Here is a 57,671-nt window from a genome sequence, read left to right as displayed (position 1 = left end):
GCTGACTTGTTCTAACATCATGCACCTCTCTTATTTTTATAAGCAGATAACGCCCCTTATAAAAATTAATTACCCTACTATCTCTTTATTTTAGTATAGAGACAAAAATAGCTGGCAAAAACCAGCTATTTTTTACTCTGATTTACCGCAGAATAAGAAATTATAAAATTTCTAATAATTCTACTTCAAATACTAATGTCGCGAATGGAGGAATAGCCGCACCCGCACCACGTTCGCCATAAGCTAATTGGTAAGGAATATATAATTCCCATTTTGAGCCTACTGGCATTAATGTTAATGCTTCAATCCAGCCTGCGATAACGCCATTTACTGGGAATTCAGCAGGTTGGCCACGTTGAACTGAGCTATCAAACACAGTACCATCAATTAAACGCCCCGTGTAGTGAACACGAACATGATCAGTACGCGCAGGGATTGCACCTTCACCCGCTGTCAGGACTTTGTACTGTAAACCTGATTCTGTAACCTGAACGCCTTCATTTTTCACATTTTCTTCTAAGAAAACTTTACCAGCATCAGCCAGCTCTGCTTGGCGTTCTTGACGAACAGCTTCAGCACGCTCGTGCATAGTACGTAAGGCATTGTGTAATGTTTCAACAGGTACAGAAGGCGCATTACCTTCTAATGCATCGGTCAAGCCAGCTAACAGTGCTGCGGGCTCTAATCCTTGAAGACCTGACTCAGTCAGTTGTTGACCGACTTGCAGACCAATACCGTAACTTGCCTGTGATTCAATAGAATCAAATGATGGTTTTGACATGAAAAATACCTGTTTTTTATGAAAGTTAAACCCAAGAATAACAGTGGTAAGGTACAGCGTAAACCTTCAGTCTTGAGTAATGGGGATTATTCCTTAAAAACGTAAGCAATTGACCTTATCCACCGTGTTTTGACGTTTTTTTATTGGCATTTGTCATACTTATTTTCACAACATCGCAACACAGGCATATAATTATAAACAGGCATAGAACTGCCTAGCCTTATAAATATCAATATAATGTGTTCAGAGAGGTATTAAGTGAAGATAACGACAAATCCCTATTTCCGTGAACAAGGCTATATTGATGGTCTTTGGTGTAATGCTAAAAATAATGAAACCGTTGATGTTATTGATCCTGCCACGGGTACTTTACTCGGTACTGTACCCAATATGGCAACTCAAGAAGCAATAATGGCTGTTGATGCTGCACAAAAAGCCTTACCAAAATGGCGCGCACTTACAGCACATCAGCGCGGAGCGTTATTGCAAAACTGGTTTAGATTAATCACTGAAAATAAAAGAAAATTAGCTGAATTAATGACCTTTGAGCAGGGTAAACCTGTTGCTGAAGCAGAGGGTGAAATTACTTATGCGGCTTCTTTTATTGAGTGGTTTGCAGAGCAGGGCAAAAGAACCAACGGTGAAATTATTCCCTCACCTTCTGCTGATAAACGTTTGATGGTAATTAAACAAGGTATCGGTGTTTGTGCTGCCATTACGCCTTGGAACTTCCCAGCAGCTATGATCACCCGAAAAGCCGCACCAGCATTAGCCGCAGGTTGCACCATGGTGATTAAACCTGCCAATGAAACACCTTATACCGCATTGGCTTTAGCGGAATTAGCAACTCAAGCAGGTATTCCTGCGGGTGTTATTAATATTGTTACAGGTGATGCCATTAAAATTGGCGAAGTCTTTACCTCTGATAATCGCATTCGTAAATTAAGTTTTACGGGTTCGACAGGTGTTGGACGTTTATTAATGCGCCAATGTTCTGATAGCGTAAAAAAAGTCTCTTTAGAATTGGGCGGCAATGCGCCGTTTATTGTTTTTAACGACGCTGATATAGATAAAGCTGTTGAAGGGGCAATGGGTGCTAAATTCCGTAATGCAGGACAAACCTGTGTTTGCGCTAACCGATTCTATATTCATAAAGACGTTTATCAGCAATTTAGTGAACGCTTTGTTGCTGCTGTTAAAAAACTCAAAGTGGGTAACGGTTTTGCAGAAGGTGTCACTATTGGGCCTCTTATTAATCGCAAAGCAGTTGAAAAATCACAATCTTTACTGGCTGATACGCTAAAACGTGGTGCGACACTACTTTGTGGTGGCGAAAGTGATAAAGCGGGTGAAAATTTCTTCCAACCTACTGTTGTAGGTAATGTTCCCGCAGATAGTCATATTCTTGAAGAAGAGATCTTTGGCCCTGTGGCACCTTTAGTTATCTTTGAAAATGAAGATGAAGTGGTGCATTTAGCCAATAACACCATTTATGGTTTAGCGGCTTATTTTTATAGTGAAAATCCACAGCGTATTTGGCGTGTTGCTGAAAATTTAGAATACGGCATGGTGGGCATTAATACGGGTTTAATTTCTAATGAAGTTGCGCCATTTGGAGGAATTAAACAATCAGGTTTAGGTCGTGAAGGCTCTGAACACGGTATTGAAGACTATATGGAAATGAAATACCTCTGCCAAGGGTTATAAATAATTGTTAACCCAACCTATAAAAGTAAGTCAGCATGGATGCTACTGCTTTTTCCTTTTTTATCATTATTGTTAAGAAAAAATACCCTCGGTAATAACCAAGGGTATAAGGTGTTAGCCCAATATTTTTATCAATTAGTTATCAGTGATAAAGCATTTCATGAACAATATCATCTGCCTTCATAGAATAAGGATAGTAAGTTGGCCAATTACTCAACTCTTTAAGTAATTCATCTTGCGATGTATTGCCCATATATAAATGGAAATGCCCTGCTTTCTCTGGTGCAATAATATGGTCGCTAAATTGAATAAATTTAGGTGCTTGGCTTGTAGGATCGTCACATCTAAATAAATAACGAACCCCTTTTTTACCAGACTCATAATGTAAAATACGATAACCATCATAGTGATATTCGCAACTCTCTACTTTCTCACCTTGATGAAATTCAATGATATTATTTTCAATACCAATCATATCCACGTCTGTTTTGTAGCCTTGTGTGTAGTAGGCACGATACTCTTCAACAGTTTTATCTTTTTTCGTCTCTGCTTTTTTCTGTAAAACAACATCGAGTTCGCCACTGCGAAGATAAGGCTCTACAGATTGCCATACCCCTTCCCAATCGCTGAGTTTACGATCGAGAACATCCTTGTCCTCGAAAATCCCATTCGCTGCATCTCGCTGTGCTTGTGTTTGTACTTTTTCATGATGGTGACCATGTGCTAAAACCGACATTGCACTACCCAATAATCCCATAATCAAAACACAAGAAAGAATTGGTTTTTGCATGATCTTACCCCTGAACAGCTTTAAAACGTGGATTTGACTTACAAATTACATAAAGGCGACCACGGCGACGCACCACTTTACAATCTGGATGGCGTTGTTTAGCGCTTTTCAATGAACTTAATACCTGCATTTTTTCTTCCTTACTTAATAAATTGACCAAAACGTTTATTAAAGCGTGCCACATTACCTTCTTGAGAATGTGTCTTCTGCTTACCGGTATAAAATGGGTGTGATTGAGAGGAGACATCTAACGTCACATAAGGGTATGTTTGCCCCTCATACTCTATTGTCTTTTCCGTTTGGATGGTTGAACCCACTTTAAAATAAGCATCTGCACTAGTGTCATGGAAAATCACTGTTCGATATTGAGGGTGGATACCTAGTTTCATAATAAACCCCATTTGTTTGTAATGTTATAATATAACAAATCTAGAATTGCGCTAATGTACCGCTTTTTAATTTTATTGACCAGTTTTTTTTGATTTGTTTTTTATCTCAAGAAGGGAGGTATGTTTCGAGTAGGGATTTTTTAAGTGATATAAGTGGATTTTCTGGCTTTTTTTGTCCAGCTTTCCTATTTTCCGCTAAAGTTATACTAAGACGGCAAAACAAATAGGATCTATTATGACTAATTGGCGCGATAAGCTTTTCAGTAAGTCACCTCTGTCTATCGATATCACAGTAGACTTTCCTAACGTTTGCTCGTCTTCTGCCCCTTCAATTTTTTCACAATTAAAACCTTATGAAATAGGTGATACACCATTACCTGATGAATTAAATCTATTGTCAGACGCGCATCTAAAAGTAAAATCTGACAATTCAATACCTTTTAGTTGGTCAGCTGGCGCTCGTGAAGGTATTATTTTGCACCAACGAATAGGTCGAGCGATTGAACGACAGCCTTCTCAAAAAGCATGTGAAGAATTTGCCTTGTCGCTCTATCATGCAATAAAACATGTCGTTTTTTTGCCTGATAAAGAGCATGTCGATTCTTTTTATTCAATGGCCTACCAAGATAAACTCGCGCCTATTACCTATCTTCCTCATCTGATAAAGAAAATAGAACAAGATGAAACATTGATTAATCATGAGGTCTATTTTCAATTCATCTTGTGGATCTTGAAGTCAAGCCCTGATAAAAATCCGATCAAAATCGCATTAGGGCTATTAGGCACGTTTAGCGATAGTCCTTCTCAACGTTTACTTTTATTGTTTGCCCTTCACCCTGAATTTACACTTTATGCTATTCGATCGCTGAAACAGCGCCTCTCCTGTGAAGAATTTGAGCCTTTTTTATATTCCCTAGGTCAACGAACTAAAGGCTGGGGACGTATTCAATTTATCGAACATCTGCCTTCAACACTGTCTGTTAATAATCGCTATTGGCTGCTGACTGAAGGGTATAAAAATAATGTGATGACAGAATATGTAGCCTATGACTGTGTCACAAAAGGGGCATTATTAGAGATGTTAAACACACATCCTTTAGATAATGAGTTACTACTTGGTTGTAGTGATCTTTTACGCGCACTGCTTAATGGAGGCCCTGCAAAAGATATCTATGATTATGTAGAGGGCACCCAAGCGTGTAATGCTTTTATTTCACAAGTCGATACTTTGCCACCAAAAGAATTAAAGCTCCTTTATTGTGTCTGTGAAATCGCTGACTTTGTACAAAATAGTGGTGAAGATTGGTTATTACTCGAGTCTCTCGGCTGGAACGATCAATGCCAACAACAAATTATCTCTGCTTCGCAAAATATTATTCAAAAACCAGAATGGTCGACACTCATTATCGAAGCATTACAAAATCCTTCTCGCTCAAAAAATTACCAAGCAAGCCTTGTCGCTAAATCTCTTCGCCTTGATATTTGGGAATTACTCTTTTCACTACAAAAAGACAATCCCAATGCGGATTGGTGGCACCAATTAATGCAAACAGATGCTTCTCACAAAATAGAAAGAGTAGTTAAACTTGCAGAACAACAAATTGAATTAACAGCATTAGATAGCATAGATGATCCATTAATAACTACCGACTCTGAATATCAGTCTCATCATGCCGTTGAATATATTATGCAAGATCTTGGTGGTTTTCCTGGTATCGGCTGGTCACTTATCAAAAGGCAATTACGCAGTCCAACATTGCGTGATAGAAATATGGCGCTGAATGTTCTTTCAACATGGTCTGACACATTATTGCCTCATGATCTTTATGGTGAATTAACGCAGGCTTTAACCATAGAAACTGATAAAAATGTGTATCAACGTATGAAACTGTTTTTAGTTAACCATCAAGGGAATAAAGAACATTAACGGTTAGAGCGAATAGATAATTCTGAAAAGAATTCAGGGAGCAGGTTAGGATCATGGTTCGTGCTAGTATGGCTACAAGGAATAAAAAAGATGTTACAGCAATTCATAATACTGATTCACAGATCAATAATGAGGTGAATATGGGCAAATTCCCTGGCTTACATCGTCGAGCAATACTGGTTATTGCTATTGCTTTATTGGTCGTGTTTTTTTGGCCGACAAGTGAAAACACTAGTGAGCCACCTCAACCGTCATCATCAACGAATGATCTTCCGGTGCCAATAGCATCATCTACCAATGATCCGGCGTATCAAACACCGATCCCTCAAGCACAAAATAACTCAAATGCCGAACCTGGAATTTCTCCATCAATTGAGGCTCCAACGACAAATGATCATGAGGGAAATATTGCTCAAACAACACCGCAACAAGACACTCAATCAACACCAGCGCAAACATGGCAGACTTATACCATTAAAGAGGGACAAACCTTAGCGCAGCTTTTTAGAGACAATCAACTTCCTGTCAATGATGCATTTTCTATGGCGAAGTCAGAAGACCAACAGAAATCATTAAGCCAATTACGCTCAGGGCAAGCTATTCGTTTACAGCGTAATCCACAAGGTGATGTCAGTATGCTAGAAGTGACAAATAGCGCCGGTACTGTTATCACTTACACTCGTTTGAGTGATGGAAGTTATTACCGTACACCATAGTAAAAAAAGCATTTATTTATCCCCAAAAAAACGCCAGCTTAGCTGGCGTTTTTCTTTATCAACATTAACTGTTTAATCAGAGATTATTCAGCAACAATGATAACATTCAGTTCAGCGAATACGTCACTGTGAACTTGGAAGTGAACTTCGTGGTCACCAGTAGTACGCAGAACGCCATTTGGCAGGCGAACTTCGCTCTTACACATTTCAACGCCAGCTGCAGTTACTGCATCAGCGATGTCACGAGTACCGATTGAACCAAACAGTTTACCTTCGTCACCCGCTTTAGAGCTGATAGTGACAGAACCCAGTGCATTGATCTTCGCTGCACGAGCTTCAGCTGCTGCTAAAGTTTCAGCTAATTTAGCTTCTAACTCAGCACGACGCGCTTCGAAAAACTCGATGTTTTTCTTAGTCGCAGAAACAGCTTTACCCTGTGGGATTAAATAGTTACGAGCATAGCCCGATTTTACGTTAACCTGATCACCCAGGCTACCCAGATTCGCTACTTTATCAAGCAGAATAATTTGCATTACCTTATCCTCTACAAGTCATTAATGGACTATATACCTATTACTGATGACGATCAGTATAAGGTAATAAAGACAGGTAGCGTGCGCGCTTGATAGCACGAGCCAGCTGACGCTGGTATTTTGCACGAGTACCGGTGATACGACTTGGTACAATTTTACCACTTTCAGTGATATAGTTTTTCAGCGTAGCGATATCTTTATAATCGATCTCTTGTACGCCTTCTGCTGTGAAACGGCAGAACTTACGACGACGGAAATAACGTGCCATATGGCTAGTCTCCAGAATCTATCAATTCAATCTGCTCGGCATGAAGCACCAATTTAAACAATCCATTTCGCGCCTGATGGCTACTAATGAATCCAGAAACGGTGATTTGGCTGCCGACCGTTATACTGTGAGTAACTGCTTGTAACGCTTTCCCGCTAGCAATAATGGGCATTCGGCACCATGATTGTCTTTTTAATCCCGCCTCTTCTTGTATTGAACGATGTTCAATAACAAATTGACAGTGCGGGATCCCAGCGGGGCTAACTTTTCGAATTAATGCTTTGCACACTGTGCCAGTTAGCACCAAATGATTATTAGCCGTCACAGCACTAATTACTCTTCAGAATCCTCTGCTACATCATCAACTTCATCTTCATCATCGAGGTCATCAGCGATATCACGACGGCGTTCGTCTTTTGCTTTAACCATTGGAGAAGCTTCAGTTACTGCGTGTTTAGTACGCATAATCATGTTGCGGAGAACGGCATCGTTGAAACGGAAAGTAGTTTCCAGTTCATCAATCACTTCCTGCGGAGCTTCAACGTTCATCAGAACGTAGTGTGCTTTGTGCAGTTTGTTGATTGGATAAGCTAATTGACGACGACCCCAGTCTTCTAGACGGTGGATCTGACCATTTGCATTAGTGATAGCGGTTTTATAACGCTCGATCATGCCCGGAACTTGTTCGCTCTGGTCAGGATGAACCATAAAAACGATTTCGTAATGACGCATTTGATATTGCTCCTTACGGATTTATCAGCCTCCTGTCAGGGTCAGTCACCACCCATGGAGGCAAGGAACTTGTTTAAGTTGTGACTGAAAAAATTGACGCGTAACTATACCCCCGCGGTCAATAAAACTCAAGGGAGTATAGAGAATAAAATAAAATCAGCGATTATTTCACGCAATTATTTCACGATAATACGCTGGCGCATCGCTTCAAATAAGCAAACGCCGGTTGCCACAGAAACGTTGAGTGAAGACACCGTACCCGCCATTGGGATACTAATCAGCTCATCACAATGCTCTCGAGTTAAACGACGCATACCTTCACCTTCAGCGCCCATCACTAATGCCATTGGGCCAGTGAGTTTGCTTTGATATAAAGTATGATCTGCTTCGCCTGCTGTGCCGACAATCCAAACGTTCTCTTCTTGCAGGAAACGTAATGTACGAGCAAGGTTAGTCACTTTAATTAAAGGTACACTTTCTGCTGCACCACAAGCCACTTTTTTGGCTGTTGCGTTTAATTGTGCAGAACGATCTTTTGGAACGATAACAGCATGCACACCAGCTGCATCTGCGCTACGTAAACAAGCCCCTAAATTATGGGGATCAGTAACACCATCTAGCACTAATAAGAAAGGTGTATCAACTTTAGCTAATAAGTCTGGTAAATCTTGTTCTTGATACTGACGACCTGGTTTTACTTTAGCAATAATACCTTGGTGAACAGCACCTTCTGTTTGGCTATCTAACCATTGGCGATTAGCCACTTGAACTAGAATGCCTTGAGCTTCTAATTCATGAATAACAGGTGTTAAACGGCGATCTTCACGCCCTTTTAATACATAAACTTCTTTAAAACGTGCAGGATCACGCTCAAGTAATGCGGTTACTGCGTGAATACCATAAATAATTTCTTCGCTCATAGCGGTGCTTACTCATTAAAAAATAAAAGGCACAAAACAGATAAAAGGCGGAGTCTCCGCCTTTTAAAAAGAACCAGAAGAACGAAACTTTATGCGTTATCGCGTTTGGCTGCGCGTTTAGCTTTAAGTTTTGCCTCTATCTTTTTGGTTTGTGATGATGCTTTCTTACGTTTGCTACTTGCTTTATCTTTCGCAACTTGGTCTTTTACAGCTTTGTCTTTGCTCGCATTACCTCGACCTGATGATTTGCCTTTTTTGAAAGCACTATCTGGCTCAAAGTTTTTGTCTTTGCTTGCATCACGACGACGAGACTTACTAGAACTTGCGTTTTTCTTGTCTTTTTCACCTTTGAGGCCACGAACACGGGCTGTTTTACCCGGATTACGCGCGGTACGTGTTGTTGAAATTAAAGAGAAGTCAATAGTTCGTTCATCCATACTCACTGCTTCCACTTTCACTTCCACTTCATCACCAAGGCGATAAACTTGCCCTGAAGACTCACCAATCAAGCGCTGACCAACATTGTCATATTGATAGTAATCATTATTTAATGTGGAAACATGCACCAAACCATCGATAAACAGATCGTTTAAGCGGACAAAGAAACCAAAGCCCGTTACGCTGGTGATAATACCTGTAAATTGTTGACCAATTTGATCCAGCATAAAGTCACATTTCAGCCAATCAGCGACATCTCGTGTTGCTTCATCAGCACGGCGCTCAGTTAAAGAGCAGTGCTCGCCTAATTGCAACATGGTGTCCATATCACTATGGTAGCCACCTGTTGGTGTCCAACGCTGTGAACCGTGACCTGCTTGTTTCGCAATTTGATATTTAATTGCGCGATGCAAGGCTAAGTCAGGGTAACGACGAATTGGCGAGGTAAAGTGAGCATAAGATTTCAATGCTAAACCAAAGTGTCCACGATTTTCAGGATCGTAAATCGCTTGCTTCATAGAACGTAAGATCATGGTTTGCAGCATTTCACGATCAGGGCGCTCTTCAACCTCTTTCATAACACGCGCGTAGTCTGCTGGCTCTGGCGTTAAGCCTCCTGGCAACGTTAACCCTAATTCATTAAAGACTGAACGCAAATTCAGGACACTCTCTTCTTTAGGCTTATCATGAATACGATAAAGTGCAGGTTCTTCGTTTTTCTCAACAAAGCGAGCGGCTGCGATATTAGCAAGGATCATGCACTCTTCAATCAATTTGTGTGCATCATTACGAACCACTGGCTCAATACGCTCAATACGACGCTCTGCATTAAAGATAAACTTCGCTTCTTCTGATTCAAAACCAATCGCACCACGTTGCTCACGCGCCTTATCTAGCACTTGATACAATTCATATAAATGCTCAATATCTTGAACGATAGGTTTATAGTGTTCACGCAGTTCCTCATCGCCTTGAATGATTTTCCACACTTTGGTGTAAGTCATTCGTGCATGAGAACTCATTACTGCTTCATAGAATTTATAAGAAGAAAGACGCCCTTGTTCAGAAACCGTCATCTCGCAAACCATACATAAGCGGTCAACTTGTGGATTTAATGAACACAATCCATTAGACAGAACTTCTGGCAACATCGGCACTACTTGAGAAGGAAAATAAACAGAGTTTCCTCGGCTACGCGCTTCTGTATCTAATGCCGTTTGTGGACGCACATAATAGCTCACATCCGCAATTGCGACCCATAAACGCCAGCCACCGCCTTTCTTACGTTCACAATAAACCGCATCGTCAAAATCTCGTGCATCTTCACCATCAATGGTAATTAATGGTAATTTGCGTAAATCAACACGTCCTTGCTTAGCTGACTCTGGTACTTCTTCTTTTAAATCAGCAACTTCTTTTGTGACTTTTTCAGGCCATGTATAAGGGATCTCATGAGTACGCAGAGCAATTTCTACTGCAATACCTGTTCCCATCGTTTCGCCTAGGATCTCAACGATACGTCCTACTGCTTGAGTGCGACGAGTAGGTCTTGTTGTGATTTCAACAACAACCACATTTCCCATTCGTGCGCCCATGATATCTTCTTTAGGAATAAGAATATCAAAGCTTAAACGGCTATCATCAGGTACAACAAATCCCATACCTGACTCAATAAAATAGCGACCTACAATTTGGTTATTTCGAGGTTCAATAACACGAACAACACGACCTTCACGGCGACCTTTTCTATCCATACCTAAAGGTTGAGCAAGGATCACATCGCCATGCATAGTTTTTTTCATTTCATCTTGTGAAAGATAGAGGTCATCTTTTTGACCTTCTGCACGTAAAAAACCATAACCATCGCGGTGACCGATTACCTTGCCTTTCCACAAATCAAGGCGTTCAGGTAATGCGTAGCATTGGCGACGGGTAAAAACTAATTGACCATCACGTTCCATTGCTCTTAAACGGCGACGCAACGCTTCTAAGTCTTCTTCACCAGAAATTTTTAACGCCTGTGCTAAATCTTCACGACTCATTGGTGCCGTGCGTTTTTTCATTTCTTCTAAAATATATTCACGACTAGCAATTGGAGAGGCGTATTTCTCTGCTTCTCTATCCTGAAAAGGATCTTTTGACATTATGACCTCCAAGCTATCAGATTTGATGAAATAGTAGACTCAAACATCTTCTAATAACAATTTATATAAGGAGCTATTATTTTCAACTAGCTCGGCGAGTGTGTGACGGTCTAACTCTTTCAAAAACTGCTCAATTGCCTGATTTAACACCAGTTTTAGTCGACAAGCTGGGGTAATGTGGCAAAACTCAGCACTACAGTTTACTAATGAAAGTGGCTCTAAAGCACGAACAACCTCACCCACGATGATGTTTGTTGCGGGCTTGCCTAAACGGATCCCTCCATTTTTACCGCGAATAGCCTCAACAAAACCTAAATGGCTAAGTTGATTAATAATTTTCACCATATGGTTACGCGAGACACCATAGACTTGTGTCACTTCAGTGATACTCGTCATTTTGCCTTCTGGCAGTGAAGCCATATATATCAATGCTCGCAATCCATAATCTGTAAAACTGGTTAATTGCACAATGACCTCTGAAAAGTGGTTTTCCCTATTAAAGTCGTTAAGGGATCAGTAATTATTAATGAGAATATCATTTTATTAAGCAATATTATGTTTAATTTTTGGACATTTAGCAAAGATATGCTCAAAAGTGAGTTATTTCCGTCTCTCACTTGACTATTAACAAAATAATAGCGATATCACAGACAAAGAAAAAGCGATACTGTCGATTTTCAACAGATCGCTTTCTTATTTCTGATATTACAACAATAACATTGTCTTACTGTTTTTTACGCGTTACTGATAGAACAGAAGCAAAACCGAGTGTAAAGCTGTCTTATCTTATATGTAACACGTATTTTTATCCCAATTTAACCAACAAACAGATACGAAAAAATCGCCCCTGTCATTTTCAGGGACGATGTTCACATCAAACCAATTTAATGCAAATTATGCATCAAATGGATGACGGAGAATGATGGTTTCTGAACGGTCTGGACCAGTAGAAACGATATCAACAGGAACACCTGTCAGTTCTTCTACACGTTTGATGTAGTTCAGCGCTGCTTGTGGCAGTTGAGCATGATCTTTCACACCAAAAGTACTTTCGTTCCAACCTGGCATTGATTCGTAGATAGGCTCGATACCTTCCCAATCATCGGCTGCTAAAGGTGTTGTATCAATCACTTCACCATTTGGTAAACGATAACCAACACACAATTTCACTTCTTTCAGACCATCTAACACATCCAGTTTAGTCATGCAGAAACCAGACAGTGAGTTGATTTGAACAGCGCGACGAATAGCGATGATATCTAACCAGCCAGTACGACGGCTACGGCCTGTAGTTGCACCAAATTCTTGGCCTTTCTCACGTAAGAAGTCACCCACTTCATCAAACAATTCAGTTGGGAATGGACCTGCACCTACACGAGTAGAGTAAGCTTTGATGATCCCTAATACGTAACCAACATAGCGAGGGCCTAAACCTGAACCTGTTGCCACACCACCAGCGGTTGTGTTTGAAGAGGTTACATACGGATAAGTACCATGGTCGATGTCTAATAAAGTACCTTGTGCACCTTCAAACATCACTAACTCACCGTTTTGTGTTGCTTTGTACAGTAAGTCAGAAACATCAACAACCATACCTGTCAGAATATCAGCGATTGCCATGATATCGCCTAAGGTTTTTTGGTAATCAACAGGTTCAACTTTGTAGTAGTTCACCAGTTGGAAGTTATGGTATTCGATGATTTCTTTGAGTTTTTGTGCAAACGCTTTTTTATCAAACAGATCGCCAACACGTAAACCGCGACGAGCAACTTTATCTTCGTAAGCAGGACCGATACCACGACCTGTTGTACCGATAGCTTTTTCGCCACGCGCTTTTTCACGCGCATTGTCTAATGCGATGTGATAAGGAAGGATTAATGGGCAAGCCTCAGACAGAAGTAAACGAGAACGAACAGGAATGCCACGATCTTCAAGTTGAGTCATTTCCTTCATCAGGGCTTCTGGCGATAAAACGACACCGTTTGCTATGATGCTAACAACATTTTCACGGAGAATGCCTGATGGGATTAAATGAAGAACGGTTTTTTCACCGTCGATGACTAGAGTGTGGCCTGCGTTATGGCCACCTTGGTAGCGAACAACATATTTAGCGCGTTCTGTCAGCAAATCGACTATCTTGCCTTTGCCTTCGTCACCCCACTGGGTGCCCAATACGACAACGTTATTACTCATTTCAAAATACACTCGGTTGCTTAAAAAAGGATTCTACCATCTCAATTCAAGAGTTACAGTAGATTTTATCTAATTATGTCATCCCCGCTTTTAAGCAATAGATTATCTTGCCATTGTCAATATTTTTGCCTGAAAAATCCGCATCACAAACGTATTGTGAATTTTATCAACAGTTTTGATCGCAAAAACAGGAAGCAGAGTGACATAAAAGTGAAAATGGCGAAGAAGACGCTTCGGAATTGCCGAAGGTTTATCTTGAAATGCAATTTTCACTTTATACTATCCCAGCTAAAACCATTTTGGAAACCATTAAGCGTAAATTTTCATCTTTTTATGCACAATTATTTATTTCTTAGCTAGATTACTCGCTTTATCTTATTGATATCAAAAAAAATCCCCCACTTTTTAAGGTGGAGGATTTTATTATTTACTCAAACGGTTTAATACGTTTGGAAATTACTCTTCAATCGCTCGCGCTTTTGTTGGTGCTTTCATATAGCGTAAGAAATCGCTATCTGGGCTTAACACCATGACGTCATTACCATCTTGGTTAAAGCTCTTTTCATAAGCACGTAAGCTACGAATGAAGGCATAGAAGTCTGGATCTTGGTTGAACGCATCAGCAAACAGTTTAGTCGCCTGGGCATCACCTTCACCGCGAAGACGTAATGATTCACGCTCAGATTCAGCAAGTGTCTCTGTTACGGTCTTATCCGCAGCTGCACGAATTTTCACAGCTTGCTCTTGACCTTGTGAGCGGTGACGACGAGCAACGGCTTCACGCTCTGCACGCATACGCTGATAAATCGCCTCAGAAACTTCCATAGGTAAGTTGATTTGCTTGATTCGAACGTCAATCACTTCAATACCTAAAGCCGCCATACTGTTCATATTGATAGCAGGCGCTTGACCTTTGGTTTCTTCAGCTACTTTCTTCGCAGCAATGGCAATCGCATCATCAGCAGCACTTGAATCACGAGATGGAGTACCTTCATTCAGTGCATTACGAACATCAATGGTTAAACGACCACGAGAATCCGTAATAATTTGGTTTACGCTCATACGACCAATCTCAGAACGTAAGCGGTCACTGAATTTACGACGCAGTAATGTTTCCGCTTGCGTTGTATTACCACCACCTGTTGCCAGATAGTAGGTGCTGAAATCACTGATACGCCATTTCAGATAAGAGTCGACTAATAAGTCTTTATTCTCACCTGATAAGAAACGGTCTTGCTGGATATTCATAGTTTGAATACGCGCATCCAGTTTTTTCACATTCTCAATAAATGGAATTTTAAAATGAAGACCAGGTTCATAAACAACAGGTTTATTTTCAGCATCACGTACAACTTTCGCAAAGCGTAAAATAATACCACGCTCATACTGTTGAACGACAAATACAGAAGAGTACAACAACGCTAAAATAATAACTGCAACAACAGCGATAACTTTACGCATGATTATTGTCCTCCTTGATTATTGCCGTAAGGCTGACCATAACCGCCATTATTACTACCATATCCACCATTACCATAAGTCGTTGTTGCTGGTTTTTGTGCCGGTGCTGGATTTGCAGCTGGAGCAGGTGCCGTTACACGAGCTGGCGCCTCAAACGTATTCGATGGTGCAGATTGAGGTTGCTGACGTAACATTTGCTCTAAAGGCAGCACTAACATGCTGTTACCTTTATCATTAGCGATAACTTTACGTGTTTTTGATAGCACTTTTTCCATCGTTTCAATGTAAAGACGCTCGCGAGTAATTTCAGGAGCAGCACGATATTCAGGTAAGATTTTAGCAAAGCTTGCTACCTCACCTTCTGCTTTCATCACCACACTGGTTTTATAAGCAGTCGCTTCTTCAATCATACGTTGCGCGTTACCTTTTGCTAACGGTAACACTTCGTTTTTATACGCTTCAGCTTGACGAATTGTTTTTTGCTCTTCTTCACGGGCAGCGATTACGTCATCGAATGCCGCTTTTACCGCTTCTGGTGGGCGAGCAACTTGGAAGTTGACGTCCACAATCGAGATACCCATGTTATAAGGACGGATAGTCTCTTCTAATTCTTGACGTGTTTGGTCACGAATTTCTGAACGGTTAGAAGTCAGAATTTTTTCCATTTCTGAACGACCAATAACGCCACGTACTGCGCTGTCAGTTGCCTGACCTAAGCTGTTAATTGGTGTTGTCAGGTTAAACAGGAATGTTTCTGGATCGGAGACAACATACTGCACGTTTATCTCAACTTGAACCATGTTTTCATCTGACGTTAACATCATACCACCCGTGGTTAAATCACGGATAGTTTTTACGTTAACAGGCTGAACTTCATCAATAAAAGTCGGTTTCCAGTTCAGACCAGGTTCAACGATTTGGTAAAATTTACCAAAACGAGTCACTACGCCTTGTTCTGCCTCTTTGATGGTATAAAAACCACTTGCAGCCCAAACCACGACTACCGCACCTAATGCAAGAGAAATCAAAAGATTTCCAGCATTGCTACGAGGACCGCCATTTTGCCCAGAAGAGGAGTTTCCACCTTTTTTACCGCCGAAACCACCAAGCTTTTCACTCAGTTTACGGAACATATCATCGAGATCTGATGCTCCGCGATTCCGACCTCCTTGATTGCCGTTAGAGTTACCGTTGCCATCGCCATTATTATTGCCGCTGTTTCGGTTACCCCACGGGTCGCGGTCTTGTCCGTTGTTACCGGGCTGATTCCACGCCATGTTCTAGCTCCATTATTATGATTAGATTTATCAGGCTTAAGAGCCGATTTCGTCGCCAGCTCTCAGTTAATGTTCATTATTATGGCCGAGTTTCAGACCACGTAATCCAATAAATTTGGTTCCTGCTTGCAAAGGCGGCGCCAGTCTACCATAGGCATACGTATGATTAGCCCAACTTTACCGTCTTTTTCAATCCATTCACGTTCTATTGACTGTAATTGATAAAAACGGCTACGTAAGCGCCCTGTATTTTCTGGCGGTAAACGTAATTCAAAGTGTGCGATCTCACCTGAAAGACGTTCTGTCAACGCCTGATACAACAGAGGAATACCTTCGCCTGTTTGTGCAGAAACCCAAACCCTAACGGGTAAGTTTTCTTCATTTCGATCAATTCTTGGAGTGAAGTCTTCAAGAAGATCAATTTTGTTCATAACATGCAGTGTTGGTATTTCTTGAGCATCAATCTCTTCTAATACACTTTCAACGGCATGAATATTTTCCTCAAAACGGCTATCTGCTGCATCAATAACATGAAGAAGTAAGGTCGCTTCTCGTGTTTCTTGCAAAGTCGCTTTAAAAGCAGCAACAAGATCGTGAGGTAAATGTCGAATAAATCCAACAGTATCGGCTAATACAACGGTTCCCACATCATCAACTTGAATACGTCTTAGTGTCGGATCTAATGTTGCAAAGAGCTGATCTGCTGCATACACATCAGAACAGGTAATGTGATTAAATAAACTCGATTTCCCTGCATTCGTGTAACCAACAAGGGATAATGTTGGAATATCAGCTTTACTCCGCGCTTGCCGTCCTTGTTCACGCTGACGCTCAACCCTACCCAATCGCATTAGAATTTGACTAATTTTACCTCGGAGTAAGCGGCGGTCTGTTTCTAGCTGAGTTTCGCCTGGTCCTCGTAACCCGATCCCCCCTTTTTGTCTTTCAAGGTGAGTCCACCCTCTGACTAAACGGGTTGATAAGTGACGTAACTGGGCGAGTTCTACCTGTAGCTTTCCTTCATGAGTTCTTGCTCTTTGAGCAAAGATATCAAGGATAACTCCCGTGCGATCAACCACACGGCATTCACAAAGTCTTTCCAGATTTCGCTCTTGTGCAGGTGTCAGTGCATGATTAAATAAAACAACATCTGCACCACTTGCTTTTACAGCCTCGGCAATTTCTTCTGCCTTACCTTCACCCACATAATATTTAGGATGAGGTGCTTTACGATTTCCTGTAATAATCTGAACCGGTTTAACACCCGCAGATGTCACCAAAGATTCAAATTCTTGCAAATCATCAACGTTCTTTTCTTGAGAAAAGAAGACGTGCACTAAAACGGCTAATTCGCCACCTTCATAACGATCAAACAAAGGCGAAACCTCTTGGACTTTATAAAAACAGGAAAAAACATAGGTAAAGTCTCCCTACCTATGTTTTTCTTATATCAAGAATAATATTGAATTATTACTCTGCAACATCATCCTGCTGAGCAGCGCCACCATTGTAGCCTGTACCAGTTTGGTTCGTACCTGTATTGCTATGATGAGAAACAGGACGCGAAGGTACCACGGTAGAGATAGCATGTTTGTATACCATCTGACTTACTGTGTTTTTCAGCAAAATAACAAATTGGTCAAAAGATTCGATCTGACCCTGCAATTTAATGCCGTTTACCAAATAGATAGAAACGGGAACCCTTTCACGACGTAATGCGTTCAAGAAAGGATCTTGCAAAGATTGCCCCTTAGCCATTCTATGTTTTCCTTATTTTGTTGTTTTATATTAGAACCCAATTGGTTCGAAAAATGAACTACTCAAAAATTGCGCTTTGGCAACTATCAATTTTACACAAACCTACCATCTATGCACTAACTACCTGCAAAACAGTGTCAAGAGATTGTTTTGGATCTTCACTATCAAGCCAGTGAATGTCATTCCAACCTCTTAACCAGGTGATTTGTCGCTTCGCTAATTGCCGGGTAGCGCAGATCCCTCGATAAACCATCTCATCATAATCTATTTCGCCAGATAAATATGACCACATCTGGCGATAACCGACACAACGTACAGAAGGTAAATCTTCATGCAGATCGCCCCGTTCATATAATGATTTTACTTCATCTTCAAATCCACACGTTAACATCTGTTTAAAACGAGCTTCAATGCGTTGGTGAAGAACATTTCTATCTTTCGGAGCAATCGCAAATTGATAAACATCATAGGGCAAAGACTCGCCTGATATTTTTGTCAATTCCGTCATTGTCTTACCTGAAATCAGGTAAACTTCTAGTGCACGAGAAAGTCGTTGAGGATCATTAGGATGGATCCGTTGTGCTGCAACAGGATCAACTAATGCTAACTCTTTATGTATTGCCTCCCACCCTTGTTCTACTGCTTTTTTCTCTATTTCAGCACGAACATCAGGATTTGCACTGGGTAAAGGCGATAGACCTTCAAGTAACGCTTTAAAATATAGCATAGTCCCGCCCACTAATAGTGGAATTCGCCCAGCTGCGGTAATTTCTTCCATGGCATTTAATGCATCACGTCGAAAATCAGCTGCGGAATAGGGTAATGCGGGGTCTAGAATATCAATTAATCGATGTGGCGCAAGCGATTGCTCTGTCGCATCTGGCTTTGCAGTACCAATATCCATACCACGATAGATAAGCGCAGAGTCCACACTAATAATATCTACAGGCAGCTTTTGTCTTAGTGCAATTGCTAATGCCGTTTTACCTGACGCTGTAGGCCCCATTAGGAAAATTGCTTTAGGTTTTATTTGCGTGTTTACTTCGCTCATTATTTAATGCCGCTACCACCGGTTGTAATTCTATTAATTGTAATAAGTTTTTTGCTGGCCGTCTGACATATTGCGGACAAAGTCTTTCAATATCAGCCAATAGTCCTACTGCTTGAGCTTGCGACCACTGTGCTTGCTCTGCACCTAATTGTTTTGCAAACCACTGTCCAAGTTGTTGCTCAGTACAAGATTGCTCTACTGACAAATAGGCTAATAATGCTGTCAGTAACACAGGTAAATTTTGCTGGCGCAAAGGTAACGACACAGCATGTATTGTTGCTTTACCGTGAGAAATTTCGATAACGATCCCAAAATGACTGATTAGCGATTGAAACTGATTGAATACGCTAATCTCCTCTTTACTCAATGCCAACTTTAAAGGCACTAGCAAAGGTTGTGGCTTCAATGTTTCATCTTTAGGCAGTAATTGCGCACATTTTAACAGAAAATCTGCTTCTTCCAATGATAACAACCCAAGACCTTGTGAAGATTCTATTAACGCATATTTGTGCTGATAAATTGCCAATACTCGCCCAAAAGTATAATCAGTTCGTCCATCTTTCGCATTGACAGAACGAGGCATCACCGAAATAGTATCTTCTTCGATATTATTAGTTGTATGAACGATTTCACCTAAATTCAATGGGGCACGGTCAGGAAATAGTGGTATTTTCTCTTTATCTTTTGATGTAGATACACTTTCTTGTATCATTTTTTGATAAAGCGCGCCTTGTGTCCGTTGATAACTCTCACCAAACTGACGACGATCTCCAAATTGAGAGGCTTGCTTTTGAGGTGAATTATTGTTGCGCTCTCGTTCACTGTATTGGTGTGATGATGATGTATTTTTCGGAGTTTGAGCTACTGGTGCTTGATAAGGCTGAGAAAATACGTTTTCACCCGCAACTTGACGATTTTCAGGAAAGTTTAACGCTGTTTCGTGTTCTTCTTCATCATCTGAAGTGAGTGATAAAGACTCTTGCGTTGCTTGTCGTAAAACACTCAGTACACCTTGATAGATAAAATCATGAACCAAACGAGATTCATGGAAGCGAACTTCATGTTTAGCAGGATGGACGTTAACATCAACTTGGTGAGGATCAACGCTTAAATACAAGATGTAAGAGGGTTGCTGCTCTCCTTGCAAATACCCATCATAGGCTTGACGAATAGCATGATTAATCAATCTATCACGCATCATTCGTCCATTCACATAACAATACTGAATTTCACTACTTTGCACAGGTGATAAAGGATGTTCTACCCAACCTTTTATTGCTAAATCACCATGTTCCCACGATAACTGCATTGATTGGTTGACAAAATTATTACCACAAATCGCACTCAAACGGCGATTTTGCTGACTTTCATCTTTCACTGCACGGTATTGCCGAACACGTTTACCGTTATGAGTAAGATTGATGGAGACATCAAAGCGCGATAACGCAATGCGGCGCACCACTTCATCAATATGTGCAAACTCTGTTTTTTCAGTACGTAAAAACTTACGCCTTGCTGGTGTGTTATAAAACAGATCAAGGACTTCAACCGTACTTCCTACGGGATGAGCCGCAGGCTTAACCGTCACAGCCATATCTCGGCCTTCGGCGTAAGCTTGCCATGCCTCTTCTTGATCTTGAGTACGCGATGTCAGCGTTAACCGAGAAACTGAGCTAATGCTCGCTAATGCTTCTCCACGAAAACCCATACTCATTATGGCTTCGAGATCGTCAAGACTTGATATTTTGCTAGTTGCATGGCGAGCAAGTGCTAGCTTCAAATCATCACGATTGATACCGCATCCATTATCACGAATGCGAATTAGCTTGGCGCCACCTTTATCGATATCAATATCAATTGAGGTCGCGCCTGCGTCTAAACTATTTTCCAGCAACTCTTTAACAACAGAGGCGGGTCTTTCAACAACTTCCCCTGCGGCAATTTGGTTTGCAAGCTGAGGAGGTAATAAATTTATCGCCATTACCTTTATTCCATTCTACTCAATCAATTAGGCGCGTTTTGTAAAGGGTGAGCCAGAAAATAATTTCTTAAACCAGCGTGAATAGATGCCGCAAGTTTCTCTTGATAAGCATCAGAAATCAGTAATTGCTCTTCTGACGCATGACTGATAAAGCCTGTTTCAACTAAAATTGAAGGGATATCAGGTGAACGCAAAACACCTAAGCTCGCATGCTCTGGTGTTTTCTTATGTAATGACCCCACTTTTCTTAGTTCAGACAATACGGCAACGGCAACGTCATAGCCTACTCGCTGTGAATTACCAAATTGCAAATCAAGGACGGTTTGACTTAGATAAGGATCAGCGCCATCTAATGCATCACCAGCACCACCGAGTAATTCAGATTGTTTCTCGCTTTGCTCAAGCCACTTACCTAATTCACTGTTTGCACGACGATTAGAAAGCACCCATACAGAAGCGCCTCTTGCACTACGATTTGGTGCTGAGTCTGCATGAATAGACACTAACATATTTGCACTTTGCTTACGGGCGACTTCAGAACGCCCCGCAACTGAGATAAAATAATCGCCGCTGCGTGTTAGAACAGGCTTAAACATAGGATCATTACGTAAGCGAGCTTCCAACTTTCTTGCCACACTTAACGTCACGTCTTTTTCACGATTACCTTTCTGGCCAATCGCACCGGGATCTTGCCCACCATGACCAGCATCTATCGCAATAATAATTTGGCGAGAGCCTGCTTGCGGTTTTGAAGGTGTGGTGCGTGGTTTTGCAATGGGAACAACAGGCGTAACTTCGGTTACTGGCTTAGTCATTAAAGGCGCCATTTCCCGATTTGTATTTACACTTGAATGTGATGTCGTTGCTGTTGGTGATAACGCAACAACACTTACTGTCGATTGGGCATTGCTATTTTGTCGAGCATTCATAGCTTTGATAGTAAGCACTAACTTATAGCCACCACTTACATTCATCAAACTTTCAGTCACCACAACCGGCTGAGCAAGCTCAACAACCATACTTTGGTATTGGCTATCTTTTGATTGCGTTGAGCGAATTTTATGGACTAACTGCCCATTGCCTAATGTTGCTGGTAATCCCGTGACTTTTGTGCTCTGTTTAAAGTCCATCACCAAACGGTCAGGGCTTTTTAATGAGTAATATCGATAACTAGGCTTCCCATCACTAAAAGTAAATGTAAGGGTTGTTGCTGAAATACCGTTTTCTGCTTTTACTTCTGTCACAGTAGCGGCTTGTGCTATTTGCACAAAAAATAAAGACAAAACAACCAACAGAAAGGCAACAACATAGCGCTGACTTTGACTCACAGTAGTGATGAGACTCGACATAATCAATATTCCTTTATGCAGACTGAATACGGGATAAAACAGTGTTCCCTCTTGGTGAAAGGGCAACAAAACGCGCTTTTCGACCTTCATCTTCGTAGCTTAAATGAAGTTCTAAATCTGCGTTAGGTAAAAAGCCTTCGCCTTGAGATGGCCATTCAATAAGACATAACGCATCTTGTTCAAAATAGTCGCGTATTCCCATAAATTCCAGCTCTTCAGCGGAAGCTAAACGATAGAGATCAAAATGATAAACGGGATTTGGCGAAAGCATATAGGGCTCAACTAATGTATATGTTGGGCTTTTAACATGCCCTTGATGACCAAGCGCTTGTAAAAAGCCTCGGCTAAAGGTTGTTTTTCCAGCACCAAGATCGCCATATAAATAAATGATCAATCCGCTATGATCCGTCGCTATTGCAACAGTACGCCCTAGTTCAACTGTTGCCGCTTCATCTTCTAATGTAACAACCCATTCTTTCATATTTATATAATCTATTGTTAAGTTATAACGGCTTAATAAAGAGAGATCGTTGGAGAACATCAAATACTAAGCTTTATATGTTTTCTTAAGGCAAATAGTTATCGAAATTACTATCAAATAACCATACCATAAATCTATTTATTGCGAGGATTTTTCCTACCGCCTCACTATGATACACTGCGCGCTCTTAGGACTCACCTCTTACCTACTGATTCGGTTTATTCATGTCATCACTCGATCTTAATCTTCTCGCTCAAAACATTAAATTATGGGGTTCTGAGCTAGGTTTTCAACAAACAGGGATATGTGATACTGACTTATCACTTGAAGAACCTCGCCTGCAAGCTTGGTTAGATAAGCAATATCATGGTGAAATGGCATGGATGGAAAAGTATGGAATGACACGAGCCAGACCTCATGAGCTGGTTCCGGGTACATTACGCGTTATCAGTGTCAGAATGAATTATCTCCCCACGGATGCGGCTTTTGCACGAACCTTAAATAACCCAGAACAAGGCTATATCAGCCGTTATGCACTTGGTCGAGATTATCACAAAGTATTAAGGCAGCGTCTTAAAAAACTCGGCGAAAAAATTTCACAATATTGTCAGCAATTTGAATATCAAGGGGTAGTCAACTTTCGTCCTTTCGTTGATTCAGCCCCTATTATGGAACGCCCATTAGCTGTTAAGGCAGGACTTGGCTGGGTTGGTAAACACTCACTTGTTATTAATAATCAAGCAGGCTCTTGGTTTTTCCTTGGTGAACTACTGATTGATTTGCCGTTACCTATTGATAGCCCAGTTGAAGAGCAATGCGGTAAATGCGTCGCCTGTATGACAACCTGTCCGACAGGTGCCATTGTTGAACCTTATACTATTGATGCTCGTCGCTGTATTTCTTATCTCACTATCGAACTCGATGGTGCTATTCCTGAAGAATTTCGCCCTCTAATGGGTAATCGCATTTATGGTTGTGATGATTGCCAGCTTATCTGTCCTTGGAATCGTTTTTCATCACTGACTGACGAAGAAGATTTTTCACCAAGAAGAGCACTTCATACCCCAGAATTACTCGATCTCTTTCAATGGAATGAAGATAAATTTCTGCGTATCACTGAAGGTTCGCCGATCCGCCGTATTGGTTATTTACGTTGGCTTAGAAATATTAGCGTGGCGTTAGGAAATGCACCTTATCAAGATAAAATTATACTTGCCTTGCAAGAACGCTTTGGATTGAGTGATGTTTTAGATGAACATTTAAACTGGGCGATTGCACAGCAGACAGCGAAGAGAAATGAAAAAGAAGTAAAAATACAGACTTCACAACAAAAACGCTTAGTAAGGGCGATAACTAAAGGCTTACCTCGTGACGCTTAATTTTTAACAGGATAAACGCATTACGAATAACCATTAATTTCCTCTGTGAATAAAATAAAAATCCCTTGCCTATCAACATGAAAAAAAAATTCAAGCGAACTAAGACTCAAAATTTAAAAAATTAAAATAAACTTAGTTATCAATTAGATATAAAATCCAATCAATTTATTGAAGAGAATAATATCCTTATCACTTAATGATACGTGCTTGTGGATAACTCTGTGCAGTAAAAAAATAAATAGTGCTTAGATGCAGTGGTTATTAGCATCTCACTGTGGATAAATCGATTTGGGAAGATTTTAAGAATAGTAGAATATATATCACGTTTTTTTAAAGAAAAGCCTGAGAAACCCTTTTCTTTTTCTAAAATACTATTCAATGCATGTTTAACAGAATAAAGGCCTGAAACCTAAAAAATGATCTTGCCTCTAATTTCCCCTCGAAATGAGGAAAGGCGCACATTCTAGTGCTGTCAAAATAGAAATGCAAGCAAAGATCAAAGATAGATCACAAAAAAATAGCTTGATCTTACATGTATTAATGACATTTTCTTTTTTGAACAATAATCCAACACACTCTCTTTACGAGTATTAAGTAAAATTCCCTAATCTGCACCCTAAAACAGTGTAGTCGATATTTAAAAAAGCGAGAGAATAAATGAAGATTTTTTTTGGTTGTATTTTAGGCTACACATTATTAGACTAGCGAGCATAGTCTTTTTTTGGTCTAAATTAAGACTTAATTTATGGAGGTGAATATGCGTTATTCAGAACAAATTAAACCAATTAGCTATTTAAAGGCCAATATGGCTGAAGTAATGGTAAAACTTACCGAATCTGGCTCCCCTATGATTATTACTCAAAATGGCGAAGCTAAAGCAGTCATTCAAGATATTGAATCTTATGAAGAAACTCAGGAAATGTTAGCTCTACTGAAAATATTAGCATTAGGTCAACAACAAGTTGAATCAGGCGAAGTCAGTGATATAAAAAGTGTTGTTCAGCGTTTAAAAAATAAAAGGAAGTAGAAAGAATGGCATCATACAAGGTCGTAGTTACTAAAGATGCCGAGGCAGATTTAGAAAATATTCATAACTATATTTCTGAACATGACTGCCCAGAAAATGCAGATTATGTATTAGATGAGTTACTAGCAGTAGCAGACAATTTAACTAATTTTCCAAAGAAGGGAACTGTTCCTAATGAATTACAAACGTTAGGTATTCGTGAATTTCGACAAATTCTATTTAAACCCTATCGGGTGATTTACAGAGTATTAGGACAACAAATTATTATTTACGTCATTACTGATGGTAGACGAGATATGAAAGCGCTACTTAGCCGTAGACTATTAGGATAACGTATTGATTTTTGATTAGAAGAATAAAACTAGAAGAGAAAAACTTGGAGCGGGAAACGAGACTCGAACTCGCGACCCCAACCTTGGCAAGGTTGTGCTCTACCAACTGAGCTATTCCCGCATTTGGTAAGTTTTGACAATTATAAATGAAAGATTTGGAGCGGGAAACGAGACTCGAACTCGCGACCCCAACCTTGGCAAGGTTGTGCTCTACCAACTGAGCTATTCCCGCGTCGCATAACACTACTAATAACTGTCTAAGAAAGATTGGAGCGGGAAACGAGACTCGAACTCGCGACCCCAACCTTGGCAAGGTTGTGCTCTACCAACTGAGCTATTCCCGCGTCTTTCTTACACCCGTACAAACGAAATTCTTCATCGGTACGGGAAGCGCATTATACGAGAAAAATGCTTAACCGCAAGCTCTTATCAACAAAAAAATACGTTTTTTTGATTACATGCCGATAAAATCATCATAATGATGCAATATCAATCATGAATGCACGCTTTTTACTCTTTAATAAAGGTTTTACGATAATAAGCTAGCTCTGCAATAGATTCACGAATATCATCCAATGCCTGATGAGTATTTTTTTTCTCAAAACCTTCTAAAATTTCAGGTTTCCAACGACGTGCTAATTCTTTTAATGTACTCACATCAAGATAACGGTAGTGAAAATATTGCTCTAGCTCTGGCATGTAACGGTATAGAAAACGTCTATCTTGCCCCACACTATTACCACAGATAGGTGATACGCCTTTTGGTACCCATTTTTCTAGGAATTCAATTGTCGCTTTTTGTGCTGAATTATCATCATATGAACTGTTTTTTACGCGCTCAACTAAGCCACTACCAGTATGGGTACGTGTATTCCATTCATCCATTAAACTTAATTGTTCATCAGATTGGTGTACTGCAATTACAGGGCCTTCGGCTAAAATATTAAGTTGAGGATCTGTCACGATAGTGGCAATTTCGATGATACGGTCACATTCAGGATCAAGACCTGTCATTTCCAGATCTATCCAGATCAGATTGTTCTCGCTTTTTGACATAATATATCCTAGCTGTTTCTAAGTGTGAGACATGATATTTTAGCGTTTATCATAGCGCGTTTACTCAATAAGCACGACAGAAGAACATCTAACCGAATAATACAAGTGAGGATCGGTGACAAAACGTAAATTATCTAAAGGCCAGCAACGCCGAGTACAAGAAAATCATAAAAAGCGTTTGCAGAGCAAAGAGAAAAAAAACCACGTTGAATTAGACGATACGCAATTAGGCGAAGCGACAGAAGGCTTAGTGATCAGCCGTTTTGGTCAACATGCAGATATCGAAGCTGCTGACGGCACTATTACACGATGCAATATTCGACGCACAATTTCATCACTAGTAACGGGTGATAAAGTTGTTTGGCGTCCTGCGCTACAAACACAAGAAAATGTCCGCGTAAATGGTATTGTAGAAGCTGTACACGAACGAACTTCAGTACTTACTCGTCCTGACTATTATGATGGCATTAAGCCTATTGCAGCTAATATTGATCAAATTATTATCGTTTCAGCTATTTTGCCTGAACTTTCTTTAAATATTATCGACCGTTACCTTGTCGCATGTGAGACTTTAAACGTTGAGCCTCTGATTGTACTCAATAAAATCGATATGTTAGACGAGAAAAGCCGTAAGACTGTCAGTGAATGGATGCAAACTTATAAAGATATTGGTTATCGTGTTCTTGAAGTCTCTAGCTACACCAAAGAAGGTCTTGATGCATTGACACAAGAGTTGATTGGTCGTATCTCCATTTTTGCGGGGCAATCTGGGGTCGGAAAATCAAGCTTACTCAATACCTTATTACCACCAATGGAAGAAAGTATTCTAGTTAATCAGGTGTCTGATAACTCAGGTTTAGGCCAGCATACCACAACAGCATCACGCCTTTACCATTTCCCACAAGGAGGAGATGTCATTGACTCTCCGGGTGTACGTGAATTTGGTTTATGGCACTTAACGCCAGAGCAAGTAACAAAAGGGTTTATTGAATTCAGACCGTACCTTGGTGGTTGTAAATTCCGCGATTGTAAGCACTTAGACGATCCAGGTTGCCTAATTAGTGAAGCCGTAAATAACGGTGAGATCTCAGAAACGCGCTTTGAAAATTACCATCGTATTTTAGAAAGTATGAGTCAGGTGAAAGTTCGTAAGAATATTAATTTAGACACTTAATAATTGATTCACTGACAACCCGATTAAGGGTGGGTACAATAGACCCCTTTTGTCTATTTTTTATCGTTCAATCCCAGAGGTTGCCATTTTGGACAAGCTAAAAATTAAACTACAGTATTTATTGCCTAAATTATGGCTCACACAATTAGCAGGTTGGTTTGCCAACAAAAAAGCGGGTGCAATTACCCAGTTTGTTATCAAAGCTTTTGCGAAAGCCTATAAAGTCGATATGAATGAAGCGAAAGAGAGCCAATTCCAAGCTTATTCAACATTCAACGATTTCTTTATTCGTACTTTAAAAGATGGTGTTCGCCCTATCGTTGAAGGTGATGACAAACTCGCACTGCCTGCTGACGGCACAGTAAGCCAACTCGGTCTTATTCAAGACGATCAAATTCTGCAAGCCAAAGGACATCATTACACCCTTGAAGCGTTACTTGCAGGTAATTTTATGCTAGCAGATAAATTCCGTAATGGTCAGTTTATTACGACTTATCTTTCACCTCGTGATTACCACCGCGTTCACATGCCTTGCGATGGTTTATTAAAAGAGATGATTTATGTTCCAGGCGATCTCTTCTCTGTTAATCCATTAACAGCGGCTAATGTCCCTAACTTATTTGCACGTAATGAACGTATTATTTGCCTCTTTGAAACTCAATTTGGTTCAATGATACAAATTCTAGTGGGTGCAACAATTGTTGGTAGTATTGAAACGGCTTGGTGTGGCATGGTAACGCCACCTCGTGAAGGTATTATTAAACGTTGGACATATCCTCAAGCGGATAAAGCAGGAGCGATATTCTTGGAAAAAGGTGAAGAAATGGGCCGATTTAAGTTAGGCTCAACTGTCATCAACCTTTTCCCAGAAAATACCGTTCAACTGAATAAAGATCTTATGAATGGCTCCGTTACATTAATGGGGGAACAATTGGGTTCCATCATCAATGTCGCTGGTAATGACAATAATGCCATCAGTGAATAACACGTAATTCGGAGTAACCTTTGTGCGCCTGATAATCAGTCTTTTCTTCTCGCTCTTTTTGACGCTTTCGTTAAGCACATCTGCAATATCAGCGGATGTGGAGAAATTACGTCAAGATATTAAACAACTTGAAGGAAGTACCAATCCTCAAGATATTGAGGCAGTCCAGGCGCTACAAGGCACTATCAATTGGATTAATGATGGTGAAAAAGCGCAAACGAATGCAGATAATTATCAAAAAACCATTGATGATTACCCTCAAATCACGCAAGAGCTAAGAACTAAGCTTCTAGAAGAAAGCCATGCTGTTCCTACTATTCCAGAAAAAATTAGCATCCCTGATTTAGAACAGAAAATTATTCAAATCAGTAGCCAATTAATGGAACAAGCAAGGCTTCAGCAACAAGAGCAAGATAAAAGCCGAGAAATTAGCGAATCTTTAAACTTATTACCCCAACAGCTTTCTGAAGCGCGCCGTTTACTCAGCGATGCAACAGCAAGACTCGCAGCTGCCAGTGCGTCAACAACGCCGTTAACAGAGGCACAAAATAAGCTAACACAAGCTGAAGTCACCGCACGTAAAGCGATGGTTAATGAGCTTGAAATGGCACAACTTTCGGCTAATAACCGCCAAGAAATTGCTCGCCTTCGCTTAGAATTATTTAAAAAACGCTATCAGCGTCTTGATGTGCAACTACAACAATTGCGCAGCTTATTAAATATAAAGCGCCAAGAAGTGGCTGATCTGGCATTAGAAAAAACAGAGATGTTAGCGGAGAAAGGTGGTGAGCTCCCTGAGTTTCTGACAAAACAGATCCAAACTAACCGTGAACTTTCTCAGATCCTGAATAAACAAACACAGGAAATGAGTGAGTTATCAGAAAAACAACGCATTACCACCCAGCAGACACAACAAGTTCGTCAAACGCTTACCACTATTCGAGAACAAGCACAGTGGTTAAGTGGCTCAACAGCATTAGGCGAAGCATTAAGAACACAGCTTTCCCGCTTACCTGAAATGCCTCGTTCACAAGAACTTGATAGAGATATTATTCAGTTACGTGTCGAGCGTTTAGGCTATGAGGATATGCTGGAAAACTTAAGTAAGATCCAGCCGCCAGAAACCGCAGATGGCTCTAAATTGCCTGAAGCTCAGCAATATATTTTTGATTCTCTTATCCAAGCACGTCATGAATTATTGAATTCGTTGTTATCCGGTTATGACTCTCAAATTCTTGAGTTAACAAAACTAAAAGTGGCAACAACACAATTAGCGGATGCATTAAAAGAGACAAAAGACGCCACAAACCGTTATATGTTCTGGGTTGCTGATATCAGCCCCATCAAATTTAATTATCCGGTTTTATTAGTCAAAGATATCACTCGATTGCTTTCGCTAGATACCTTCTCACAATTAGGTCATGCTGCTGTCAGCATGCTTAAAAATCAGGATACATTCCTATTTCTATTCGTCACTTTATCAATTGTGGGCTTTAGCCTGCGCACTCGAAAACATTACAACGCCTTTCTTGAAAGAGTCAGCAACCGTATTGGTAAAGTCACACAGGATCACTTTTCACTGACGATACGCACTGTCTTTTGGTCTATTTTAATTGCGTTGCCATTACCTCTGTTATGGTCTGCCGTAGGTTATGGCTTACAAAGTGTTGAATGGCGTTATCCAATGGCGGGAGCGATTGGATATGGGGTCACAGCAGCAGCACCTGTGCTATGGTTATTTATGATAAGTGCAACCTTTGCACGTCATAACGGTCTATTTATTGCTCAATTTAAATGGAAAGAGAGCCGTGTTAAAAAAGCGATGCGCTTTTACCAGCTTTCTATTTTTGTCATCGTGCCGCTGATGATGTCATTAATTACCTTTGAATATTATAGTGATAGAGAATTTGCACCGACGGTTGGTCGTTTCTGTTTCTTACTGCTCTGTATCGCCCTAAGCTTTATTACCTCTAGCCTTAAAAAAGCTCACGTCCCACTTTATCTTGATAAACATGGATCTGGCGATAACCTTATCAATACCATTTTATGGTGGTTCTTACTGCTTGCTCCGGTTATTGCAGGTTTAGCCGCCGTCTTAGGTTACCTTTCTACATCGATTGTCTTACTCGGTCGTTTAGAAATGTCTGTCGCCATTTGGTTTGCTCTACTGATTATCTACCACATTATTCAGCGATGGATGCTTATTCAGCGCCGAAAATTAGCCTTCGAACGAGCTAAACAAAAGCGTGCAGAAATTCTGGCTCAGCGTGCAAAAGGTGAAGATGAAAATACGATTGTTGGGAGCAGTGGTGAGAGCACAGTAGGGCTTGAAATTGAAGCTCAAGAAATAGACCTTGATGCTATCAGTGCGCAATCTATTGGTTTAGTTCGCTCTATTCTAACGATGATTGCATTAGTCTCAATGATCTTATTGTGGTCTGAATTAAACACCGCGTTCTCTTTCGTTGATAATATCCGACTTTGGGACGTCACCTCATCGGTAAATGGTGTTAACACGGTACAACCTATTACGATGGGTTCTATTTTAGTGGCAATCCTTGTCATTATTATTACAACCCAATTAGTACGAAATCTTCCTGCTTTACTTGAGTTGGCCATTTTACAGCATCTTGATTTAACACCGGGTACAGGTTACGCCATTACCACGATGACCAAATACACCATCACCTTAATTGGGAGTATTGTGGGGTTCTCTTTATTAGGGATTGAGTGGTCAAAATTACAGTGGCTAGTGGCGGCAATGGGTGTTGGGTTAGGTTTTGGCTTACAAGAAATTTTTGCCAACATCATTTCAGGTTTGATGATCTTATTTGAAAAACCAATCCGTATTGGCGATACCGTCACTATTCGGAATTTGACCGGAAATATTTCTAAGATCAACACACGGGCAACCACGTTAACCGATTGGGATAGAAAAGAAATTATCGTACCGAACAAAGCGTTTATTACAGAGCAATTTATTAACTGGTCACTCTCAGATTCAGTCACTCGTATCGTAATGACCATCCCTGCTCCAGCAGACTGTAACAGTGAGCAAGTAACAAATGTGTTATTAGAAGCCTCAAAACGCTCTACGATGATTTTAGAAAACCCAGCACCAGAGGTTTATCTGGTCGATTTACAGCAAGGTATTCAGATTTTTGAATTACGTGTTTATGCCGCAGAGATGGGGCACAGAATGCCAGCAAGACACGAGATCCACCAAAATATTCTCTTAGCCTTTGCAGAGCACGGCATCCCATTACCGTTCCCACCATTCCAAGCCAGAGTGGATATGATGGGCAATACAATCCGCAGCGCTATGCGTGCAACACCAAGAGAAGTCGGTGGATTGTAATTAATCTATTCCATTGGAATATAAAAAAGGCGAACAATATCACGTTGTTCGCCTTTTCTTTTAGGGAGGATCACACTTGGTATAATTTACGTAAATAATGAGGCACAGCTTCATCAGCATTAGTTCCGATCACTTCCATATTTGGGAGTAAATCTTTTAATGTCTGATGCGCATTTTCCATAATGCAACCTTTACCAGCTATCTGTAGCATCTCTTTGTCATTCATACCATCACCAAACGCAACTGCATCTTTGGCAGTGTGTTGCATCAATTTAGCCACTTTCTCGAGAGCTTCACCTTTAGATACACCACCCGCCATCACTTCTAAGCAATTACGCAGTGAGAAACTCACATTGACCTTATCACCCCAGCGCTGATTAATTTCACTTTCCAGTGTCAACAATAGTTCATGATCATCAGAGGTGAAGAAGACCTTACAGACATTGGTGGTCGGAAACCCTGTTTTACAAAACAGTTCATAATTAAAATCCGATTCCCGGAAGAACTCACAAGCTCCTGGCATTTCTTTATTGACATACCAATAGTCGCCAGCGTAAATATTCGTTTCAATTTCGGGGTGATCAAAAACACACAAAGACAAGTCATAAGCAATTTCAGGCTCAAGATCTTGGCTAAAAATAAGGTCGCCATGAGTGTTATGCACTCGTGCGCCATTAGAGGTTATCATATAAGCGTTAATGCCTAATCCATCACGAATTTGAGCAACATCAACATGATGACGACCTGTTGCGAATACAAAATGCACGCCTTTATTAATAAGTAGATGCAGGGTTTCTTGCGTATAGGGAGTTAATACATGATTAGGTGATAACAGTGTGCCATCAAGATCTGAAGCGACTATCGAATACATACACATTCCTGATTAAAATAAATGCTTATCATAAAACTCACAGATTTCATTTAATGCTTGTGAGCGTAGCTTATCTATTTCGAACAAGATTTCATGATGCGCACCCTCAATCACCAGTGGCAATTTTTGCTTTTCTTCTCTTGTTCTGGACTGACTATAACGTTCACAGAAAGCCCTTAGCTCTTGATTATCTACCACCTTATCTTGCTCTGCTTCGAGCACTAATAGAGGGGTATTAATCTCTCCCGCATGTTCAATTAACCAATCTCCCATTTTTAGACTTTCTCCCATCCAATGATAAGTCGGTCCGCCTAATCGTAGTTCTGGAAAATCAGCATAATAACGTAAATACCGGCGATATCGCTCATGGCTATGTGTTAACACATTAAGGATAAATGGCAGTGGAAACCATTTACCTGTTGATACCGCGTAGTTATTTCTTTCAGATTGACTTTGTTCTGCTCGGTTAACTAAAAAATTAGCCACCCAGCGAGGTATAGGTAATTTAATGCCAAACATCGGCGCACATAGCGCTGCCGCTTTAAACACATCAGGCTGCCGAAGTAGATAGCCTGCTAAAATTGCGCCACCCATTGAATGGGCTAAAGCAAAATAATGTTTATATTGATAAGGCAAAACAATCGTATCAACGAAAGTTGAGAAATCATCAATATAATCACTAAATTTTTCGACATGCCCTTTTTGAGTATCATCCAGAAGTCGGTCAGAAAGCCCTTGACCTCGATGATCAAGAAGAAAAACATCATAGCCTGAGTGAAAGAAATCAAACGCAACTTCAGGATACTTTACATAGCTTTCACTCCGACCTGAAGCAATAACCAGTGCTTTATTGTGCGATGGTGAGCGCCAATGAACATAACGAATTTTGGCGCCATCAACACCAATAAACTCACCTTCTTCACGTTGACTCCAAAAATCCAATAAGACGCCGTTCGTAAAAGCAGAAAACTGCTTTTCACGAGATAACCACGAATATTTAAATAGGGTGGTTGTCATTGGCTCTCCTTATTGGCGTTATTCGAAGCCCTCAATATGGTCACGAATGAGTGTCATAAACGCGGGTCCAAATCGTTCTAATTTTCGTTGCCCAACACCGTTTATTAATAACAATTCATCAGGGTAAACGGGGCACTGCTCTGCCATTTCTATCAATGTGACATCATTAAAAACGACAAATGGCGGAATGTTTTCTTCATCAGCAATAGACTTACGTAATTTACGTAGTTTCGCAAACAATTTTCTATCGTACTGTCTATGGGTATTTTTTGTTTGTTGATTACGGCTTTTTGTCGGGCTTAATAATCTAGGTACGGCTAATTGTAATGGCACTTCACCACGTAAGATTGGTCTAGCCATCTCTGTCAGTTGTAATGCAGAGCGATGGACAATATTTTGTGTCACCATACCTAAATGAATAAGCTGGCGGATCACACTCACCCAATGTTCATGGCTTTGCGCTTTACCAATACCATAAACAGGTAATGTATCGTGTCCAGAATCTCGAATACGCTGATTATTCGCCCCCCTTAATATTTCAACAATATAACCGATACCAAAGTGCTGACCTGTGCGATAAATACAGGATAAGGCTTTTTGGGCATCCACTAAACCATCATATTGTTTAGGGGGATCAAGGCAAATATCACAGTTACCGCAGGCATTTTGTCGATGTTCATCGAAGTAATTAAGTAACACTAAGCGTCGGCACGTTTGTGCTTCTGCGAATGCACCCATCGCATTAAGCTTATGCATTTCAATCGCTTTTTGGTCACTTTCTGGCTTTTCATCTAAACAACGACGCAACCACGCCATATCGGCAGGATCGTAAAATAATACCGCTTCAGCAGGCAATCCATCTCGCCCTGCACGCCCTGTTTCTTGGTAATAGGATTCAATATTACGAGGAATATCAAAGTGAACCACAAAACGTACATTGGGTTTATTGATACCCATACCAAATGCAACAGTGGCAACCACAATTTGCAAATCATCTCGCTGGAAAGCTTCTTGTACTTTAGCACGCTGTGCTATTTCCATTCCTGCATGATAACCCGCAATGCTTAATCCTCGTTTACTCAGGCGCTCGGCGGTTTCTTCGACTTTACTGCGACTGTTACAATAAATAATGCCGGATTTTCCTTTCTGATCGCGAATAAATAGCCAAAGTTGATCAAGCGGTTTGTATTTCTCTACTAAAGTGTAGCGGATATTCGGTCTATCGAAACTGCTGATATGAATCAGGGGGTCACGTAACACTAGCTGATTAATAATATCGTAACGTGTTGTATTATCCGCCGTTGCCGTCAGTGCAATAATCGGCACATCTGGAAGATATTGTCTTAATAATCCTATACCGCGATATTCAGGACGAAAATCATGACCCCATTGTGAAATACAATGCGCTTCATCAACCGCTAATAATGCAGGTTTCCATTGCACTAATTGATGAAGAAAACTCTCCATCATTAAACGTTCAGGGGCAATATACAGCAGTTTTATTTCACCTTTTTGACAACGTATTTGAACATCAAACTGCTCTTCACGCGTTTGGGTTGAATTTAAATAAGCAGCTTCAATACCATGAAGGCAAAGTTGATCAACCTGATCTTTCATCAGTGAGATGAGTGGCGAAACAACCACAGTCAGCCCATCGAGCAATAACGCGGGAATTTGATAACAAAGGGATTTACCACCCCCTGTCGGCATCACAACTAGACAATCTCTGCCAGTTGTAATGGTATGGATGATTTCTTGCTGACCAGGGCGAAATTGCTGATAACCAAAGGTTTCTCGCAAAATAGCCTGTGCTGATGGCATTGAATTAAGAACTTCTGCTGTGGACACGCCGTTCCTCTGAAAAGCTGCTGATAAAAACTATGATGAGGAGTAAAAGAAAAGGCACCAATGTGAAGGTGCCATCATCATTTATAGCGCTATGCTAACCCAGAACGGGGAAAATTACAGCATATCATTAAGCATCACGCCAACACCGACCCGTGTCTGACGGAAATTATAATCAATCATTGATTCGCCATAGCCACTAAATACTTGAGTATAAAAGCGTACATGCTTAGTAATTGGGTAGCTCCAGCCTAATTCAGCCGCCCCATAGCCACTGTTCCAGTTATAACGCCCTGTCGCAGTGATCACACTATCGCCTAAGCGATAGCCTGCTTTTAAACGGTAATAGCCCATATAGCGATTAATTTCTGGATTATCATCACGTTGAGCACTTTCACTAAAGCGATACCAAGGTTTTAAATCAAGCTGCAAATTGCCTTTTTGTGCCATAAAACGTGCATAAGCACGGTTCCAACTACGAGATGTGGGATCAGAGCGCCCATTCGATTCGTGGTTAAAACCCGTTTCTATTTCACGTAGTGTCCAACCCGCAAATTTATAGTCTGTTGCCCAACCTAAAAAGAGTTGAGGTTCATAGTTTGTCTCACGGAAAGGGGCAGATTCTTTCTTATTGCTTAATTGCCACCAAGAGCGTTGGGTATAAGATGCTGCTAAAACAGAGTTTTCACCTGCAATACCGCGCCATAAAGGGAAGGCAAGACTGAGTTGAAATTTCACCTCATCTTTTTTAGCCTTATTCCCCCAATCATAACTTTGAATAGCCTCTTTATTCATATCAGAGGTTTTCGTATAAATAATATAATTGGATTCATAAGGATAAAGAACAAAAGGTGAATCGTATTCTTGTAATAAACCAGAAATAATACTGCCCTGAACAAGCGGTGCAGGAGATGATGATGCTGGTATTTCGGATGCAAATCCCCATGCTGGATAGAATAAAGCCACCGCGAGTAAAGAACGGATGTAACGCATAGTTAATTATCCTGTCTCATTATTGAATAATATAAAAAGTTAGTACTTACTTTAGAATTAGTTCTTATATATGTGCTTTATTACACTTTAGCGCCCATATTTTACACGTAATTGCCATTAAATCTCGTATATTTTTATACCATTATATTTATAGCACAAATGTGCAATTACGATTTTGTCATGTATTATTAACATAGTATTAACTTAATAACGTGATGTCAGGGGTTCTAAAAATGGAAAAACAGTTAACATTAGAAGAGGCTCAAGCACTTATTGGTCATGTTTTTGTTTATAAGATGCCCTTTAATCAATTAATCGGCTTAGAGCTAGTTCGCTTTGAACAAGACTACGCTGAAATTCAATTTCGGTATCAAGATAAACTTGTTGGTAATATTGCTCAACGTATCTTACATGGTGGACTTATTGCTTCTGTACTTGATGTTAGTGCGGGATTAGTTTGTGTCGGTAATGCATTAACACGTTTAGCACCAATATCCCAAGAGCAACTCGAACAGAAACTTGCTAACATGGGCACAATTGATTTACGTGTTGATTATTTAAGACCAGGACGTGGAGAATGTTTTACTGCAAGTAGCCATATTTTACGCAGTGGTAATAAAGTGTCTGTTGCTCGTGTTGAATTACATAATGAAAAACAAGTTCATATTGCGAGTGGGACAGCAACCTATATCGTAGGTTAAGCCTTTGTTAAGATTCATTGCACTCTATGATGCTTAGATTGATATTAATTACTTGTAAAAATACATGCCTAATGACACATTAGATAATGTCATTGGGTATGAACCCCGTCACACCTTTCCTTTCCATCAATTCCAGAGATAGCATGAGCCAGAAAAACACGATGAAAGGCGTTTTATGTGCCTTAGGCGCCTATTTGATCTGGGGTATTGCCCCTGTCTATTTTAAAAGCATTCAAGAAGTGCCCGCAGAAGAGATCTTAACGCACCGTATTTTATGGTCGTTCTTTTTTATGTTGATTTTAATGACTATCAGTCGTCATTGGCCTTATTTGCGCCAATTAATACGTCAACCTAAAAAAATTCTTCTTTTAGCACTGACTGCCGTCATTATCGCAACTAACTGGCTTACCTATATATGGGCGGTTAACCACGGCTATATGCTAGAAGCCAGCCTTGGTTACTTTATTAACCCACTGGTTAATGTACTGTTTGGCATGCTTTTCTTGAGCGAGCGCTTCCGCCGTATGCAATGGGTCGCAGTAGGGTTAGCATTTACTGGTGTATTTATTCAACTCTGGCACTTTGGTTCAGTCCCCGTGATTGGATTAAGCCTCGCCGTGACTTTTGGTCTTTATGGCTTACTGCGCAAAAAATTGGGTGTCGATGCACAAACAGGTATGTTGGTAGAAACATTATGGCTATTCCCTGTTGCATTAGTTTATATCTTATTTTTCACACATTCACCGACGAGCAATATGCTTGAAAATAGTTGGTCGTTAAATACTCTGTTAATCGCAGCTGGTATCATTACAACCGTACCATTATTGCTCTTTACAGAAGCGGCGCATCATCTGCGTTTATCAACCTTGGGCTTTTTCCAATATATTGGTCCAACCTTGATGTTTATTCTTGCCACAATGGTATATGGTGAACAAATTGATGCAGAACGATTAGTGACCTTTGGCTTTATTTGGGTTGCGTTGATCCTCTTTACACTTGATGCGCTCTATACTCAACGCCGTTTAAGACGTAGTTAGTACATACTCACTCTTCCGCTAAATTACCAATTTGAGTAAAAGCGGAAGAGCATTTTTTCTTCTGATTTTTCTTTAATAGATGTGCATTCTTCGCTATATCTTCCACATACCGACACGAGCGCCTAGACAGTGCTGATATTGAGTTATTAATCACTTGAATACGGTTAATCACAATCCAAGGATAGAGATTAATTCGAGGAACAAAATCACGCTGATGTCTCAATAACTTACAATAAAAATCTTCTTCAAATTCATTGATAAGTTCACTGGGATGATAAGTATCACAAAAGACTTCCTCCGTATTTTCGATCAGTAATTCATTACTAGAAAAAGGAACAGGAGAAATTCGTGTGCTAGATGCGACAAAAGAGTCGGTATGAAAGAATATGCTAGAGAGTTTCATCAATTAATCCCGTTAATAAGAATAGATAACGAGATTATTAAGTAACCAACTTGAACATCCCTTAAAAAAAACACCGTAGCTTATCTATCAAATAAATAAGGGTGTTTTTTTATATCGAAGCAGTGGTGACGGCTCCCCGCCCACATTGGGCGAGGGTTTCTGGCTTTTTTTTGCCAATTCATTCTAATCGAGGATTATTCTAGCCGGGCAAATGCTGCCACCAGCCATTTAATACCTTCACCATTAAAGGCGATTTGTAATCGGCAATGTTCACCGCTACCTTCAATATTGATAATGGTGCCATCACCAAATTTGGGGTGTTTCACACGTTGTCCTAGCGAATAGCCCGTATCATTGCTGATAATTGGAGTTCCTAAACGGCTATGATTCACAGGGCGGGAAACCGTGGCGCGTAAACGCACCTCTTCAACACACTCTTTCGGTAATTCTCCAATAAAACGAGAAGGACGATGACTGACTTCTTTTCCATATAAACGTCGGTTTTCAGCGTAAGTGAGCGTTAACTTTTTCATTGCTCGGGTAACGCCAACATACGCCAAGCGACGCTCTTCTTCCAAGCGACCACCTTCATCCAACGACATTTGACTTGGGAACATACCCTCTTCTACACCCACAATAAAGACTTGTGAAAATTCAAGTCCTTTAGCGGAGTGAAGTGTCATTAACTGCACAGCATCTTGATATGCATCAGCTTGGCTTTCGCCTGATTCTAATGCGGCATGTGAAAGAAACGCTTGCAGTGGCATTAAATCTTCGTCTTCATCTTGATAACTAAATTGGCGAGTTGCCGTGACCAACTCTTCCAAGTTTTCAATACGAGCTTGAGCTTTTTCACCTTTTTCTTGCTCATACATCGCTTTTAAGCCTGAATCACGAATAATTCGGTCTGTTTGCACATGTAGTGGCATATCAGCCGTTTCAGAAGCTAACGTCTCAATTAATTCTAAGAACCGCTGAATTGCCGCGGTTGCACGTCCTGCCAACATTTTATGCTCGATAACCTGCAATGCACTTTCCCATAAGGTAATTTGGTTATCTCTTGCGACTTGGCGAACAATATCTAAGGTTCTATCACCAATACCTCGCGTTGGTGTATTCACAACACGCTCAAAAGAAGCATCATCATGGCGATTAGCGGTTAATCGCATATAAGAAAGTGCATCTTTGATTTCTTGGCGTTCAAAGAATCGTTGACCACCATAAATACGGTATGGCATTGCGGCTTGTAATAACGCCTCTTCCATCACACGAGATTGCGCATTACTACGATAAAGAATGGCACAATCTGTTAGCGCGCCGCCTTCTTCTTGCCAACGCTTGATCCGCCCAACCACATAGCGGGCTTCATCCAAATCATTAAAGGCGCAATAAAGCGAGATAGGCTCACCTTCGGCACCTTCAGTCCACAGATTTTTACCTAATCTGTCACTATTATTTGCAATTAACGCATTCGCCGCTTTTAAAATATTGCTTGTCGAACGATAGTTTTGCTCTAATCGAATGGTTTCTGCACCAGGAAATTCATTTAAGAAATTTTGAATATTCTCAACTTGCGCACCGCGCCAACCATAGATGGATTGGTCATCATCACCCACAATCATGACTTTACCAGATTGACCTGCCAACATTCTTATCCACGCATATTGAATGCGGTTAGTATCTTGGAACTCATCCACTAAAATATTGGTAAAGCGGTTTTGGTAGTGCTCCAAAATTTGCGGTTTGTTTAACCAAAGTTCATGAGCACGTAATAAAAGCTCTGCAAAATCCACAAGCCCTGCGCGATCGCATGCTTCTTGATAAGCTTGGTATACTTTCAGCCAAGTGGTTTCAACTGGATTGCCATAGGTTTGAATATGTTGAGGACGTAAACCTTCATCTTTTTTACCATTGATATACCACATACCTTGACGCGCAGTCCACTGTTTATCATCAAGATTCATTGACTTAACAATACGACGAATAAGGCGATATTGATCATCACTGTCAATAATTTGGAAGTCTTGTGGCAAATTCGCATCAAGATAATGCGCTCGCAATAAACGATGAGCCAAGCTATGGAAAGTACCAATCCACATGCCACCTTGGCTTGTACCAATTAAGTCTTCAATACGATGGCGCATCTCTGCGGCGGCTTTATTGGTAAACGTCACTGCCATAATCGAAAAAGGTGAAGCTTGTTCAACAGATAATAACCAAGCGATACGATGTACCAGTACCCGTGTTTTACCACTGCCTGCGCCAGCTAACACCAGCATATTAATACGAGGTGCGGCTACAGCTTCGCGCTGTTTATCGTTAAGGCCTTCTAGCAGATATGAGACGTCCATAATTACCAATCATTTAGTGAAGAAAATACTGTGGATATATACAGAAATAGAGAGTAAGCAACAAACTAACAGGAATTTACGCACTATGCAAAATAAAGCCTTTTTTAGCCTCGTTTATCTGTGCCATTCTTACCGAACATCACATTAAACCAATTCTATCAGTTTGCTTAAATCTGTAATTTCAATATGTGGCATTACTCTGGTTTCACCTTCTTCAAACAAGCTACGGTTATCAAGGTTAATCCAGCACGCTTGTAATCCACTATTAACGGCACCCTCAACATCTGTTACAAGGTGATCACCCACATGTAGGATTTTCTCATGTGGAAGATTTAACAGTGAGGAGGCTTTATCAAACATATCAGGATAAGGCTTAGAGCGACCATCGGGACCGGCTTTTAAAATATGTGAAAAATACTGCCCCAAACCACAACTTAATGGGTTTGCATTACCATTTGTGATCGCAATTAATGGAATTTTCTGTGCCAATTCGGTGAGAACTTGATGAGTATTTTTAGGTACATTAATGTGGCTACGCCAATAAGCAAAGTGCGCCATAATTTCATCAGCACCTTGCTGTGCTTTGGCTTCACTGTAACCATAATCTAACAACATATTTCTAGCCGCAAGCCAACGCCATTGTGTAATATCATGAAAAATATCAGGATTGTTTTCTAGAAGTGGCTTTTTATAGGCATTCACATCTTTTTCTGTGAATTGGTTAAAACGCTCATCATATTGACGAATAAAGGCCAGCGTCTCTTTTTCAGTTTTATCCATTACTGGCACATTATCATACAGCGTGTCATCTAAATCAAAAGTCATCGCTGCAATTTGCGTCAGAGTTCTATAAAAGCGCATTATGATTTTTCTCTCTTAGCTCTCGGATGAGCAGCATCATAGACTTTCGCTAAATGTTGAAAATCTAAGTGGGTATAAACTTGTGTGGTCGATAAATTAGCGTGCCCTAATAACTCTTGTACAGCACGTAAATCACCACTGGATTCCAATAAATGAGTGGCAAACGAGTGGCGTAATTTATGAGGATTCACATGGCTACTTAGTCCTTGTTTAATACCCCAAAGTTCAAAACGTTTTTGCACGCTACGTACCGATAAACGCTTACCACTTTGGGTTGAAATAAAGACAGCTTTATCCTCAGGTGCATAGAGCTCTCGCATCGGAAACCAATTTTGTAACCACTCTAGCGCTTTTCTTCCTAGCGGAACTTTTCGCTCTTTACTTCCTTTACCTAATACACGAACTTCACCTTCATTCATGTCAATATCGCTAATATTTAAGTTAGTCAATTCTGATAGACGTAATCCTGCACCATACATCACTTCTAGCATGGTTCTATCTCTAACAGAAAGAGGATCTTTTAAGTCGATATTCATTAATTGGCTAACTTCATCGACATCCATATTTTTAGGAAGGTGACGACCGGATTTAGGCGTGCGAATGCCTTTTGCTGGATTAACGTCTAACATTCCTTGTGCCACTTGCCAATCAAGAAAGCTACGTAACGCCGAAAAGCGCAAAGCAAGGCTGGTGGGTTGTAACCCACTACGGTGACTTTTCGCCAATAACATGCGCACATGTTGACTTTCCAGTGATTTCCATTCGTAGATATTCATTGCCACCATCATTTGCGCTAATGCAGTCAGTTGGCGATGATAATTTTCTACTGTGACAGGGCTTAATCGGCGTTCAACTTGAATATAACGCAGGAATTGTTCAATAGCGGTAGAGAGTGTTTCTGGAATATCTATTGGTTGATTCATTGCCTTGCAATCCAACGAAGTAACAATTCTGGTAAAATATGGGCAAGCTTATCCAGCATGACTGTTCCCATCCCTTCCTGAAAATGTTGGTTATCTCGGCTATTAAAAATAATCACGCCCAAATCCCCATAATGCCCTAACAATGAAAGCGCAACGGAACCAGAGCGTCGTACATTAGGCATTAATAGCATTATCTCTTGCCCATTTAGTGTACCTAAATAGTGATTATCATCACCCATACGTTGAATACGAAAATGTTCAAATGCTTGGCGAGATAATGGGAGATCTTGTGCATCTAAAGGTGGCTGTAATTGCCAGCGATCGGTAAATAGACGTAATTGAACTGAATAAAGCCCTAACCCCTTTGCCCAAAGGTTTAAACGTTCTAGCATTTCGTGAAGAGAGGCACTGTTGGATAGTTCAGAAATTAATAATAAAAGTTGGCTAAACAGTGCTTCATTTTCAGAGGCTTGTTCTATCAACAAACGCATATCTTCTTCAAGATAATGGATGCGGTTACGTTGACGTGACATTATCCATTCGACTAAAGAAACGGTTCCTCTGACGGGATGAGGAACTTGCATTTGCTCAATATAGCTTGCATTACGGATAAAAAAACCAGGATGTTCCCTGAGGTAACGGATCACTTGTTGATCATTAAGCTCGTTTGTTTCAGGGCAACAGAACTGCTCATTTTTATCCGTCATACAGATAACCTCTCAAAAAATAATATTATAGCTGAATGATCCCATCATAAATATGTGTCGCAGGCCCAGTCATATAAAGAGAGTTACCCTCTCCTTTCCATTCAATTAGCAATGATCCACCCGGTAAATTGACTTTCACACGTTTATCTAATAAGCCTTGTGAAATACCAATTGCGACAGCTGCACAAGCCCCGCTACCACAGGCATTTGTTTCACCTGCACCACGTTCAAATACCCGCAAATGAAGATTACTTCTGTCTACGATTTGCATAAAGCCAATATTAGCACGTTCAGGAAAACGTTCATGTTGCTCTAACACCGGTCCTAACAACTCAACTTCTGCTGTTTTAATGTCTTCAACCTGAATAACGCAATGAGGATTTCCCATTGAAACTACACCACATAATACAGTGCGTTCCATTGCCCTGATAATATAGGTCTTTTCTGCCTTTTGTGCACGGAAAGGGACTTTTTGAGGTTCAAATTCAGGCTCACCCATATTGACGCACACATCGTCATTGTCCATAACATGCAAGGTCATTCTGCCAGACTGCGTGCTGACTTTTATCTCTCTTTTGTTTGTAAGTCCTTTTAATCTCACAAATCGAGCAAAGCAACGAGCACCATTACCACACTGTGCAACCTCACTTCCATCAGCATTAAAAATGCGATAATGGAAATCGAGTTCAGGATCATAAGGTGCTTCAACCACCAATAATTGATCAAACCCAACACCAGTATGGCGATTCGCTAATCGACATATTAGCTCTGGTGAAAAATAAACATTTTGAGTCACAGCATCGACCACCATAAAGTCGTTGCCAAGACCATGCATTTTTGAAAATTGCATCTTGCCCCTGCCTGAAACGAAATTACCGTTTCTAAGATTGACTAATTGGTCTGAGTTGAGTCGCTCTCAGCTTGCTGGGTTGGCTGGGATGACTGTGTCATTTTTGCCTGAGTATCTTCAGGAGGGAAATAAAGAGGGCCTTTCAAGCCACAACCAGAAAGAGAAATCAGTGTTATTATAGCAAGAGTGCAACGTAAATACGTTTTCATTCGAAATCTGCCTGTCATTTATTTGGTTAATATCCTCTATAATCGCAGTTAGATCTCGAAAAGCAAATAGGAAATGAAGATGAACGACAGTGAATTTCACCAATTAGCTGATGAACTCTTGTCAGAAATAGAACAAACTATTGATAATTATGAAGGTGACGCAGATATTGATTGTGAAATCAATGGCGGTGTAATGACATTAACCTTTGAAAATAATAGTAAAATTATTATTAATCGCCAAGAAGCGTTTCATCAAGTTTGGTTAGCGACACGCTCTGGTGGCTATCACTTTGATTGGAAAGATGAACAATGGATTTGTGATAGAAGTGGTGGTGAATTTTTAGTCATGCTGGCACAAGCAATAACAGAACAAAGTGGGGAAGCGTTTTCTTTCTAATAAGCACAATTAACAACAATAATGGGAGCTATCAAAGCTCCCATTTGTGTTTATTGGCTTGTGCTTAATTAAGAGTGCTGTACCGCTTTATAATCTGTAAATCCGTGGGTAACAACATTCATTTCAGGTTGCGTTTCTTTACTACCCAGATCGGATAATTTACCAAAGGATCCACCTGCAAAAGGTAACACTTGAGTTGATCCTTCCACTTTCACAATTTGATAAAACTGCGGCAGATTAAAATTAATAAAGCTTGATCCGTATGTGAATCGATCATGAGATGAAGAGTAGAAACGGCTAACATCTTTCACTAACTCTTCTTTACTTCCTTCACAATGAGAATAGATTTCAACGCGATTTGCTTCATCTAATATATAGATATTAAAGACATTACTATCTTCTGTGGTTTCGAAGAAGAATTGAATAATCCCTTCACAAGCAAAACCATCAATCACCGCAGGTAAATAGCGGGCGTCCTTATCTAATTTAACTGGCAACCCATGAAGCTTGTTATACGAAATTGCGCCATAAAATTCGATAGCATTTTCTAATTTTTGTACCGACACGTTGAGGCGTTCAAAGAACAATCCCCACGTTTGCCCAGCAATGCGTAAAGCTTTAAAACGACCTGGCTCTAAACGATTCGTTGATAATCGCAATTCAATACATTCTGAAACTAACTGCTGAACACGAGTGCGGATTAAACCACGCAAATGTTGGCTATAACAAAATACTTCCACAGAGGCAGGCGGAGCCGCATCTTGGTGCATTTTACCCAATATCGTTTTTAACGATTCCAACATAGATTGTGTGCCACTGAAATGAAGGGTTCTAACTTCATTCCAAGAGTTACGGTACAACAAATCAATGCTACCAATAAGACACTGCTCTTTTTCACCGAAACTAAAGACATCAAGTTTTCTAAAATCAAAGTGAACCACTTGATCAGAAAAACTTTCTGTTGGATCAGTTTCTAAATTGACAATAATCGCGAGATGCCTAATTTCACAAGGGCTATACAGTGCTTTCGGCGTTGGTGCAGGTAAACGAATTGGGAAATGGCTCGACATATCCCTAACTAAGTCATGCAGTTTAATTTCATCACAAGAAGATTCTCCTTGATGAATATAAACTCGAGACTCTTTTGTTAACAGCCCATTAAAATAAGACCATGCCACTAATTTATTTAAATAGCGGTTATATTCTAATGGTTGGTGTCCAACGATATTTTCAAAATCAGGGGCACGATTATATAAATACCATCCGCTACGATTTGCTCGACCTTGTGGTACATAAATAAAGGTTAGATGTGACTCTGATAAATCAGGTGATATTTGTGGATTAACCAGTGTGACTTTACCAGGTAATGCTTCAAACGCAGCGTAAAGCTTACGTGTTAAGACACCGATATCTTGTGGGCTTGCACTGACACTTAAATTATTACGACGCGCAAAACGAATAAGATTACGATAGCTTTGCATCATCGTATCTAATAACTCATTGTGTGCATCACGCACACGCTCGATTTTCCAGCTATCACGTGTATCGAGTACTGTTAAGCGCTCATTATCCCATTGCCATTGAGTGACCAATTGCGATAAGACTTGTCGTCTCCAACCTTCAGGTTCGTTTTGTGTTTTTTCGTTAGATAATTTTTCACACACTTTCAGGTAGAAACAGCGACGGATAAGATCAAGGCGAGTTAAATCATTAATAGAAACCAAATAGCGAGTGACACGCTCAAGCATCATACAATAAGCATCTAAACCGTAATTAACGATTTCGCCACGGTGTAGATGTTGTTTCATTTCTAATGCCAGCAACTTCCCATTAGGATAGTCCGCTGAATAGGCTTCTAATAAAATACTTTTTAGTACGGCTTTATAAGGTGAATCGACACTTTTATAGAGTTGCCATAAACTTGCGCCAAAGTACTCTTCAGCAGAAAGTTCACCTAATCCCCCTAGATCTAACCACTCATTTGGCGTTAATACACCTTGAGCATAAAGGGAGTTAACATATTCATCATAATGATGTTCTTCTTCAATAGGCACCATCGCCCATAGCAAGCGTTTACCTGCTAGGCGTACTGCTGTGCGATAAAATTCATCAAGTAAAAGAATATGTTGGGTAGAGCCGCAATCTTCTCCACCTAAGCTACCACTTGCATGGTGACGAAATCTATTTTCATCAATTAAGAAAAACGTAACATCAATACCTAGTTCGCCAGCCCATTGTTCAATCAATTGGCATTTGCGTTGTAAAAGTGCACGTTCATCTTGATCCAGCCATGATTGATGGCAGACCCAAATATCAATATCGGAGCAGTGACTTTGACCAATAGAAGAGGTACTCCCCATTGAATAGATGCCAGTAATTGGCAGCTCTCCATTGGCGTATCCATCCATCGGATCATCACATAATGCGTTAACCAGCTTATTCGCCCACTGACGTTGCATGTCATCGGGTTCAAAGAAACATGTGCCGTGAGGAACATTTCCTTGTATATAGCCGGGCAACTCAGGATGGTGGTAATGCAATAAAACAGGAATTAAACCATAGACCTGTTTAAAAACATCACACATCGATGCAAATGCTCGTTCCAGTCTGAGTTGATTAATCGCATCCAGCCGTTGCTTCAGTGTTTCAATATAAAGATACAAGAGTTTCGCCTGAACAATACTAAGAAGATAGTAGAATCTGAGTTTATAAGTGACCAAGGTTGAGTTAGGGAATATTAATAGATAAAACTTTACTAACAAAATCTCGGAAACGTGATCAATTTAACACCTTGAGCGCAAGGCGTAAAGAGGAACTCAAAATATAGCACCAAGATCTAAAAGTGATATTTAAGCGCTTAATCGTGTAAAGCCACCAAATAAATATCTTTATAATCATGAAGATAAATTGTTTTTATTTATAGAAAAAATGATAAAAAAATATCTCAATCCTCCCTTTACCCCACAAAAACCCCTGTTTACTTAATGATGAAACTGAAAATAAATTTTGACAAAACGTAAAAAATAGATAAAAAAGTAAAAATAAAATCAACTAATTGATAATCATGAATTATTTTTAATTTTTGATTATTTTTTATTTTTACACTTAAAATAAGAATTCTATTTTTAATATTGCGATAATAATATTTTAAATAATATTTAATTTTTATTAATTATTTATTTAATTTAAGAATAAATTATTTTCTCTATTCTCATTATTTCTCTTTCTTTTATTTAATAATAATTTTGTTAAAATTTATCGTGTTTTTATATATTGAAAAATAATAAGAAAAATAAGTAAATTTAAAATAATAGTTGTTTTATCAATGTGTTCAGATTAAACATAATATTTGCCTCACTTCTTACTTATCAAATGTTAACAAAATTAACTCAATATTTTGATTTTGTAAATAACCACACTTTTTATATAGATATAAAAAGAATAAAATTCTAAAAATAACCAAACCCGATAGTATCTATTAATAATTTACTTATTTTTTATTTCCTCTTTCTTTTTTTCTTTTTCGAAGATGGCCTCATTTCTTTCATTGTTATTACGACTCAAAGCGCCTTAACTGGAAAATTGAGCTTTAAAGTGTTAAAACAATGCCTTATTTCTAAACAAAAATATCGTTAATCGCTCGGAAGAGATAATACTATTATGTCAAAAAGTACCATCCGTATTGCTACCCGCCAAAGCCCTCTTGCTATGTGGCAGGCGCTCTATGTGAAAGAACAACTACAACTTGCTCATCCAGGTTTAGTCGTCGAATTAATACCGATGGTCACTAAAGGTGACATCATTTTAGATACACCTTTAGCTAAAGTAGGTGGCAAAGGGCTATTTGTAAAAGAGTTAGAACTTGCCCTACTTGGATCACGCGCAGATATTGCCGTTCACTCTATGAAAGATGTTCCTATTGAGTTCCCTGAAGGTTTAGGGTTAGTAACTATCTGTGAACGCGAAGATCCTCGTGATGCCTTTGTCTCTAATCATTATGATTCTTTAGCAGAACTTCCTGCGGGTAGTATTGTAGGCACATCCAGTTTACGCCGCCAATGCCAATTAAAAGCACAGCGCCCTGACCTGATTATTCGTGATTTACGGGGTAATGTCGGTACTCGCTTAGGGAAATTAGATAATGGTGATTATGATGCCATTATTCTTGCCGTTGCTGGCTTAAAGCGCCTAGGTCTTAACGAACGTATTCGCACACCATTATCTGCTGAGCAATCTTTACCCGCGGTTGGGCAAGGTGCGGTGGGAATTGAGTGTCGCTTAGATGATAATGAAACGCGTCAGTTATTAGATGCACTAAACCATTCTCGCACTGCAATTTGCGTTAAAGCAGAGCGTGCAATGAATACTCGTCTTGAAGGCGGTTGCCAAGTTCCGATTGGAAGCTATGCCATTTGGCAAAATGACAAAATTTGGTTACGTGCTTTAGTCGGTTCTCCTGATGGAGAAACTATTTTGCGTGGTGAGCGCTTAGTGTCTCCAGAAGACGCTGAAACTGCTGGTATCTCATTGGCTGAAGAGCTTTTAAATAAAGGTGCACGAGCCATTTTAACGGCAGTGTATCAAGGCAGCACACCTGCATGAGTATTTTAGTTACTCGCCCCAACCCAGCAGGAAAGGCATTAACCCAGCGTTTAATTGATGCGGGAAAAACAGCCTTTCAAGCACCTTTAATAGAGATCACCGCAGGTCGTGAGCTCCCTTTATTAGATGCTAAACTAAAAGGATTAAGGGCGGGTGATTGTGTATTTTTACTTTCTAAAAATGCGGTGTCATACGCAAACTGGCAGCTAAATCAATTACAACAATCATGGCCAGATACGCTATCCTATTATGGAATAGGTCAAAGCACAGCGAAAGATTTCCAACATTTAAGCAGTCTTCCAATTTGCTACCCTGAGCAAGGAGAAACCAGCGAAGATCTTCTTGACCTTCCTGAGCTTAATCAGGTGAAAAACAAGCGAATATTACTGCTTAGAGGTAACGGTGGTCGTGACTTACTCGCAACAACATTGAGCCAACGAGGCGCAATCGTTGATGAATGCGAATGTTACCAACGCCTATTTATTCATTATTCCCCTGAAGACTTTGCGCTTCAATGGGAAAAAGCACAGGTTGATACGCTTGTTGTCACTAGTGGTGAAATGTTACAACAACTCTTTGATCTGGTCGCTGAATCTAAAAAAGCATGGCTGTTAAACTGCCATTTACTTGTGGTCAGTGAACGATTAGCAACAATAGCAAAAACATTAGGGTGGGAAACTGTCACCGTTGCTGAAAGTGCCAATAATGATGCTTTATTTCATGCATTAATATAGAACCTAAATGAGACGCCGATATGACGGAACAGAAAAATACAAATGATAATGACTTGCCAAAAGATGCAGCTAAAGCTGATGAGAATGTCCGCTATCAGGAAGTCAAACCTGTTAATAACAAGCGCTCAGGTCTAATTGGAAGTGCTGTTGCTATCCTTGTTATTTTGGCAATCGGTGGTAGCCTTTACTATTACACCAATCAACAAGCATCAAAGCTGAGTGTAGAAAATCAATCACTCAAATCTGAGCTTACCCAATTACAACAACTCCAAAATACGTATCAACAACGCTTTGATAATATTGATAGTATGTTTAACTCACAAAAACAGACTATCGATAAATTACAAAACGAACGCCAAACAACAGAGCGCCAAATTCAAGATCTACAAACACGCTTTGCCGCTATTTCGAGTGCAGACGTCAAAAGTTGGCTATTAGCACAAGCTGATTTTATGGTAAAAATGGCAGGTCGTAAGTTATGGAATGATCAAGATGTTGTGACAGCCGTGAGTTTACTAAAAGGTGCTGATAGTAGCTTAGCGGAAATGAACGATCCGAGTTTACTTGAGATCCGTCGTGCTATTAATGAAGATATCAGCAATTTAGCTGCTCTCACCAAAATTGATAATGATGGCATCATCTTACAATTAAACCAGTTAGCGAATCAGGTTGATAATCTCCGTTTAGCTGGTCTTGAGCGTAATGGCTCACCAATGGATAAAAACGATGAAACCATTTCAGGTTCACTTTCTGATTGGAAACAGAATCTAAGCAAAAGCTGGAAAAGCTTTATGGATGATTTTATTACCATTCGTCGCCGTGATACCGCAGCCGTTCCTTTATTAGCACCGAATCAAGATATCTATTTACGTGAGAATATCCGTTCACGTTTATTAATTGCTTCTCAAGCCGTGCCTCGTCACCAAACTGAAACTTATCAGCAATCACTGGAAGCGGTATCCACTTGGGTACGTGCTTATTTTGATACCTCTGATCCAAGTACAACTGCATTTTTAGATACGGTTTCTGAATTAGAGAAACAACCTATTACGCTTGCAATACCATCAGAATTGAAGAGCCCGACATTGCTAGAAAAACGTGTAGAAAAACAAATTCGCAATTTACTGGCACAAAATGAGTATGCAGAACCACAAGTTGCTGAAGCACAAGCTGTTGAAGCCCAAGATGCCCAAGCTGTAGAAGCTGAACATAATGCATCAGAAAGCGTACAAGATGCTGCAGCTGATAGTACAACTGTTGATGCACCAGTAACACAACAAGGAGAATAAGCTTATGTTAAAAATACTGCTCCTTTTTGTGGTGCTTATTGCGGGCATCATTTTTGGCCCACTATTGGCAGGCCATCAAGGTTATGTACTTATACAAACTGATGATTGGGATATTGAAACCAGTGTAACCAGCCTTGTCATTATGTTTGTTTTACTACAATTAGCATTGTTACTGATTGGTTGGAGTTATCGCCGTTTCATTGGTACAGGCTCAAAAGCATATAGTTGGTTTTCTTTCCGTAAACGTAATCGCGCACGCAAACAAACCAGCATGGCATTAATGAAATTAGCGGAAGGTGATTTTAAAGAAGTTGAAAAACTAATGAGCCGTAATGCAGATTATGCAGAGCAGCCTGTTGTAAACTACCTGTTAGCCGCTGAAGCCGCACAACAACGTGGTGATGAATTCCGAGTTCAACAACACCTTGAACGTGCAGCTGAGCTTGCCGATACCAATCAACTTCCTGTTGATATCACTCGAGTGCGTATTTTATTAGCACAAAACGAAAATCACGCTGCGCGTACTGGGGTTGATGAGTTATTAAATCAAGTGCCACGTCACCCAGAAGTGTTACGTCTTGCGGAAGTCGCTTATACACGAACAGCAGCTTGGCAAGCACTGCTTGATATCATTCCTTCCATGCAAAAAATTGCATTACACACAGATGATGAACTAGAGCAATTACGCCAAAAAGCCTATATCGGTATTATGGGACAGAAGATGTCCGAAAATGGCTGTGATGGACTGAAAAATTGGTGGAATGCACAACCGCGTAAAGTACATCATGATAATGCATTGCGTGTCGTTTTGGCTGAACACCTTATTGAGTGTAACGATCCTGATACCGCTCAAACGATCATCTTAGACGGTATTAAACGCCAATATGATGAACGCTTGATCTTACTATTGCCTCGTTTAAAAAATACAGATGCCAATGTTATTATGAAAGTGCTTAATACATTAATTAAACAACATGGGCCAACGCCATTACTCAATAGCACATTAGGTCAGATAGCGATGCAACAAGGAAAATGGGCTCAAGCTGAAGAGGCTTTTCGTAATGCGTTAAAGCAACGCCCTGATGTTCATGACTTTGCATGGCTTGCTGATGCACTAGATAAACAGAAAAAATCTGAAGAGTCGGCGAAAGTGCGTAAAGATGCTTTATTAATGACTCTGAAAAAGGATTCTGTCATTTTTGAAGAGCCTAAAAAAAGTAAATAAGCTTATTCGATAAGAACGTGATCATAAATCGTTTAATCGCCTGATCTAAAAACCCTCTTTATATTAATTATTGAGGGTTTTTTTATGTGATTTAAAAGACACGTTGAAATAACAACACCACTTCCACACATAAAGTCAAAAACACATACACCCAAGCAATACGATAAAAGCGAGTGGGTATTCCCTTCTCATTTTCTTGCTTAAATGACAGATAATGTTTTCTCGCTTGATAAAACACGACGATATAAATCAGTGCGATCCCCTGACAAAGAAAAGCCACATATTTAGCCCATGATTTTCCACCAATAATAAGCATGATAAGAGGGATCAAAAAAAACAATAATGGGCCAAACTTCTCTATAAGAAAGAGTTTTTCTTGTGCAAGATATGCTTTTTGTTTATTTATCATATTGATGCTATCTCCAATCTACCCTTGCGCTGGATAATAGCGTGATAATGCGGTGAATACAAAATGGATGAGTGGTTGATATATAAAAAAACGCCTGTATAAAACTATACAGGCGTATAAATATACAATCAGGTCTACAGACGGATGGTGCCTCACTCAACGTTTCGTCCTGTTGATGATGAATGATGTTCATCGTTAACGTGGACGTAGGCACCGAATAATCGGCTCTGCATCATTCCTAGGTTTATGAAGCCATATGCTGTCATAAGGAGTGGAATGAGCATCTACAATATACATATTGCATTTAGCGTGCCAATTTTTCATTTTTTATTAAAAATATCCCCTATCGCTGAAAAGTATAAGATAACTTATTGAATTTTGGTTTTTCTTTCTAGCTTTACTCATTTTCAATGATAAAGACGCTATGGTTTGTGCTTTCACCATGCTATTGCTAAATAGAAAAGAAAATATAAGGTCTGATATACGTCTCTTTTTCACGACAAGAAAAACACACTGATTATTTAATTATTTAAAATCAATACGTTAAATGTCTCCTATTGGAGACACCAAAAATAGCGAGTGTTGGCATTTACCGACAAATAAAATAAAAGACTTATATTTCATATAGTTAAAATCAATTATTTTACATATTTAACTCATCTTTTTATGAAGATTAAAATTCGGTAATAAATTAAATTATTAATAACCCTTAAGTGACAAGGATGGCATTTCCGTTAAAAACATCATTTTGGTTTTCTTATCTGGAACACATAACAAGAAATAAAAAATATGGATAAGAGTAACGACTTATAGAAGTAGAAGTAGAAGTAGAAGTAGAAGTAGAAGTAGATATGGTATAGCGGTTTTTAAAAAGTAAATCGTAGATACGAAAAAGCCTCGATATAATCGAGGCTTTTTCTTATTGGTCGGCGAGAGAGGATTCGAACCTCCGACCCACTGGTCCCAAACCAGTTGCGCTACCAGGCTGCGCTACTCGCCGTCTGCATCACTGCTCTTATCTTGTTTATTGGTGCGAAGGGGGGGACTTGAACCCCCACGTCCGTTAGAACACTAACACCTGAAGCTAGCGCGTCTACCAATTCCGCCACCCTCGCATAAACAATAACTAAGATAAGATGGGGTGGCTAATGGGACTCGAACCCACGACAACTGGAATCACAATCCAGGGCTCTACCAACTGAGCTATAGCCACCATAACAGCTATCTTATTACTTCTTACAACAACGCTCTTCACCGTAACTCTTAGCACGCTTTAATGGCGCGCCCGACAGGATTCGAACCTGAGACCTCTGCCTCCGGAGGGCAGCGCTCTATCCAGCTGAGCTACGGGCGCTTCACGCCGTTGCGGGAGAGGATAGTACGGATTTACGCTCTGTCTGTCTAGTGCTTTTTGAAAAAAAAAGTTTGTTTGACGATAGTTTGTGCATTTCGTCGATAAATGGAGCGTTTTTACACGCTAAACGCCCCATCAGTATAATAATTAAACAAGTAAGATGCTAGATAAAAGCATGAATAAATCGTTTAATCAGCCCCACCTAACAAAAAAGACGCTATTACTATTACAATTTATTGGAATAATAATACCCAACGAATTTTAGCAGCTTAAATTGACGCTTAATTCGACTTGGTTGTGATAACAAACGATATAACCACTCTAATCCAAGATTTTGCCATGCTTTTGGTGCTCTCTTAACATGACCCGTAAACACGTCATAAGTCCCACCAACACCCATATATAATGCATCAGGATAAATTTCACGACATGCACGAATAAACAACTCTTGCTTAGGTGATCCCATGGCTATAGTCACTATCTTCGCACCAGAGGCCTTTATACGCTCAAATAACGCCTCTCTATCTTGTGGTGTGAAGTAACCGTTCTGGCTACCCACAATGTTTACGTTCCACTGTGCTTTAAGCTTATCTTCGGTTTGCGAAAGAATTTCAGGTTTACCACCGACAAGAAAGACAGGTGTTCCCTCTTTACCTGCTCTTTCCATTAACGCTTCCCATAAATCCGCACCAGCAATACGAGAAACATTTGCATCAGGATATTTACGACGAATACCTCGCACAACACTGATACCATCTGCATAAAGATAATCAGCTTCATTGAGTAGCTCATTGAGTGCTGAGTCTGTTTCTGCTGTGAGAATTTTTTCTGCGTTAATGGCAATCAGAGAGCCACTTTTTATTTGTGCTCCTTCATAGAGATAATCCAGAAAATGAGCCATATCGCGAAATCCCCAGATATTATGTCCACGGATTGAATACTTCGGAATTGAATTGGATCCCATTACTTTTCCTTTTTCTCTAAACGAGGTTCACTTTGTAGTTGACGAGTCACGTAATTGCGTACCAATCCCGCACTTTCAAATAACCAATAAAGCAGTTTTGCAACCACTAAACATAAACCAAAAATTAAACAGAAGAACACAACACGAGAGACGAACGAATCGACCCCTTCTCGTGCTAAAACAATCATATTAAAAATCGCCCCAAAGCAAAAAGCTTGTAAGATAGCGGACTTATAGCGATTGCTCTCACTCAACCCTTGCTGGTATAGCCAATCAAACCATTTAATAATTAACCCGACTACGATGGCACCTAATGGGATAAAGACAACGCCACCCATCACAACCAACGAGCCAATTAAGGTTGGCGAAATAGCAAGACCCGCATGGTAATTAAGCACTTCCCACGTAAAGTAATTTGCAGAGTTCAGTACAACATCTGGGCGTTCAGGCCAAACCCAAGAAGGAATAAAAACATAAAAATCACGAATTATCGGAGCAAGTCCTTGGAACTCAATCTTGTCATAGTTATCAAGTAACAACGCTAAGTTTTCCCAAGGAGAGAACGTATCACGAGTAAGGTACAAGAAAGTATAGAATGCCTCGGCACCACTCACATCAAGACCATAGCGTTTTAATGCCAACCAGAACATTCCAACGATACTCATAACCCCTGCTGCAACCAGCATCCACAAGGTTATCCAGCCACGAACAATACCGATAAACAAAAACAGCGCAAAAGCGATGATGATATTCGCACGCGTTCCACCCACGATAATGTAAGTTAAGATCCCAAAACCTACCGTCGCACAAAGGAAGAAAATCCAGCGTTGTTGCGTTGGTTTTAAGAAATAAACCACCAGCATTGCGGGAATAAAGAAATAGAAAAAGCGCTTAAGCGCGACACCTGACACTTGGCTTGAAAAAATTTGGCTATACGTTTTGAGCTTAAAGAGTAAAAAGCCATTTTGCAGAAAGAAAATTCCGACGGTTACAAATGCGATTAATGCCAATAAAATCCAAGTGAGGTTGGTTTCTACTCTATTCATGGTAAATAACGACCTAGAAGGGCCGCTAGCCGGTTTTCTCAACCTTACCTTATAAGTGACATAATAAATGGCATAGAAGCAGGTAGAAGCTAATAGCGCGTATAATAATGAATCAACCGATACAACTGCGACATCAAATTGGAATACCAACATACAAGTCAGTGGAAAACCAAAATAAAAGGTCAGCAGATAGAGCATTGAGAAAAAAACATTAAAATTAAAGCGAACTCGACGAAACTCTTGATAAGTCAGCAATAAAATAAAACTTAAAGAGATAAAATAAACAAGTGCTAAGCCACCCAGTTCCGCCAATGTCATTGCGGCTCTCCTGTACTCATCTCAATTAGCTCTTTCCATCCGTCCGTAAAATTAGGTGCAAAGAAGGCAATATTTTGGCGATCAAGCATCAGCAATTGACGTTTAGCCTCTTCAATTAGCGCAACATCTAATTTATCACCCGAGAAAAAAACAGGAACATTTTGCTCAGTTAAATCCTGCCAAAATGGGTTTTGACGACTAATAACAAAAGGGATCGCAAATTGAATAAGCAGACAAAGCGTGCCGATACCTTGTTGACGATGGAAAATAAAATAGCCTAAATCACATGTTTTCAATAACGTAAGATAATCATCAAATGCCAATTTATCACGTAATATTTCAACCTGATTATATGGAA

54 protein-coding genes and 7 tRNA genes (2 of these 61 cut by a window edge) are annotated in these 57,671 nt (G+C 40.0%); 16 read left to right on the top strand and 45 right to left on the bottom strand.

Annotated elements, in window-relative coordinates:
* Both cysQ and ACWPWK_RS11425 read right to left on the bottom strand, forming a co-directional pair.
* Positions 1 to 18, bottom strand: partial view of a 3'(2'),5'-bisphosphate nucleotidase CysQ gene (gene cysQ, locus ACWPWK_RS11430; protein ID WP_109372760.1) — the 5' end (the start) only. 723 nt of this gene lie to the left of the window's left edge; the window shows 18 of its 741 coding nt (coding positions 1–18); its start codon is at positions 16 to 18; its stop codon lies off the left edge, out of view.
* A 142-nt stretch (positions 19 to 160) separates the two neighbouring features.
* Positions 161 to 781, bottom strand: a complete 621-nt coding sequence (locus ACWPWK_RS11425; RefSeq protein ID WP_006535733.1) for a peptidylprolyl isomerase — start codon at positions 779 to 781, stop codon at positions 161 to 163.
* Positions 782 to 1,039: 258 nt separating this feature from the next.
* Between ACWPWK_RS11425 and ACWPWK_RS11420 the strand changes: the two genes are divergently transcribed.
* Positions 1,040 to 2,488: an NAD-dependent succinate-semialdehyde dehydrogenase gene (locus ACWPWK_RS11420; RefSeq protein WP_109372698.1), complete on the top strand. Its 1,449-nt coding sequence runs from the start codon at positions 1,040 to 1,042 to the stop codon at positions 2,486 to 2,488.
* Between the two features lie 142 nt (positions 2,489 to 2,630).
* On the opposite strand, the gene zinT is transcribed toward ACWPWK_RS11420, so the two are convergent.
* From zinT to ACWPWK_RS11405, 3 genes are read right to left on the bottom strand one after another with little or no spacing between them, the layout of a single operon-like run.
* Positions 2,631 to 3,278 carry a metal-binding protein ZinT gene (zinT, locus tag ACWPWK_RS11415; RefSeq protein WP_109372699.1) on the bottom strand — a complete coding sequence of 216 codons (648 nt, stop codon included), beginning with the start codon at positions 3,276 to 3,278 and terminating at the stop codon, positions 2,631 to 2,633.
* A gap of 4 nt (positions 3,279 to 3,282) precedes the next feature.
* A complete protein-coding gene (gene ykgO / locus ACWPWK_RS11410) occupies positions 3,283 to 3,408 on the bottom strand; it encodes a type B 50S ribosomal protein L36 (RefSeq protein WP_006535739.1) in 126 nt (41 codons plus the stop codon).
* Between the two features lie 10 nt (positions 3,409 to 3,418).
* Positions 3,419 to 3,667, bottom strand: coding sequence for a type B 50S ribosomal protein L31 (locus ACWPWK_RS11405; protein ID WP_023583603.1), 249 nt, complete (start codon positions 3,665 to 3,667; stop codon positions 3,419 to 3,421).
* Positions 3,668 to 3,902: 235 nt separating this feature from the next.
* On the opposite strand from ACWPWK_RS11405, the gene ACWPWK_RS11400 reads away from it, so the two are divergent.
* The gene (locus ACWPWK_RS11400) at positions 3,903 to 5,594 is read left to right on the top strand and encodes a hypothetical protein (RefSeq protein ID WP_109372700.1); all 1,692 of its coding nucleotides are present in this window, start codon (positions 3,903 to 3,905) and stop codon (positions 5,592 to 5,594) included.
* A 68-nt stretch (positions 5,595 to 5,662) separates the two neighbouring features.
* Positions 5,663 to 6,310: a LysM-like peptidoglycan-binding domain-containing protein gene (locus ACWPWK_RS11395; protein WP_244185033.1), complete on the top strand. Its 648-nt coding sequence runs from the start codon at positions 5,663 to 5,665 to the stop codon at positions 6,308 to 6,310.
* Between the two features lie 83 nt (positions 6,311 to 6,393).
* On the opposite strand, the gene rplI is transcribed toward ACWPWK_RS11395, so the two are convergent.
* The 16 genes from rplI to tsaE form a co-directional block, all read right to left on the bottom strand.
* On the bottom strand, positions 6,394 to 6,843 hold the full coding sequence (gene rplI, locus ACWPWK_RS11390; protein ID WP_023583606.1) for a 50S ribosomal protein L9: 450 nt from the start codon (positions 6,841 to 6,843) through the stop codon (positions 6,394 to 6,396).
* A gap of 40 nt (positions 6,844 to 6,883) precedes the next feature.
* Positions 6,884 to 7,111: a 30S ribosomal protein S18 gene (gene rpsR / locus ACWPWK_RS11385; RefSeq protein ID WP_000135199.1), complete on the bottom strand. Its 228-nt coding sequence runs from the start codon at positions 7,109 to 7,111 to the stop codon at positions 6,884 to 6,886.
* A gap of 4 nt (positions 7,112 to 7,115) precedes the next feature.
* A complete protein-coding gene (priB, locus tag ACWPWK_RS11380) occupies positions 7,116 to 7,436 on the bottom strand; it encodes a primosomal replication protein N (protein ID WP_006535746.1) in 321 nt (106 codons plus the stop codon).
* Between the two features lie 8 nt (positions 7,437 to 7,444).
* The gene (gene rpsF / locus ACWPWK_RS11375) at positions 7,445 to 7,843 is read right to left on the bottom strand and encodes a 30S ribosomal protein S6 (RefSeq protein ID WP_023583607.1); all 399 of its coding nucleotides are present in this window, start codon (positions 7,841 to 7,843) and stop codon (positions 7,445 to 7,447) included.
* A gap of 176 nt (positions 7,844 to 8,019) precedes the next feature.
* Entirely contained in the window at positions 8,020 to 8,751 is a 732-nt protein-coding gene (gene rlmB, locus ACWPWK_RS11370) for a 23S rRNA (guanosine(2251)-2'-O)-methyltransferase RlmB (protein ID WP_162558372.1), read from the bottom strand.
* 101 nt (positions 8,752 to 8,852) lie between these two features.
* Complete coding sequence (rnr, locus tag ACWPWK_RS11365; protein ID WP_109372703.1) at positions 8,853 to 11,345, bottom strand: ribonuclease R; 2,493 nt, start codon at positions 11,343 to 11,345, stop codon at positions 8,853 to 8,855.
* A gap of 39 nt (positions 11,346 to 11,384) precedes the next feature.
* Positions 11,385 to 11,813, bottom strand: coding sequence for a nitric oxide-sensing transcriptional repressor NsrR (nsrR, locus tag ACWPWK_RS11360; protein WP_109372704.1), 429 nt, complete (start codon positions 11,811 to 11,813; stop codon positions 11,385 to 11,387).
* A 426-nt stretch (positions 11,814 to 12,239) separates the two neighbouring features.
* Positions 12,240 to 13,538, bottom strand: a complete 1,299-nt coding sequence (locus ACWPWK_RS11355; protein WP_109372761.1) for an adenylosuccinate synthase — start codon at positions 13,536 to 13,538, stop codon at positions 12,240 to 12,242.
* A 456-nt stretch (positions 13,539 to 13,994) separates the two neighbouring features.
* Positions 13,995 to 14,999 carry a protease modulator HflC gene (gene hflC, locus ACWPWK_RS11350; protein WP_075672791.1) on the bottom strand — a complete coding sequence of 335 codons (1,005 nt, stop codon included), beginning with the start codon at positions 14,997 to 14,999 and terminating at the stop codon, positions 13,995 to 13,997.
* 2 nt (positions 15,000 to 15,001) lie between these two features.
* Positions 15,002 to 16,276 carry an FtsH protease activity modulator HflK gene (gene hflK, locus ACWPWK_RS11345; RefSeq protein WP_109372705.1) on the bottom strand — a complete coding sequence of 425 codons (1,275 nt, stop codon included), beginning with the start codon at positions 16,274 to 16,276 and terminating at the stop codon, positions 15,002 to 15,004.
* 92 nt (positions 16,277 to 16,368) lie between these two features.
* Positions 16,369 to 17,652 (bottom strand): ribosome rescue GTPase HflX, encoded by a 1,284-nt coding sequence (hflX, locus tag ACWPWK_RS11340; protein ID WP_088495974.1) that lies wholly within the window; start codon positions 17,650 to 17,652, stop codon positions 16,369 to 16,371.
* 94 nt (positions 17,653 to 17,746) lie between these two features.
* Positions 17,747 to 18,034, bottom strand: a complete 288-nt coding sequence (hfq, locus tag ACWPWK_RS11335) for an RNA chaperone Hfq (protein WP_075672788.1) — start codon at positions 18,032 to 18,034, stop codon at positions 17,747 to 17,749.
* A 109-nt stretch (positions 18,035 to 18,143) separates the two neighbouring features.
* Positions 18,144 to 19,085, bottom strand: a complete 942-nt coding sequence (miaA, locus tag ACWPWK_RS11330) for a tRNA (adenosine(37)-N6)-dimethylallyltransferase MiaA (RefSeq protein ID WP_109372706.1) — start codon at positions 19,083 to 19,085, stop codon at positions 18,144 to 18,146.
* Complete coding sequence (gene mutL / locus ACWPWK_RS11325; RefSeq protein ID WP_109372707.1) at positions 19,054 to 21,066, bottom strand: DNA mismatch repair endonuclease MutL; 2,013 nt, start codon at positions 21,064 to 21,066, stop codon at positions 19,054 to 19,056. The genes miaA and mutL overlap by 32 nt, the downstream gene beginning before the upstream one ends.
* 23 nt (positions 21,067 to 21,089) lie before the next feature.
* Positions 21,090 to 22,415, bottom strand: a complete 1,326-nt coding sequence (locus ACWPWK_RS11320) for an N-acetylmuramoyl-L-alanine amidase (RefSeq protein WP_109372708.1) — start codon at positions 22,413 to 22,415, stop codon at positions 21,090 to 21,092.
* Positions 22,416 to 22,428: 13 nt separating this feature from the next.
* Complete coding sequence (gene tsaE / locus ACWPWK_RS11315) at positions 22,429 to 22,896, bottom strand: tRNA (adenosine(37)-N6)-threonylcarbamoyltransferase complex ATPase subunit type 1 TsaE (protein ID WP_109372762.1); 468 nt, start codon at positions 22,894 to 22,896, stop codon at positions 22,429 to 22,431.
* Positions 22,897 to 23,120: 224 nt separating this feature from the next.
* Here tsaE and queG point away from each other — a divergent pair, with 224 nt between their 5' ends.
* The 3 genes from queG to ACWPWK_RS11300 all read left to right on the top strand — a co-directional run bounded on the left by queG (position 23,121) and on the right by ACWPWK_RS11300 (position 25,634).
* Positions 23,121 to 24,275, top strand: coding sequence for a tRNA epoxyqueuosine(34) reductase QueG (queG, locus tag ACWPWK_RS11310; RefSeq protein ID WP_109372709.1), 1,155 nt, complete (start codon positions 23,121 to 23,123; stop codon positions 24,273 to 24,275).
* Between the two features lie 757 nt (positions 24,276 to 25,032).
* Positions 25,033 to 25,302 (top strand): type II toxin-antitoxin system Phd/YefM family antitoxin, encoded by a 270-nt coding sequence (locus ACWPWK_RS11305; protein ID WP_109372710.1) that lies wholly within the window; start codon positions 25,033 to 25,035, stop codon positions 25,300 to 25,302.
* 5 nt (positions 25,303 to 25,307) lie between these two features.
* Positions 25,308 to 25,634 (top strand): type II toxin-antitoxin system RelE/ParE family toxin, encoded by a 327-nt coding sequence (locus tag ACWPWK_RS11300; RefSeq protein ID WP_109372711.1) that lies wholly within the window; start codon positions 25,308 to 25,310, stop codon positions 25,632 to 25,634.
* Positions 25,635 to 25,679: 45 nt separating this feature from the next.
* Here the strand turns inward: ACWPWK_RS11300 and ACWPWK_RS11295 are convergent.
* The 4 genes from ACWPWK_RS11295 to orn all read right to left on the bottom strand — a co-directional run bounded on the left by ACWPWK_RS11295 (position 25,680) and on the right by orn (position 26,690).
* Positions 25,680 to 25,755, bottom strand: a tRNA-Gly gene (locus tag ACWPWK_RS11295).
* A 35-nt stretch (positions 25,756 to 25,790) separates the two neighbouring features.
* Positions 25,791 to 25,866 (bottom strand) — tRNA-Gly (locus ACWPWK_RS11290).
* A gap of 36 nt (positions 25,867 to 25,902) precedes the next feature.
* Positions 25,903 to 25,978, bottom strand: a tRNA-Gly gene (locus ACWPWK_RS11285).
* Between the two features lie 166 nt (positions 25,979 to 26,144).
* Positions 26,145 to 26,690: an oligoribonuclease gene (gene orn / locus ACWPWK_RS11280; RefSeq protein WP_109372712.1), complete on the bottom strand. Its 546-nt coding sequence runs from the start codon at positions 26,688 to 26,690 to the stop codon at positions 26,145 to 26,147.
* A gap of 115 nt (positions 26,691 to 26,805) precedes the next feature.
* Here orn and rsgA point away from each other — a divergent pair, with 115 nt between their 5' ends.
* The 3 genes from rsgA (at position 26,806) to mscM (ending at position 32,207) form a co-directional block, all read left to right on the top strand.
* Positions 26,806 to 27,864 carry a small ribosomal subunit biogenesis GTPase RsgA gene (rsgA, locus tag ACWPWK_RS11275; protein ID WP_109372713.1) on the top strand — a complete coding sequence of 353 codons (1,059 nt, stop codon included), beginning with the start codon at positions 26,806 to 26,808 and terminating at the stop codon, positions 27,862 to 27,864.
* An 88-nt stretch (positions 27,865 to 27,952) separates the two neighbouring features.
* The gene (gene asd, locus ACWPWK_RS11270; protein WP_109372714.1) at positions 27,953 to 28,849 is read left to right on the top strand and encodes an archaetidylserine decarboxylase; all 897 of its coding nucleotides are present in this window, start codon (positions 27,953 to 27,955) and stop codon (positions 28,847 to 28,849) included.
* Between the two features lie 22 nt (positions 28,850 to 28,871).
* A complete protein-coding gene (gene mscM, locus ACWPWK_RS11265) occupies positions 28,872 to 32,207 on the top strand; it encodes a miniconductance mechanosensitive channel MscM (RefSeq protein WP_109372715.1) in 3,336 nt (1,111 codons plus the stop codon).
* A gap of 70 nt (positions 32,208 to 32,277) precedes the next feature.
* On the opposite strand, the gene yigL is transcribed toward mscM, so the two are convergent.
* From yigL to pldA, 4 genes are all read right to left on the bottom strand, one after another.
* Positions 32,278 to 33,078, bottom strand: a complete 801-nt coding sequence (gene yigL / locus ACWPWK_RS11260) for a sugar/pyridoxal phosphate phosphatase YigL (protein ID WP_109372716.1) — start codon at positions 33,076 to 33,078, stop codon at positions 32,278 to 32,280.
* Between the two features lie 12 nt (positions 33,079 to 33,090).
* Positions 33,091 to 34,095: a lysophospholipase L2 gene (pldB, locus tag ACWPWK_RS11255; RefSeq protein ID WP_109372717.1), complete on the bottom strand. Its 1,005-nt coding sequence runs from the start codon at positions 34,093 to 34,095 to the stop codon at positions 33,091 to 33,093.
* A gap of 18 nt (positions 34,096 to 34,113) precedes the next feature.
* Positions 34,114 to 35,943: an ATP-dependent DNA helicase RecQ gene (gene recQ / locus ACWPWK_RS11250; protein WP_109372718.1), complete on the bottom strand. Its 1,830-nt coding sequence runs from the start codon at positions 35,941 to 35,943 to the stop codon at positions 34,114 to 34,116.
* A gap of 114 nt (positions 35,944 to 36,057) precedes the next feature.
* Positions 36,058 to 36,933: a phospholipase A gene (gene pldA / locus ACWPWK_RS11245; RefSeq protein ID WP_109372719.1), complete on the bottom strand. Its 876-nt coding sequence runs from the start codon at positions 36,931 to 36,933 to the stop codon at positions 36,058 to 36,060.
* Positions 36,934 to 37,166: 233 nt separating this feature from the next.
* Here pldA and ACWPWK_RS11240 point away from each other — a divergent pair, with 233 nt between their 5' ends.
* Entirely contained in the window at positions 37,167 to 37,634 is a 468-nt protein-coding gene (locus tag ACWPWK_RS11240) for a thioesterase family protein (protein ID WP_109372720.1), read from the top strand.
* 143 nt (positions 37,635 to 37,777) lie between these two features.
* Positions 37,778 to 38,671, top strand: a complete 894-nt coding sequence (gene rarD, locus ACWPWK_RS11235; protein WP_099076355.1) for an EamA family transporter RarD — start codon at positions 37,778 to 37,780, stop codon at positions 38,669 to 38,671.
* A 7-nt stretch (positions 38,672 to 38,678) separates the two neighbouring features.
* On the opposite strand, the gene ACWPWK_RS11230 is transcribed toward rarD, so the two are convergent.
* The 7 genes from ACWPWK_RS11230 to lptM form a co-directional block, all read right to left on the bottom strand.
* Positions 38,679 to 39,074 carry a hypothetical protein gene (locus ACWPWK_RS11230; protein ID WP_109372721.1) on the bottom strand — a complete coding sequence of 132 codons (396 nt, stop codon included), beginning with the start codon at positions 39,072 to 39,074 and terminating at the stop codon, positions 38,679 to 38,681.
* Positions 39,075 to 39,268: 194 nt separating this feature from the next.
* The gene (uvrD, locus tag ACWPWK_RS11225) at positions 39,269 to 41,425 is read right to left on the bottom strand and encodes a DNA helicase II (protein ID WP_109372722.1); all 2,157 of its coding nucleotides are present in this window, start codon (positions 41,423 to 41,425) and stop codon (positions 39,269 to 39,271) included.
* Between the two features lie 144 nt (positions 41,426 to 41,569).
* Complete coding sequence (gene yigB / locus ACWPWK_RS11220) at positions 41,570 to 42,286, bottom strand: 5-amino-6-(5-phospho-D-ribitylamino)uracil phosphatase YigB (protein ID WP_109372723.1); 717 nt, start codon at positions 42,284 to 42,286, stop codon at positions 41,570 to 41,572.
* A complete protein-coding gene (gene xerC, locus ACWPWK_RS11215; RefSeq protein ID WP_109372724.1) occupies positions 42,286 to 43,209 on the bottom strand; it encodes a tyrosine recombinase XerC in 924 nt (307 codons plus the stop codon). Before xerC ends, yigB begins: the two co-directional genes overlap by 1 nt.
* Positions 43,206 to 43,916 (bottom strand): DUF484 domain-containing protein, encoded by a 711-nt coding sequence (locus ACWPWK_RS11210; protein ID WP_088494022.1) that lies wholly within the window; start codon positions 43,914 to 43,916, stop codon positions 43,206 to 43,208. Before ACWPWK_RS11210 ends, xerC begins: the two co-directional genes overlap by 4 nt.
* A gap of 25 nt (positions 43,917 to 43,941) precedes the next feature.
* Positions 43,942 to 44,766: a diaminopimelate epimerase gene (gene dapF, locus ACWPWK_RS11205; protein WP_109372725.1), complete on the bottom strand. Its 825-nt coding sequence runs from the start codon at positions 44,764 to 44,766 to the stop codon at positions 43,942 to 43,944.
* A 41-nt stretch (positions 44,767 to 44,807) separates the two neighbouring features.
* On the bottom strand, positions 44,808 to 44,975 hold the full coding sequence (gene lptM, locus ACWPWK_RS11200) for an LPS translocon maturation chaperone LptM (RefSeq protein ID WP_454208886.1): 168 nt from the start codon (positions 44,973 to 44,975) through the stop codon (positions 44,808 to 44,810).
* A gap of 79 nt (positions 44,976 to 45,054) precedes the next feature.
* Between lptM and cyaY the strand changes: the two genes are divergently transcribed.
* Entirely contained in the window at positions 45,055 to 45,372 is a 318-nt protein-coding gene (gene cyaY, locus ACWPWK_RS11195; RefSeq protein WP_109372727.1) for an iron donor protein CyaY, read from the top strand.
* Positions 45,373 to 45,440: 68 nt separating this feature from the next.
* On the opposite strand, the gene ACWPWK_RS11190 is transcribed toward cyaY, so the two are convergent.
* Positions 45,441 to 48,035: a class I adenylate cyclase gene (locus tag ACWPWK_RS11190; RefSeq protein ID WP_454208884.1), complete on the bottom strand. Its 2,595-nt coding sequence runs from the start codon at positions 48,033 to 48,035 to the stop codon at positions 45,441 to 45,443.
* Positions 48,036 to 49,032: 997 nt separating this feature from the next.
* Here ACWPWK_RS11190 and hemC point away from each other — a divergent pair.
* From hemC to hemY, 4 genes are read left to right on the top strand one after another with little or no spacing between them, the layout of a single operon-like run.
* Positions 49,033 to 49,974: a hydroxymethylbilane synthase gene (hemC, locus tag ACWPWK_RS11185; protein WP_109372729.1), complete on the top strand. Its 942-nt coding sequence runs from the start codon at positions 49,033 to 49,035 to the stop codon at positions 49,972 to 49,974.
* On the top strand, positions 49,971 to 50,708 hold the full coding sequence (gene hemD, locus ACWPWK_RS11180; RefSeq protein WP_109372730.1) for a uroporphyrinogen-III synthase: 738 nt from the start codon (positions 49,971 to 49,973) through the stop codon (positions 50,706 to 50,708). Before hemC ends, hemD begins: the two co-directional genes overlap by 4 nt.
* 20 nt (positions 50,709 to 50,728) lie before the next feature.
* Positions 50,729 to 51,997 (top strand): uroporphyrinogen-III C-methyltransferase, encoded by a 1,269-nt coding sequence (hemX, locus tag ACWPWK_RS11175; RefSeq protein ID WP_109372731.1) that lies wholly within the window; start codon positions 50,729 to 50,731, stop codon positions 51,995 to 51,997.
* A 4-nt stretch (positions 51,998 to 52,001) separates the two neighbouring features.
* Entirely contained in the window at positions 52,002 to 53,222 is a 1,221-nt protein-coding gene (gene hemY, locus ACWPWK_RS11170) for a protoheme IX biogenesis protein HemY (protein WP_109372732.1), read from the top strand.
* Between the two features lie 91 nt (positions 53,223 to 53,313).
* Here hemY and ACWPWK_RS11165 read toward each other — a convergent pair whose 3' ends face one another.
* From ACWPWK_RS11165 to ACWPWK_RS11130, 8 genes are all read right to left on the bottom strand, one after another.
* Positions 53,314 to 53,631, bottom strand: coding sequence for a hypothetical protein (locus ACWPWK_RS11165; protein WP_109372733.1), 318 nt, complete (start codon positions 53,629 to 53,631; stop codon positions 53,314 to 53,316).
* 923 nt (positions 53,632 to 54,554) lie between these two features.
* Positions 54,555 to 54,631 (bottom strand) — tRNA-Pro (locus tag ACWPWK_RS11160).
* Positions 54,632 to 54,659: 28 nt separating this feature from the next.
* Positions 54,660 to 54,746: transfer RNA gene (locus tag ACWPWK_RS11155), tRNA-Leu, on the bottom strand.
* A 22-nt stretch (positions 54,747 to 54,768) separates the two neighbouring features.
* Positions 54,769 to 54,844, bottom strand: a tRNA-His gene (locus tag ACWPWK_RS11150).
* A 64-nt stretch (positions 54,845 to 54,908) separates the two neighbouring features.
* Positions 54,909 to 54,985, bottom strand: a tRNA-Arg gene (locus tag ACWPWK_RS11145).
* Between the two features lie 226 nt (positions 54,986 to 55,211).
* On the bottom strand, positions 55,212 to 55,949 hold the full coding sequence (gene wecG / locus ACWPWK_RS11140) for a lipopolysaccharide N-acetylmannosaminouronosyltransferase (protein ID WP_099076342.1): 738 nt from the start codon (positions 55,947 to 55,949) through the stop codon (positions 55,212 to 55,214).
* Complete coding sequence (wzyE, locus tag ACWPWK_RS11135; protein WP_109372734.1) at positions 55,949 to 57,313, bottom strand: ECA oligosaccharide polymerase; 1,365 nt, start codon at positions 57,311 to 57,313, stop codon at positions 55,949 to 55,951. The genes wecG and wzyE overlap by 1 nt, the downstream gene beginning before the upstream one ends.
* Positions 57,310 to 57,671 carry the end of a TDP-N-acetylfucosamine:lipid II N-acetylfucosaminyltransferase gene (locus ACWPWK_RS11130; RefSeq protein WP_109372735.1) on the bottom strand. The gene runs 724 nt beyond the window's last position, so the window shows 362 of its 1,086 coding nt (coding positions 725–1,086); its start codon lies off the right edge, out of view; the stop codon is at positions 57,310 to 57,312. The genes wzyE and ACWPWK_RS11130 overlap by 4 nt, the downstream gene beginning before the upstream one ends.

Source organism: Proteus sp. Marseille-Q3619 (assembly GCF_965283115.1).
Note: the sequence above shows the minus strand (reverse complement) of the source record. Positions and strands in the feature narration are given on the sequence as shown.

Excerpts from the sequence above, each read along its gene's own strand:
- hflK (WP_109372705.1), bottom strand. The coding sequence starts at position 16,276 with ATGGCGTGGAATCAGCCCGGTAACAACGGACAAGACCGCGACCCGTGG.
- ykgO (WP_006535739.1), bottom strand. The coding sequence starts at position 3,408 with ATGCAGGTATTAAGTTCATTGAAAAGCGCTAAACAACGCCATCCAGAT.
- hflC (WP_075672791.1), bottom strand. The coding sequence starts at position 14,999 with ATGCGTAAAGTTATCGCTGTTGTTGCAGTTATTATTTTAGCGTTGTTG.
- mutL (WP_109372707.1), bottom strand. The coding sequence starts at position 21,066 with ATGGCGATAAATTTATTACCTCCTCAGCTTGCAAACCAAATTGCCGCA.
- rpsR (WP_000135199.1), bottom strand. The coding sequence starts at position 7,111 with ATGGCACGTTATTTCCGTCGTCGTAAGTTCTGCCGTTTCACAGCAGAA.
- ACWPWK_RS11230 (WP_109372721.1), bottom strand. The coding sequence starts at position 39,074 with ATGAAACTCTCTAGCATATTCTTTCATACCGACTCTTTTGTCGCATCT.
- hemC (WP_109372729.1), top strand. The coding sequence starts at position 49,033 with ATGTCAAAAAGTACCATCCGTATTGCTACCCGCCAAAGCCCTCTTGCT.
- queG (WP_109372709.1), top strand. The coding sequence starts at position 23,121 with ATGTCATCACTCGATCTTAATCTTCTCGCTCAAAACATTAAATTATGG.
- cyaY (WP_109372727.1), top strand. The coding sequence starts at position 45,055 with ATGAACGACAGTGAATTTCACCAATTAGCTGATGAACTCTTGTCAGAA.
- ACWPWK_RS11425 (WP_006535733.1), bottom strand. The coding sequence starts at position 781 with ATGTCAAAACCATCATTTGATTCTATTGAATCACAGGCAAGTTACGGT.
- tsaE (WP_109372762.1), bottom strand. The coding sequence starts at position 22,896 with ATGAAAGAATGGGTTGTTACATTAGAAGATGAAGCGGCAACAGTTGAA.
- hemD (WP_109372730.1), top strand. The coding sequence starts at position 49,971 with ATGAGTATTTTAGTTACTCGCCCCAACCCAGCAGGAAAGGCATTAACC.
- ACWPWK_RS11240 (WP_109372720.1), top strand. The coding sequence starts at position 37,167 with ATGGAAAAACAGTTAACATTAGAAGAGGCTCAAGCACTTATTGGTCAT.
- lptM (WP_454208886.1), bottom strand. The coding sequence starts at position 44,975 with ATGAAAACGTATTTACGTTGCACTCTTGCTATAATAACACTGATTTCT.
- pldB (WP_109372717.1), bottom strand. The coding sequence starts at position 34,095 with ATGACAACCACCCTATTTAAATATTCGTGGTTATCTCGTGAAAAGCAG.
- orn (WP_109372712.1), bottom strand. The coding sequence starts at position 26,690 with ATGTCAAAAAGCGAGAACAATCTGATCTGGATAGATCTGGAAATGACA.
- ACWPWK_RS11395 (WP_244185033.1), top strand. The coding sequence starts at position 5,663 with ATGGCTACAAGGAATAAAAAAGATGTTACAGCAATTCATAATACTGAT.
- hfq (WP_075672788.1), bottom strand. The coding sequence starts at position 18,034 with ATGGCTAAGGGGCAATCTTTGCAAGATCCTTTCTTGAACGCATTACGT.
- yigB (WP_109372723.1), bottom strand. The coding sequence starts at position 42,286 with ATGCGCTTTTATAGAACTCTGACGCAAATTGCAGCGATGACTTTTGAT.
- ACWPWK_RS11320 (WP_109372708.1), bottom strand. The coding sequence starts at position 22,415 with ATGTCGAGTCTCATCACTACTGTGAGTCAAAGTCAGCGCTATGTTGTT.
- ACWPWK_RS11210 (WP_088494022.1), bottom strand. The coding sequence starts at position 43,916 with ATGACGGATAAAAATGAGCAGTTCTGTTGCCCTGAAACAAACGAGCTT.
- wzyE (WP_109372734.1), bottom strand. The coding sequence starts at position 57,313 with ATGACATTGGCGGAACTGGGTGGCTTAGCACTTGTTTATTTTATCTCT.
- wecG (WP_099076342.1), bottom strand. The coding sequence starts at position 55,949 with ATGGGATCCAATTCAATTCCGAAGTATTCAATCCGTGGACATAATATC.
- hemX (WP_109372731.1), top strand. The coding sequence starts at position 50,729 with ATGACGGAACAGAAAAATACAAATGATAATGACTTGCCAAAAGATGCA.
- uvrD (WP_109372722.1), bottom strand. The coding sequence starts at position 41,425 with ATGGACGTCTCATATCTGCTAGAAGGCCTTAACGATAAACAGCGCGAA.
- yigL (WP_109372716.1), bottom strand. The coding sequence starts at position 33,078 with ATGTATTCGATAGTCGCTTCAGATCTTGATGGCACACTGTTATCACCT.
- ACWPWK_RS11305 (WP_109372710.1), top strand. The coding sequence starts at position 25,033 with ATGCGTTATTCAGAACAAATTAAACCAATTAGCTATTTAAAGGCCAAT.
- ACWPWK_RS11405 (WP_023583603.1), bottom strand. The coding sequence starts at position 3,667 with ATGAAACTAGGTATCCACCCTCAATATCGAACAGTGATTTTCCATGAC.
- zinT (WP_109372699.1), bottom strand. The coding sequence starts at position 3,278 with ATGCAAAAACCAATTCTTTCTTGTGTTTTGATTATGGGATTATTGGGT.
- dapF (WP_109372725.1), bottom strand. The coding sequence starts at position 44,766 with ATGCAATTTTCAAAAATGCATGGTCTTGGCAACGACTTTATGGTGGTC.
- ACWPWK_RS11355 (WP_109372761.1), bottom strand. The coding sequence starts at position 13,538 with ATGAGTAATAACGTTGTCGTATTGGGCACCCAGTGGGGTGACGAAGGC.
- miaA (WP_109372706.1), bottom strand. The coding sequence starts at position 19,085 with ATGAGCGAAGTAAACACGCAAATAAAACCTAAAGCAATTTTCCTAATG.
- rplI (WP_023583606.1), bottom strand. The coding sequence starts at position 6,843 with ATGCAAATTATTCTGCTTGATAAAGTAGCGAATCTGGGTAGCCTGGGT.
- rpsF (WP_023583607.1), bottom strand. The coding sequence starts at position 7,843 with ATGCGTCATTACGAAATCGTTTTTATGGTTCATCCTGACCAGAGCGAA.
- xerC (WP_109372724.1), bottom strand. The coding sequence starts at position 43,209 with ATGAATCAACCAATAGATATTCCAGAAACACTCTCTACCGCTATTGAA.
- rarD (WP_099076355.1), top strand. The coding sequence starts at position 37,778 with ATGAGCCAGAAAAACACGATGAAAGGCGTTTTATGTGCCTTAGGCGCC.
- ACWPWK_RS11165 (WP_109372733.1), bottom strand. The coding sequence starts at position 53,631 with ATGATAAATAAACAAAAAGCATATCTTGCACAAGAAAAACTCTTTCTT.
- hemY (WP_109372732.1), top strand. The coding sequence starts at position 52,002 with ATGTTAAAAATACTGCTCCTTTTTGTGGTGCTTATTGCGGGCATCATT.
- pldA (WP_109372719.1), bottom strand. The coding sequence starts at position 36,933 with ATGCGTTACATCCGTTCTTTACTCGCGGTGGCTTTATTCTATCCAGCA.
- ACWPWK_RS11300 (WP_109372711.1), top strand. The coding sequence starts at position 25,308 with ATGGCATCATACAAGGTCGTAGTTACTAAAGATGCCGAGGCAGATTTA.
- rnr (WP_109372703.1), bottom strand. The coding sequence starts at position 11,345 with ATGTCAAAAGATCCTTTTCAGGATAGAGAAGCAGAGAAATACGCCTCT.
- ACWPWK_RS11400 (WP_109372700.1), top strand. The coding sequence starts at position 3,903 with ATGACTAATTGGCGCGATAAGCTTTTCAGTAAGTCACCTCTGTCTATC.